The sequence below is a fragment of the Methanofollis formosanus genome, from assembly GCF_019633745.1.
GTDB classification, from domain to species: Archaea; Halobacteriota; Methanomicrobia; order Methanomicrobiales; family Methanofollaceae; genus Methanofollis; species Methanofollis formosanus.
Genome location: NZ_CP037968.1, coordinates 2367455 through 2425125, shown reverse-complemented (window position 1 = coordinate 2425125; position 57671 = coordinate 2367455). Strand labels below are relative to the sequence as shown.

The following is a 57671-nucleotide window of genomic DNA, read 5'->3' as shown; positions in this document are numbered from 1 at the left end:
CTGTCATGGAGCGATAAGAAGGATCAAAGATCCTTCCACACCCCAGAGATCTGTGATGAGAAATTTTCATCGTGAGCATATCCCAAAAGTATCTGGACTGATCAGCCGTGCCGCCCACCGAGAGAAGAAAGCGTGTTTCCTTGCTCTCTCCCGCCGGGGGAAACCCCCGGAACCCCCCACGACGAAGATAGGGACGGGGCGGCGGCACGCTCTTGAACGACACCATACTTCAGAAACGTCTTCCCATCACATAGCAAGGCCGGAGAGTTTTGGGATGACCTCCGTGTATGCCTGAGCCCCGAGGATCACGCCCGATTCTACAGGGCCGCATTTTCCGTATTCTCAAACTCGTCACCGTTCGTTCCCCCACGAACTGAGGATAAGAGGGGGTGGCACGCAGATCGTTTTCTGGCCGTCCCCTTTTCGCAGGGAGACGGATCAGGATCAAGAAACCTTCCACACCCCGGCGATCTGCGACGAGACATTTTCATGCGGCACGTCTGAGGCATGCTTTTGCCTCATATCCTATTTCACAAAGTCAAATTTTTAGCCACTCCCTCAGACCCAGGTGATCCTCGGCTCGGCCCGCGCCGGCATCCCCGGATGCTCTCCAGGATAGCCGAAGATCAGCGGGGCGATGATCTCATAGCCTGCCGGCACCTCCAGCATCTTCATCAGTTCATGACTCCCGGCGACCGGTCCGGCCGCACCGATCCAGCAGCTCCCGATCCCCATCGCATGGGCGGCGAGCATCATGGTCCCGGCACAGAGGGTGCAGTCATAGGTACTGTACGGGTTCTTCCTGTCACCAAGGACAAGGACGAGCACCGGGGCACCGTAGAAGATCTCGAAGTTCTCCCTGGAGAGAAGTTCTCGAAATACGGTGGCTGTCTCGTCGGTGGCCCCCTCCAGCATCGTGCGGAGGACCGGTTTGCAGTAGTCGGAGATCTGCTTCATCAGCCCGCGGTCCCTGACGACGATAAAACGCCAGGGCTGGAGCCCCATGGCCGTCGGGGCGTGGATCCCCGCGTCGATGATCGTGGTGACGGTCTCTTCGTCGAGGGGCCGCTCCTCGTACGCCCTGATGCTCCGCCGTCCCCTGATGGCCGCAAGGACCATCTCAACCTCAGTCGGCATGGGTCGCCCTGCCGCACCGCGATTTATAAGGGTTTGTCAGGTCCAGGTCCGCCCCGTGATCGGGATCCGGAATATGGCAACCTCTGGAGAAACACGGGGCCGGGCATATCTTTATCCTTCCACACCGAGGAGTATGGCTGAGAGGTATCGTCCATGACATACTTGATCAGAATAGGGGAAGACTTCAAGCCCGCCCCCCAGTTCAAGAGATATTATTTCCTTTCCCTCGTCATCCTGGCCGTTCTCGGAGCCTTCTTCATCGTGCTCCCGGTATCCCTCACCGGAGAGGGGCTGCTCATCCTGCTCTTCGGAGGGGGCATGCTCGCCCTCCTCATCTTCGTCGCCGTCTGGATCCCGTTGTACTACCGGAGCATCGTCTACCATCTCACTGAGACCGAGATGACCTGGAAACGAGGGGTCTGGTTCAGGAGCACCGGGATCGTCCCGTACAACCGGATCACCAATGTCGATATCATCCAGGGCCCGGTGATGCGTCTCTTCGGCATCTCCAACCTCCGCATCCAGACGGCCGGCTACTCGGCGCAGGCCCAGGCCGAGATCAGGATCCTGGGGATCGAGGATCCTGAACCCCTCAGAGAACTGATCATGGCGCAGGTGCGCGGCCGCCCGCCGGTGGCGGCGGTGACCGGCGGCGAGGAGGAAGAGACCGCACCGGCCCCTGTCGGGGCGGGGCAGGATGCGGTCGTCGCCGAACTGCGGGCGATCCGGGAACTGCTCGAGAAGATGGCCGGCAGGTGACCGGCACGATCTTTTTTCCCACCGCCTGAAGGGAGGATCACGACGAAGAGGAAGAGCGGGCGCATGGAGGCCGGTCCGTCCCTCCCAACCAGACCTGTCTCTCCAGCATGGCCCGTCGCGGCCGGAGAGCAGCAACACGTTTAATACCGACCAATGAGAAACATTTATGAACACCGGGCCTGTGGTCTAGTCGGTTATGACGTCGCCCTTACACGGCGAAGATCTCCGGTTCGAATCCGGACAGGCCCATCCATTTTCAAAAGATAATCCCCGATACAACGCAAAGATGTTCCTTTAGAAGATTTCTTCTCAACGTCTGTTCCAAGGAGTATCGAGAGACCTATCTCTCCAGAGAACTGCACCCGGATTTTAGATCCAATCCTCCCGGAAAACCCACACCACCATTGCATAGACCATCTCATTCAAAACGGCAGATATATCCCTCCGAATATATCACCTCCTCTCCCTGAGAGGCGCAGTATGGAATCATGGATCCTCGTTTTCATAATTATCGGAATTCTCGTCGTGTTACCGTGGATTCTAAACATCTCCATGCATTATCTGATGAAAAGAAAGATCCTCAAAAACCTACGTCTGGAGGATCTTCCCGAAGATGAACGGATCACAGTAGTGCAGGAACTCCTGTCTCAGCCCCCGTCACGGAAGGGGCTGTCAAGATATTCGATGATGCTTGCGGTTGTTTTAATCGTCGGAGCGGCAGTGCTCTATCTTGCTGAGAAAGACATATGCTCCGATCTCTTAAAGAACACCCTGGGAGTCCTGACAGGAGCCCTTGCAACAATCGTTGGATTCTACTTCGGAGGACGCGCCGAGGAGATAAAAGCCGAAGAGGTGGAAAAACTGGCGAAAGAAATCCATCCTGAGAAGAAAGACGGCGGGCATTCGCCACCGCCGGAGTGATCGGGATCCTTTCCGCCCGGACGAGACAGGGGTGGGGAATTCTCCCCAAAAATCAGGACCGGGATCACCTATATATAAGAAGCCCGAGTATCCGCCCCCGGTGATGGCCATGCCGTCGTTTAAGTGCAAAGACATCGGGATGAAATGTGAATTCGAGACCACGGCCGAGAACGAGTTCGACCTCGAGCAGAAGATCGCCGACCACGCCCGCGAGGTGCACGGCAAAGAAAATCTCTCTGCAGAGGAGTGGATGCAGATCAAGAAGGCCATCCACTGAACCACTACCAGAAACTCTTTTTTCGGCTCTCAGAGGTATTCTCAGATGCCCTCTTCGCACCGATAGGTTCCCCAGGGAAGAGCAACCTCAAACCTGGCCCCCTCTCCCTCGGCTCCCGTCTCGCGGACCGTCATCCCGGTGATCTCCAGGATCTCGCTGACCAGGAAGAGCCCGAGGCCAGAGTGCTGCCCGTAGCCGCGCTTGAAGATATACGATTTTTTGGCCTCAGGGACACCTACACCGTCGTCCTCGACGATGAGAACTCCTCGACCCTCTTCAGTTTTGAACGAGACGGTGACTCTGGTGATCCCCTCACCGTGCCTGACGGCGTTCTCAAAGAGGTTGTAGAAGACCTTGCTGAGCATGGAGTCGGCATAGACCTCCAGTTCCCCGGTCTTCACTTCCAGGCGGACTCCCCGGGGGAGAGCGGCCAGGGCCGCTCCTTCCGCGACCTTCCTGACCCGTTGCCACTCAGGGGCCTTCACCCCCATCTCCTCATAGTCGCGGGTGAACGAGATCTGGTACTGGATCAGTTCGGCGATGCGCCCGATCCGCTGCGCCGCCTCGCACAGGCCGGGATATTTTCCGGTCTGCCCCTCGATCTCGGACGCAAACCAGAGCAGACCCTGCACCTGGTTGAGGATGTCGTGACGCGTGACACTCGAGAGGATTGTCAGTTTCTTGTTCGCCTCCTTCAACGCCTCCTGACTCCGCTTGAAGCCGGTGATGTCCTGATGGATCCCGGCCATCCTGAGCGCCCGCCCCCCGGCGTCCCTGGCCGCCACCTCGCCGACCGAGAGCACCCAGACCCAGTGTCCATCCTTTGCCTGCATCCGATACTCCGCATGGTACTGGGGGAGATCCCCGGCAAGATAGGAGGCAAGGGCCGAGAGAACCTTCGGCCGGTCATCAGGGTGGATCATCGCTTTCCATGCAGCAAAACTCGCTTCCACCTCAGATAGCGAGTACCCGAGCATCCCGGCCCATCGTTCGTTCAGGACAAAATGCCCGGACTCCATATCCCAGTCCCAGATCCCGAGGTCCGCACCGGTCACGACGAGTTGGAGACGCTCTTCCCGCTCTTTGAGCGCCAGTTCCACCTCGTTCTGCTCGGTGACATCGATCACCGAAGCGATGCTCTGCTTTGTCCCCGGGATCACCGAGACCGTCAGGAGGAGACAGAGACGGCGGCCGCCCCGGGCGATCGCGGTGCATTCATAACTCCCGGGAACCGATGCCTGGGTGTCTCGCCTCCCGGCATGGTACTCCAGCATCTGCTCCAGGTCTTCCTCCGCGACCAGATCGGTCCACCGCATCCGGCCCTCCACCTCTTCCCGCCGGTAACCGAAGAGTTGTTCCAGCTCCGAGTTGACCAGGAGAAGGGTGGCGTCCTCATCGATCAGGACCATCCCTGTTCCGGTGTTCTCGAAGATCGTCCGGTAGACCTCCACCGATCGCCTGAGCTCTTCCTCCAGACTCTTGCGCTCGGTGATATCACGCGCGATCGAGAGGACAGCCTGCCTGCCTTCGTACTCGATGAGATGCCCATTCACCTCGGTCGGGATCACCCGGCCGTCCCGGGTAATATGATCGGTCTCGTAGATGACCTGCCCGCGCTCAAAGAGCATCCTGATCCGCTCGGACACCTCGTCCCGCAGGACCGGACTGCTGATCTCAGCCCGGGTCATGGCGAGCAGTTCGTCCCTCCGGTACCCCAGCCGCTCACATGCAACCCGGTTCACCTCGAGAAACCGTCCTTCCCGGTCGAAGATGAAGATCGCGTCGCTTGCCGCCTCAAAGAGCATCCGATATTTTGCTTCCGAATGACGGAGCGCCTCCTCAGCCCTTTTCTGTTCGGTGATATCGCGGCTGACCCCGACAAAGTACCTGACCTCTCCGTCCTCGTCGAGGACCGGCACCTTCGTCGTATCAAAACAAAAGATACTCCCATCTTCACCCTCCACCGACTCCAGCGAGTGGATGGGGGTCCGTTCCTCAAGGATACGGAAGTCGGTCAGGTCACACTGAACAGCAAATGCAGGAGGGAAAACGTCGTCATTCTTCTTTCCGACAATCTCCTCCTTTTGCATCCCTGCAAGCTCAGCAAGGGTATTGTTCACGATGAGACACCGCCTCTCCCGGTCCTTGAAGTACACCGACTCCGGGAGAGCGTCGATGAGGAGGTTGAGACGCTGGTTCGCCTCCCTGATCTTCTTCTCACTCTCCACCCGCTCGCTGATATCACGCATGACCAAAAGGACGATCTCTGACCCATTCTGCTCATAAAGATGGGCACTGATCTCGACGGGCACCTCTCTCCCGTCCTGTCTGACAAGAGGGATCTCGGCGGTGATCTGTCCCTCGTCCCTGAGAGCACAGACCAGTGAGGCGACTCTTTCCCATTCCAAGAGTGGGATAAAGTCCCTGAAAAGACGACCTAGCAGATCCTCCCACGAATACTCAAACAAGGAGCAGGCACCCCTGTTGAGATCGAGGATCCGACCTGGGAGACCGTCTCCCCCGACCTCATGGAGCACAACGGCGTCATTGACCCGGTCGAGGAAGGCATGGAAACGGCTCTGACCAGTGGTGCGGACGACCAGAAGTCGGTGCGGCAGACCCCAGAGTTTCAGATCCTTCGCCGAAACAACGCATTCCAGAGGGGCACCATCGCTGCGCAGGAGGCGCACCCCGATCTCCCGGGACGCACCCGACCCATCCATACCGCAGACGAGACGGTCATAATCGCCAGGATCGGTCCAGACCCCGGACCCGGCCGGAGTCTTCCCGAGAAGTGCCGCCGGGTGACAACCGAGGAGCGTGCAGAAGGCCGCGTTGATCATGACGCACCGGTCGTCCTCTCCACTGGTGACCGCCATGGCTGCCGGACTGGCATAAAAAACTTCTCTGAAGACGCCGTCATCGAACTGATCACCCTTGACCGGGGAGAACAATCCCCCGACAACCTCCTCTCCCCCGCCGCAGCAGCAAAGGAGTCTGCCGGCGATCGGAATCTTCTTTCCTCCCGTGTCTATGAAAGATACCCTGATCTCACCGGGCTCTTCACCCGCTGCCGCCTGGATCAGGAGCCTGGAGAAGCGGCCGCGGTCAGGGGTGGCGACAAGGGAGTCGACGGTTCGAGGGGCTGTCCTATCTGTGTACCCGAGCGTCTCCCTTGCAGCATGGTTGAAATGAAGGATCTGGCCGTCTGGAGAGAAACAAAAGAAGAGGTCGTTCCCATATTCATGCAGCCTGACCCAGGCGGTGTTGGGCCCGGACAGGAGGGGGAACGTGCTCTCATGGCCAGGGGGATCAGAGAGGTTCACGTCCAAGAAAAGTCGCTTTCGTACCTATATAATATGTCGTCAGAATCAGAGCTAGATTTATTCGTTTTATCAAAATCAAAGAGATAATATTTGAGAAATTCCCATTCACTCAGAAAAAGATTGAAGCAACCCCATCCGAGAAATCCAGACCTCAGGGATCCCCTCCCGACGCGAGGCGTCTGGTATGGGCAAGCATCAGATCGGTCCTGGTGATGAAGCCGACCAGCCGTCCGGGGGTTTCCTCTGCGACCACCGGGAGGTGGTGAATATCCCGCTCCATCATGAGCTGCAATGCCTCCTCCAGGCTCCGGTGCTCGGCGACGGTCACCACCGGTGCGGTCATCACCTCGCGCACCGGAGAGGAGAGGTCGCCGGCGGCAAGGAGGGCGCGGACGTCTCTGGTCGTGATGATCCCGACGATCTCGTCTCCTTCAAGGACCGGATAGCCGGTATGTTCGGTCGACCTGACGAGGTCGAGGACCGTCCCGCACCCGTCCTCCGGGGCGAGGGCGATGACCGAGGAGCGCGGGACCATCACCTCCTTCACCCTGATCCCTTCCAGGATATCCACCTCATACTCGCCGCGGTGGGCGCGGGACTGGGCCCTGGTGCGGACCTGCTCGACGAAGATCGTCGATTCCCCGGTGAGGACATAGGCGACCGCCACCGCACCCATCGCCGGGACGAAGAGCGAGAAGTTCCCGGTCATCTCCACCACCATGATCATCACGGCGATGGGGGCGTTGGAGATGGCGCCGAAGAACGCGATCATCCCGACCACCACGAACCCGGGCAGCAACCCTGCGGGCACATATGCAGGGGCCAGCAGATGGAGCGCCGTCCCGACCGCACCGCCGGTTGCGGCGCCGATGACCAGTCCCGGCGCAAAGACCCCTCCGCTCCCCCCCGAGCCGATGGTCAGCGAGGTGGTGAGGATCTTGACGAGCGGGATGAAGAGGAGGACCGAGAGGGGGAGCATTGAGTACAGGGCAAGTTGAATGAAGCCATACCCGGTGCCCAGTCCGGCAAGCCCGACGATCGCCGTCTCGGGGGAGAGATAGATGAGGGCGACGACGAGCAGGCCGGTGAGGAAGGCGCCGGCAACGGGTTTGATATGCTTTGGAAGGTGGTGACGCTCGAAAAAGGTTGCAAAGACCTGTTTTGTCCCATAAAATGTCCTGATGTACAGCAGGCCCATCCCGGCACAGACCACGCCGAGGAGCAGAAAGAGCGGGATCTGGGTGACCGTCCACTCGACGGCGACCGGAGAAAAGACCGGTTCAAAACCCTCGACACTCCCGAAGATCGCATACCCGATGACCGAGGCCAGGAAACCGGGGATGATCGCCTCCGCCTCGAAGTCACGGGTGTACAGCACCTCGGCCGCAAGGATCGCCCCGCCGAGCGGTGCCTTGAAGATCGTTCCGATCCCGGCGCCGATGCCGGTGGCAAGGGCGATCCGCCGCTCGCGCTCTGACAGCCCCAGGAAGTCGGCGACCATCGAGCCGAACCCCGCCGACATCTGGGCGGTCGGCCCCTCCCGCCCGGCACTCCCGCCGGTGGAGATGGTGATGACGGCAGTGAGTGCCTTGAGAAGAGGGATGCGGCGCCGGATCCGCCCTTCCCCATGAAAGGCCTTGATCGCGGCATCGGTCCCATGCCCTTCGGCCTCAGGGGCATAGGTATAGACCAGAAGACCGGAGAGAAGACCGCCCAGACAGATCACCGGGAGGATCATCCAGGGGTTGGGGGGCGCGGACCAGAGGGCGATCTCGGCCATGCTCTGCCCCTCCTCGGGGAGATGAAACCCAACAAGGGTTCCCATACAAAAGCGGGTTCCGATTTTAAGGGCCTCGAAGAAGACGAGAGCCCCTATACCTGATATAACTCCGACGATCACGGCGATCAGAAAGATCCGTTGTGAGGGGGTGGCGCCTTCCGACATAATGCAGATAGTATTTGCCGGAGAAAGAAGAAAAAGGATATCCCGATATCCAAGGAAATCACCGGGATCAGACCGTACGACCTGCATGCGCCAGAGGAGGCGATCTGCGCGCCACGGTGAGAGGAAGATGGAAGGGCCGGAAAAATTCTCCACAACAGGCACGATTTTCCAGGATCAGAGGGAAGATCTCGTTTACTCCCACTTAATATCAACCAATAGAATTTAACCAAAGAAAAGGCCCCATGGGGGCTAGAAAACGTGAGATGCACCCGTTCACAGGATTATTTAGAAAGTCTTTAATAATATCTCAAGAGAGTGTAGAATGACCTATACAGAAAGACTTTATAGTGCGGTATAGGTTGGACGTTTAAGAGGTGTAAAGTAATGGTGTTCCATCCTCCAGTAGCGATTGTCGCAAAGGCAGGCGACACGGGGAAATACAAAGTTTCCCTCCCCGCCTGGAACATGCTCGTGAGGGGGTTCATGTCTGGTGCCTACATTGCCATGGGTGCCGGGCTTGCAACCGTCTGTAGCACAGGCGTCGCACCTTTCCTGGGTGCTGGTTTCGCAAAGTTGATCCTGGGGTCCGTCTTCCCCGTCGGGCTTATCATCACCGTTTTGACCGGTGCCGAGCTCTTCACCGGCGACGCGATGCTCGCCCCCATGGCCGCGTTCATCCACAAGATCTCATGGGCCAGTGTGCTTAATCTCTGGGTCTGGGTCTACATTGGCAACCTCATCGGCTCTGTGGTCTACGCCTACCTCATGGCATACGGCCCCCTGACCTCCTGGACGGCCGCCGGTGCCGGCACGGCAACCGCCTTCGGTGTCACCGCGGTGAACATTGCCGCAGGTAAGACTGCTTATGTCGGTGGAGCAGCGATGTGGTCGCTTCTCCTCAAGGCTATCGGCTGTAACTGGCTCGTCAACCTGGCCATCCTCCTCGGGATCTGCGCCGACGACGCCGTAGGCAAGTTCTTCGGGATCTGGTTCCCGATCATGGCTTTCGTCTCCACCGGGTTCGAGCACTGTGTCGCAAACATGTACTTCATCCCGGCAGGCATCCTGACCGCCCCGTACCTCACCGCTGAACAGGCGGCAGTTGTGGGCGCAAAGCTCCAGGGTCTGAGCTGGGTGACGATGTGGACGAACAACATCATCCTCGTCACCATCGGCAACATCATCGGTGGTCTGCTCTTCGTGGGCGTCATCTACTGGGTCGCCTTCAAGAAGGAGATCGCAGCACTCAAGTGAGTGCAGCGCGTAAGAGTACCGTACAATGGATATCGGTAGAGTAAATGTGCGAATCTCGGCCCTTCCATTGGCCGCATTCGCCTTTTTTTCCCTTGTGGTCATCGCAAGTGTTGTGGTTACCGGAGACACTTCGATCCTTCTCTGGGGTATCCCGACGCTGGTCCTCCTCCTCATCATCCCTGGTGCACTCAACTACATGAGCCAGAGCCAGTACATCGACCTCATCCCGGTCTATGAGCGTGAGGCAAAGGAGTATCGGGTCAGGATGATCAACGAGACCCTGCTCAACAAACCGGTCAGGATCAAGGGAGTCGTGGAACGGGCCTCATTCAAGTACCTCAACAGGCCTCAGTTCTCGGTTGCCGACCGGACCGGTGAGATCTCGGTGAAGATGTTCACTTCTCCCCAGGAGGACATCAACAAGGACGACGTCGTCGAGGTGCTCGGCATGGTGATCCGCCGCTTTGTGGTGGCCGGAGAACCGGTGATCAACTGCGTCTCGATCAGAAAGATCGAAGCAGAAAAGAAGAAGTGACCCTGTCCCCTCTGGAATTGGGTCTCACTTCTTCAGGTTCTGGAAAAAATTTCACTCTTTTGTCGGAACGACTTCCTTGATCCCGTGAGATGGGGGTGGGTCCATTGCTTTCCCGGGAGAATTCAGAGGTTAATCCCCTGGATGTGGGAAAGTTGTGTAGAATTCAACATGATTCTGCGGCTCAAGCATACGCGATGAAAATAATCGTGGATCTCTGGAGGGAGCAGGGATCCTTGCTCTGTCTTCTGAGCGGGAGGCCCCCGGGACCACCCCTTTGTTGCCGCCCCCCGGTTATCTTCGTCTTGGGGGGTCCGGGGGGTGCAACCCCCCGGCGCAAGATTGGGATGAAGATTCTGCGATGGGGGGCGGCACGTTCAGATCATCACGCCTCCCCGCACCCTCATGCCGGGGGCACTGCCCCCGGACCCCCTTCCGAAGAAGATAGGACCAGGGCGGCAGCAATCTCTCGAACTACACCGTACTTCAAAAAATTCTTCCGGTCACATATCAAGGCTGGAGAGTTTTGGGATGACCTCATGATAAGACATGGAAGGCACCATCAAAGATTCCGAAGAACTTGTTGCCACCCTCAACAAAGCGCGAGAGCATGGGCAACTGATCCACGCCCTCCCCGGGATTCAGAGACTTCACACTGACAGTAACTTCTTCAGAAAAAACCCCGTTTCAGTCCGTCGTCGATCGGGCGCCTGGCCTCCCGGTTCAACGTCCCGATATATCCGTCGAAGGCGTGGATCTTCGTGCTCACCGGGAAGGGAATCTTCAGGGTGGAGATGACCGCTTCGCCGGTATCCAGGGTCTGGATCTCGGTGTCCATCTGGGAGAGGTCCTGCTTCGCGCTGCTCGCGATGATGTCGCGGTCGCCCCGGTCGCCGAGCCCCATCACCACGAAGGTGTTGAGCTGGGCGAGGACCCGCGGGTCGATGTTTTTGGGCTGCTGGGTGACCACGCAGAGCCCGACCCCGAACTTCCTCCCCTCCATCGCCGCCTCGCGAAAGATCTGGGTCTGCCTGCCTCCGGTGCCGAGGACCCGCTGCGCTTCCTCGATCGCGATGAGCACCTGGGGCGGCCTCTCCTCCTTGTCGACCCCCCATTCGCGGTGGCGCCCCATGATCTGGCGGGTGATCACCGAAAGAACGAAAAGTTCGCTTCTCTCTCCCATCGTCGGGATGTCGATGAGGACGACCTTGTTCTCATCGAGGGCCCTGACGATCTCGGGGATGGACGACCCTTCCTTCCTGAAGAAGGGGGCGTTGCTCCGGGTCAGGATCTCGAAGTGGCGCTTGAGGACGTTGAGCGGTCCCGGATGGGAGGTGCGCAGTTGCTCTGCGATCCATTTGAAACGGCCCTCGTACGTCCCGGCGTCGAAGTTCGCAAAGTCGGTCTCTTCGAAGAACGCGATCAGGTCGGATCCCCGCACGTCGCCGAGGAGTTCGAGGACGTCGTGCTGCGGCCCGGAATGGTCGAAGAGGATGTTCAGGTCGGAGGCCCTGATGTCGTCGTACTCGAGCCACAGATGGTTGAGGTGGTACTTTTCCAGTTTCTTCCGGTCGATGGTGAAGACCGCAAGCCCGTCGCGGCCCGCCGTGTAGTGGAGAAGCCCCTTCGTGGGGTCGCCGGTGGACGAACGTCCGCCGGTGGCGTACTCGCCGTGGGGATCGACGATGAGCATCCCGAACTCCCGCGCCTTCATGCAGGAGGCGGAGAAGACCTTCATGAAGTTGCTCTTGCCCATGCCGGTGGTCGCAAAGACGCCCATGTGCTGGGCCATCACCTTCGCATGGAGGGCGACCGGAACGCCCTCGACGACGCCGAGACCGTTTTTGAGAAGCCCGACCTCGATCTCGCCCATCTCCTTCCTGAGGAAGGCGAAGTCCGCGGCATCGGGGTCGGCGACCACCCGGGAGAACTTGGAAGGGAGAGTGTTCGGCTTCCTGAACTTCCCGCCCTCGTCGAGGTAGCCGAGCGGCGCCGCCTTCACCCCCAGGAAGACGTCCTCGCCCATCACATAGAACCGGCCAGCATAGGCCCGGGTGTCCCACCGGGGATCGGCGAAGTTGCAGGCATGGCAGATCTCGCTCACCTTGGCATAGAAGGTGAGGCCCTTGGTCTCGTCGGCGATCTTGAGCAGGTCGCCGAGATAGATCCTGGCGTCGTGCGGGACGATGAATTGATACGAGAGGACACTCTCGCCGATGAGCCGGTACTTCGCCGAGTCGTCGTTATCGATAGGATGCAAATCTGTCATGGATATCACCAAAATAGGCCTGGAATTCGTTCCCGGTCATCCCCTGCCGGCTCATCGCCCCGATGAGGGTCTGCCTGACCTGCTCCACCTGGTCGAGGCCGATGGTCACGAGGCGGTGGGCGTCGAAGAGGGGGAAGGGGTAGCCGGTGACCCTGCCGTCGTCGGCATAGGCGGCGAGGGCGGCAAAGGTGGCCTCGACCGATCGAGACGACGCACCCTCCGGGACCTCCACCTTGAAGGCCAGGGGCGCCTTCTGGTGGAGGGAGGCGACATAGGTGTCGCCAAAGTGCCATTCCTGGTAACGCTCGGCGTCCATGACCTCCGGGGGCACCTCCAGGTACCACGGCCCCCGCACCCCCAGGTCGCGGGCAAGGGCCGCGGCGGCCGGGACGAGGGGGACGCCGCCGCCCCAGGTGGACGCCGCCATCTTGGTCACCGCGGCGACGAGGACGCCCCGCCGTCTGGCTTCTCTCAGGATCCTGAGGAGGACCGGGCGGAGACTCTCGTGGTCGACCCTGAGTGCACCGTCCAGGAGAAGGACGTCGCCGGCATCGAGGTTCGAGGCCAGACGGAGGGCGGTGGCGTACTCGAGGGTGTCCCTGAAGACCGCCGCGGCGCGGGAGCGGTCCTCGTTCTCGAGGGACTTGAGTGGTGCGTCCTCAAAACATTCGGCATAGAGATCGCCATAGGCCGGGTTCTCGGCCTCCGGGCCGATCCTGAAGGCCCGCAGGGACGTCTCCCCGGCATGGACCCGCCGCCCGCCCGAGAAGGTCGTCTCGACGGCCCGGGCCAGCGCGACCGAGAAACTGCCGCTCTCAAGCACCATGGCGTTGCTCCCGTCCACCGCCGAGAGGTAGCCGTCCCATTCCTCACCGCAGGGGGTGAAGGACGAGACGTCATATCCCCCGGCCCGCGCAAACCTGGAGGAGAGGTCGGCGGGACGAATGTGCCCGAGATACCCGAGCACCCCAGCGAGGTCGCGCTCGTCGAGGGGGATCACCGGGACGCCTCCTCGATATGGCTCTCCGGGCCAGGACCGGGTTCGACCCGGAGGGTCGTCTCGAACTCCTCATGGACCTCGGCGATATGCGAGATCAAAAAGATCTGGGGGAAGTGGGCCTCCTGGGTTCTGAGGGCCCGGACCAGGTTGGTCCGCCGCTCCTCGTCCTGGCTCCCGAAGATCTCGTCGAAGATCAGGACCGCCGGGTCGCCCATCCCGCGCATGGCCGCCAGGTACCTGGAGAGGGCGATGCGCAGGGCGATAGCGATGTCGTCCTGCTCGCCGCCTGAGAAGCGTGCGGCCGGGTAGTCGGCGCCCATGTCGTTGACCATGAGGGTGAAGTCGTCGTCGAAGGTGACGGTGTCGTAGCGGCCGTCGGTGATCTCGCCGAGCACCTCGCCGACGACGCCTTCCAGGTGCCCGCGCACGACCCCGAGGAGATAGGTGGTGTACTCGGAGAGGAGGGTGCGGGTCAGTTTCAGGTTCTCCTGTTCTTCTTCGAAGCCGGTGATCGCGGCCCTGATCGCACGGGCCTGCTGCACTTTTGTCTTCAGCTCTTCCTCGCGCTCCTTCAGATGCCTGACCTCAGCCTGGAGTCTGCTCACCTCTTCCCGCTGTGCCTGGGCCGCTTCGGCGATGGTGCGGGCCCGGGCACGCACGCCGGCGAGACGGTCGGGGTCGAAGCCCAGAGTTTCCTGGGCCGCCAGCACCCCGGCGAGATGCGTTTCGGCCGCACCGGTCTCCGACGCAAGCGTCGAGAGCCGGTTCTTCAGGTCAGGGAGGCGGGCCGCCTCCCTGGCCAGGGAAAGATAACTGCGGTGCCGCTCTTCGGCCGCCCGCCGTTCCTCACCGAGCCGGGCATAGGTCTCAGGATCGAAGTCCAGGACCTTCATCTCCGCAGTGCATCCTGCCAGTGCCCCGTCCAGACGGTCGAGGCCCGTCTTCACCGCGGCGTACTCTTCCTCCACCTTCTGCCGGCCCTCCCCCCTGGCCCTCGCCGCGACGTACTCCTGCCAGAGCGCCTCCAGGCGCCCGGCCTCCTCCTCGAGCCCGGCCTTCCTGGTCGGGTCATAGGGGTGTGCCGCACAGTCGGCCCGCGCCACCTCGACGGCAAGGAGGGCCGTGCTCCCCTCGGCGTCAAGGGCGTCAAGGGCCTCGAATTTCCCGGGCAGGGCCGCGGCTTCTCCTGACAGCCGGTCATACCGGGCCCTGAGTTCTGATAGGGACGCGAGGTCCCTGACGACCTCTTCATGACGCTCGGGATCGTAGGCACCGATGCCGAGGGCGGCGACCGCCTGGTCCTCGGCCTCGCACCGGGCCATAAGGAGGTCGCACCGGCGGGCCCGTTCGGCGAGGGCTTCTTCTCGAGCAGCGATCTCGACCTGAAGCCCCTGGAGAGTGCGGCACCGCCCGGCGATGTCGGCGATCTCCTCCTCAACCGCTACTCGCTCACGTTCGGTCCCGGCGATCTCGACGTCCAGGGCGACGACCTCCTGTTCGGCCGCGGCGGCCTCCTCCTCCAGGCCGGCGACCAGGTCGGGATAGTGCGTCCTGAGGGGCTGGTGGCAGGTGGGACAGCACGACTCCGGGCCGAGCGCCTCGATCTCCTGCAGGTGCGCCCGTGCCGATGCATCCCGGTCGGCTGCGGCCTCGCGGCCGGCCCTGGCGGTGGCGAGGGCCGAGGCGAGCGTCGCACGCCGCTGTTCTGCCTCTTCAAGGGCCATGGCCGGGTCGCCGAGTGCCGCTGCATCGCGGCGGAGGTTCCGGATGAGGTCTTCCAGCGTGGCATGCTCAGCCCTCACCGACCGGGCCTCCTCACGGAGGCGGGAGGCCTCGCGGTGGTGGACCGCCGCCGCATCAAGCACCTCCTTGAGACGGCGACGCTCGTCGTACCTCGCGACCTCGGGTTCGAGGGCGGCGCGCTCGGTGTCCTTCTGCCTGAGCGTCGACACCTCCCGACCAAGCCCGGCCGCCCTCCTCTCGACCCCGGAAAAATGTTGTTCTGCCAGACGAAGAGCCTCACAGAGGCGACGGTGCCGCTCCTCGTCGGCCTTCAGCGTCTCCAGTTCTCCTCGCACCTCTTCACGCCGCGTGACCGAGGGCTCGAGTTCCCGGCACCGGGCGGCGTCGGCGTCGAGTCGCCCGAGGGCGGCCGAGAGCGCGTCGAGCCGTTCAACCTCCCGCACCTTCTCGGCCTGGAGAGCGTTCTGGCGTTCCACAAGGAGGTCGTGGTCGTGCTTGCGCCCTCTCCACTCCTCGTAGGTGGAGACGATCGCCTCATACTCCGTCTCCGCGGCGGCGAGGGCTTCGTAATCGCCGAGGTTCTTCGAGACCGCTTCCACCTCGCGTTCCAGCGCCGCCGATTTCGACCTCAGGCGGTCGATCTCGCTCCTGCCGGCACCCTCCGTCTCTGCAAGCCTGATCGCCTCCCGCTCGGCCGCCTCGAGGGTCTCGACTTCGGCACCCGCCTCTTTGGCCTCAGCACGAAGGGCCGAGAGGGCCTCATGACAGGCCTTCACCTGCTCTCCGGCCCCGGCCACCGCGGCCCGACATGCCTCAAGGCCCTCCTGAACGCTCTCCTCGTCGATGACCGAGAGGGCGCCGCCGGCCTTCACGATCTCGGCCTCGACACTGTCCAGTTCGGCCTTCAGGACCGCCTGCCCCTCCTCCTTGAGGTAGTCGATCCCGAGCATCTTCATGAACCATTCCTTCCGCGCCGCCGGGCGCTCGTCCAGGAGAGCGAGCAGGTCCTTCTGCGCCGCGAAGACCGTGCTCCTGAAGTCTGCAGGCCCCATCCCGAGGACTCGCTGCACCTCGGCGGCGACGGCGCTCACCCCCTCGGCCAACTGCTTCTCGCCGCCGAGCATGAAGAGCGAGGCCTTATGCTGCGTCGACCCGGCCGTCTTCCTGAAGGTACGCTGGACGACGTACTCCTCGCCGCCGGCCGCAAACTCAAGCCGCACCTCGCAACGGTCCTTGGGACCGGCAAAGGACGAGACGACGTACTCGGCGTCCACCCCGCCCTGGACCCCATACAGCGCAAAGAGGACCGCGTCAGTGATGGAACTTTTTCCTGCCCCATTGTTCCCCACGATCCCGGTGATCCCGTCGCGGAACCCGATCTCCTCCTCGCGGTACCGCTTGAAGTTGCGGAGGACCAGTCTATGCAGAAGCATCGTCGCCCTCCGCGTGCTCCCTGATCACCCGCTTCAACACTTCTTCTCCCTTTTTGAGGGCGTAGTCGTGTTTTGGTCCGGGAAGATGTTTCTCTGCAAGAAACCGCCCGAACTCGGCGACATAGTCGACGCCCGCGAGGTCCTCGGAGCCCAGGCGGGGCCGGTCCTCCTCGGCACATTCGGCCCTGACCTTCAGGTCGAGGAGGTGCCCGGCACAGTCGCCGGTGCCGATCCTGCCGACCGCACGGAGGGTCTCCCGGTCCACCCCGGCGATCGTGACCTGGCACATCGCGTGAGGTTCGCCGACCTGTTCCACCTTCCCGGCCACGGCATCGACGATCTCGCGGGCCGAGAGCCCCGCGCCCTCCACGGTGCCGAGGTCGTACATGGGAGTTTTCGGGAGGTCGAGATGCGTCACCTCGCCGCTCTGCGTGTCGACCACCAGACCCCCTTTCCGGTCTCTGAGTTCTCCATAGGTACAGTGCTCGATGGAGCCGCTGTACCATGCATTCGCCCCGACCGAGATCTGCCCGTGGTAGTGGCCGAGGGCGATGTACTCGAAGGCGTCCGAGATCATGGTGCTGTCGATCTCGTGCTCGGCGATGGTGTGGAGTTTCTTCTCGGCGACCATGCTCGCCAGTCCATGGGTGACCATGAGGTTGGGGCCTGACGGGGAGAGGGCGATCTCGTCGAAGGCCCGCCGGTAGTCGCCCGCCTCGAGCATGTTCGGGATGAGGTGAAAGAGGGTGTCGCCCAGTTCCACCGCCTCGTACCGATATTTGTAGGCGGCATGCACCTCGGCGCCATGATACTCCAGGACGGCGAAGGGGGACTGGGTATACCGCGTCTTCGCCATCGAGTGGTTGCCGGCGATGACGAGGAGCGGGATCCCGGCCGCGGCCAGACGCTCAAGCCCCTCCAGGGCGGTGGTGTAGGCCCGGGTCTTGGGCCTGACCTGGTGAAAGAGGTCGCCGGCATGGACGACGGCGTCGGGGCGAACGCGGATGATCGCGTCGACGGCCGCCAGAAAATTCTCGTAGACCAACCGCTCCCGCAGGTTCATCCCGGTATCAGGGTCGATCGTATGGAAGGCCGCAAGGCCCAGGTGTGTATCGGCGATATGAACGCATTTCATGCCCACTGATCCCTCGTTCTGCCGTCATATATAGGAGTGATCTCCGCACCCCGAAAGTAAAGGGGAGAGCGTCACCACTATTTATGGCGGGGGCACAATATGAGGGTGGTGATTCTATGACGCAGCGGGCCGTGGACGCAATCTTTCAGGCCATGTTCCTCCTCACCGACCTGCGGGCGCTGATGCGGGAGACCGCGCCGACGCACGACCTCGACGAGGAGCAGCAGGCATCTGTCGCCAAAAAGGTGGAAAAACTGCAGAAGCAGGTGAAGATCATCGAGCAGGAGCTGGTCAGGTGAAGTGCACCGCCGCGATCGACCTGCGCGATGTGGAGGAGATGTACATCAACATCGATCCCATCCAGGCCGGGGGACGCCTGACCGCCGACGCAATGAAGGCGGTCATCGCCTATGGCGACGGCTATTCGGTCTGCGACAACTGCAGAAAACCATTCAGGCTCGACTATATCCAGAAACCACCGATCGCCGACTTCCACCAGGACCTCGCAAAGTTTGTCGGGATGGACGAGGCGCGGGTGGTGCCCGGGGCCCGCCGCGGTTTCCAGGCGGTCGCAGGGACATATGTGCAGAAGGGCGATCCCGTGATGCTCACCGGGCTCTCCCACTACACCGAGTTCATCGCGGTGGAGAATGCCGGGGGGGTGCCGCTGGAGATCCCGAAGAACGATCAGAACATCATCACCGCCGAGGCCGCAGCGGCCAGGATCGAGGAGGCGGAACAGACCTTCGGCCGCTCGCCGGTCCTCCTCTTCATCGACCAGGTCGACTACCAGTACGGCAACCTCCATGAGGTGAAGGAGATCGCCCGCGTCGCCCATAGCCACGACATCCCGGTGCTGGTCAACGGGGCCTACACGGTCGGGATCATGCCGGTGGACGGCAAGGTCCTGGGCGCCGACTTCGTGGTCGGGTCGGGCCACAAGAGCATGGCCGCACCCGCGCCGTCCGGCGTCCTGGCGACCACCTCAGAGCGGGCCGAGGAGGTCTTCAGGACCACGCAGATCAAGGGCGACCTCACCGGCCGGACCTTCGGGATCAAGGAGGTGGAGATGATGGGCTGCACCCTGATGGGCGTCACCCTCATGGGGATGATGGCCTCGTTCCCGCATGTGCAGGAGCGGGTGCAGCACTGGGACGAGCACCTCGAAAACAGCCGTCTCGTCGTCGATGCCCTCAGGTCCATCGAGGGTACCGAGATCAGGTCGGAGATGCCGCGCCGGCACACCCTCACCAGGGTCGACACCTCCGGCTCCTTCGACAAGGTCGCGGAGACCCACAAAAAGCGGGGGTTCTTCCTCTCCTCCGCCCTGAAGAAGAAGGGGATCATGGGCGTGATTCCGGGGGCGACGAAGGTCTGGAAGTTCAATACCTACGGGATCTCCCGCGCCCAGGCCGAGTATGTGGCAGAGGCCTATACGGAGATCGCCGAGGAGAACGGTCTCTCGATCGTCTCGCCGTAAGCGCACCATATGTGCCGGCCCTGATGGGAACGGTGCAGATTCTCTTTTTTTCTGGAAAAGATTCGCAGACCCTATAGAATCGCGCATGAGACGAAAGCACGCCTCAAGAATACCGGATGATAATTTATCGTCGCTTGCTCTCTCGTTTCAAGACAGGAGAACTGGTGGAGACCTTGTTCAATCGCCGCCCCCACCTATCCTCGTCGTGGGGGGTCCGGGGGGTGCAACCCCCCGGTGCGAGACTGCGGAGAAGAGTCTGCGATGCGGGCGGCCTGTCTGATCGACGTGCCTTCCGGCAAGCTCGTGCCGGGGGGTTGCACCCCGCGGTGAGGATAGGCGGGGGCGGCAATGACGTGATGGTCCCATGTGGCGTCCTGCTCCAGAGAGGGAGCAAGGATCCACACGCCAGATACCAACGAGAATATTCAACCGCGTATGCTTGAAACGCAGGTTCACGTTGAACTCTACACCCCCCCACCTCCTTGAAATCCCATCCCAATCCTGCCTCCTCTTCCACCCCTTCCAGGGGCGTACCAACTGGCCCTGAGGGTCAACATTACTGCCAATCATAGGGACCATTCTGGGACCTTGAGAGACCCGGTTCCCTCCCAGCGTTGCACGAGAAAGCGTCTCTATGGCAAGATCGAAAAAGAAGCCCGATCCGGCCCGGAATTTGAGGGGCGATCCTGAAAAGAGGACCAATCTGGCCGTATTTGAGGGTGAATGCCCCTCCTCTCCATGCGGCCCATCACCCCCCAAGGAGCCGGGGCCCCACCCCCCCGGAGAACGATCCAGATCTGGATCAGGCCCGCTTGTCTTCCCTGACGATCACCCCGTTCTTCGCCCTGACCCTTCTCACCCCGGCGACGGCCTCCTCCACCAGCCCGTCGAGATCGAACTTCGCCTCCTCTTTCTCGATCATCGCGAGCTTCGCCTGGGTCGCCGGCCGCTTCGGCACGGCCGCACAGGAGAGGTCGCCGGCGTCCTCGTCGAAAGTACCGATCCGGCGCGCGAGGGCGACCGCCTCGTTCTTCTCGTAGGTGAGAAGCGGGCGGAGGACCGGGAGGTCGGCCGCCGCCTCGATCACGCCCAGGTTGGCGAGGGTCTGGGAGGCGACCTGGCCGAGGTTGTCGCCGGTGACCAGCGCGAGGGCGCCCTCGCGCCCGGCGACGCCGCTTGCCACCCTGAACATGAAACGTTTGCAGAGGAGGCAGCGGTAGTGGGGGTCGGCGGCGGCGGTCATCGCCTCGAAGAAGGGCTCCATGTCGGCGACCAGGAGGTCGAGGGGATGGCCCATGCACCAGGTCGAGAGGGCGGCATGGTGGCGGCGGACGGCGTCGCGGACGTCCGCTCCCTGCCACCGCCCGCCGTCGAAGGTGAGGTGGGTGACCAGGCACCCGCGCCGCATCACCTGCCAGGTCGCCACCGGCGAGTCGATCCCCGCGGAGAGGAGGGAGAGCACCCGTTCCTGCGTCCCGAAGGGAAGACCCCCGGGCGCCGGAACCCGCTCGTCGTACACCAGGCCCCCGTACGGTCGCGCCTCGACAAAGACCTCATAGTCAGGATAGGAAAGATCGACTCTCAGCCCGGGGATCGCATCATAGATCACCGACCCGACCTCGGCCCCGATCTGCTGGCTCGTCATCCCCTCCACATCCTGGCGCCTGGCCCGCACCGCAAAACTCATCCCGGCCCGCAGATGTCTTCTCGCCAGGGCAAAGGCCGCCGCGCCCATCTGGGGAATGGTGGGCCCAGTCTGGGTGCAGACCGCGACGTCGACGAGCCCGAAGGTCCGCGCCGCCACCCGCGCGATCGCCGCGGCGTCCGGACCATGGACCAGGAGACGGTCCCGGTGCACCTCGAACTCGTGCTCGACCCCAGAGGCGGTGAGGGCCAGGTCCATATTATGCTGGAGTTTTCGCAGATACAGCCGGCGCACATTCTCGCTTTTCAGAAAAAGTTCGCCAAAACGTACAAGCACCGTTCCCATCTCAGACCACCTCTACTTCATCGAATCCGACGGCCCGCACCCCGGCAACAAGGGTCCGCGCCTGCTCCTCGTAGCCGGCGGGCACCTCGACCTTCGCCGACCGCCCGGCGACCCGCACCCGGATCCGGCCCGGGATCCCGGCGCGCCGCAGGAACTCCTCGGCCTCATGCGCCCGGCGCATCGCCTCGACAGTGACGACGGTCCCGGTCGGGATGCGCGTGGCCATGCACGAGGAGGAAGGCCGCACCTCGACCCCCCATGCGTCGGCGAGCGCAAGGAGCTCCTCGCGGCCGATGTCGCAGGCCGCAAACGGGCTGAGCACCCCGAGTTCGGCAAGGGCCCGCACCCCGGGACGGCCGGCCGGGTCGTCGCCGGCATGGGTGCCGTCGACGACGTACCGGTAGCCATGCGCCTCTGCCCACGCGATGACCCGCTCCATCATCACCCTCTTGCAGACATAGCAGCGCTCAGGAGTGTTCTCGCGCACGGCCTCCCGCGCGAGCATCTCGACAGCGAGCGTCTCGTGCCTCACCCTGAGCGTCCGGGCGACCCTGGCCGCCACCGCCACCTCCTCGGGCGGGACAAGCCCGGTGTCCACGGTCACCGCCGCCACCTCCACACCGGCCCTCACCGCCGCGGCCAGAAGGACGGCGCTGTCGGTCCCGCCCGAGAGCGCGACGACGAGCGGGGCGTGCGTCCTCAGATACGTCAGGAGACAGTCGGGAAGCATGCCCTGAGGGTGGGCGTTTTGAGGTGATGAAGATTGGGGAGATCACTCCTCTTCCAGGCGGGTCAGGATGCGCTCGACCGCCTCGCGCACCGTCACCTTCGGGACGAGGGCGATCACGATCCCGGCCTCGCCGAGGATCTCCTCGGCATGGGGGCCGAAGTGACCGGCGGCCGCCACGTCGACGCCCTCGTCGGCCACCTGCTCGGCCGCGACGATCCCGGCGCCCTGCGCCGCCCGGCGCCCGGTGTTCTCGACGACCCTGACCGCGCCGATCGCATGATTTTCGGTCGAGACGATGGTGAAGGTCTCGCCCCGCCCGAAGTCGGTGGCAGCGATCGCATCAAGCCCCCCTGCCCCGTCAGTTGCGACAACAATTTCCATGCAGGCCTCTATCCTCCACATCAGATAAAGCACTTTTCCACCGACCGAAGGGAAAGAACCCCGGACCGCTCTTCACTTATAGAAAGTTCTTTAATTCGGGGTATTCTACCTCTATTGCAATGGCCAAGAAGAGGGGACAGAATCAGGAGCCAATGAAGTTATTCTACATTTTCTACAGCGAAGAGCGCTGGAATAACTGGCTCGCAACGCTCAGGGAATCCGACTTCGAGGGAGACACAGAGGGCGAGGAGATGCCCGAGGGTTTCCAGGTGCTCAAGAGTTTCGTCGAGGACATCACGATCTCGGTGCTCAAGATCGTCAAACTGTATCAGAACGGCCGGTTCACGAAGGAAGAGACGCTCGAAAAACTGGAAGGCGTCGAGGTCATCGTGATGCAGCCGCTCCCCGAGGATGACGAGATCGCCGAGATCGTCGACGGCGTGCAGCTCTCCCTGATCGCCCTCTTCGCCTCGTGCAAGACCTTCCTTGAGGGCGCGTTCGAAGGCGAGACGAAAGCCCTGGTGAAAGAAGGGCGGGAGGTCGCCGCAGAGGACCCCGAGGCCGCGCTCGAGATCACTGGCCGGATCGGTGCCCAGATCATCGACGGCGGCAAGTGGAGCGCGACCTTCCTGAAGAGCAAGACCGAACCGACGATCTTCGACGAGTGGCTTGCCGAGATCGAGACGATGGTCGATGCAGTGAAGTCGCTCAAGAAGTTCGACGAAGAGCCCGGAGACGCGTCGTGATCGCTGAGAAGGCGAGGTTCCGCTCGGCCAGAAAGATCGAGCGGGCGATCGGGGTCCGCATCCCCGACCGTGTCTTCAACTCGGCGTTTCTTGAGGTGGTCCCGCCGGCGATGACCAACCGCTCCCTCCCTCAGCGTATCAGGGAGCAACTCCTCAATATCCACCACGACTTCCTCGCCTGTAAGTGCAAAGACAACCCCAACTGTGGCTGTCCTGAGCGAAAATTCGCGAAGACGATCCTCGAATACCGGGAGACCGGGCTCGATCACCGCCAGATCAGCGAGGCGCTTCTGGAGGAGTACGGGATCGAGGTCTTCCCGGCGGATATTCTTGGTTTCCTGGAGGAGACGGTCCACGCCCTCGAGGTGGTGCGCGAGGTCGCACGGATCGAGGGGAAGACAGACCTGGTCAAGAAGACCGACGACCATATCAGGGCTGTTGAGCGGTAAGGCGCTCACAATCTCTTTTTAGAAACTCTTTGAATTAACCATGAACTGAGGCCTCAGGCCCACAACACGAACATTATCCAGAGCAACGCTTCTTTCACAGGGTGGGGGGGCATCTGGTTGACGTGCCTTTCCATACCATACGCCCCAGGGCATTCGCCCCTATCTTCTGAGATTGCGATTGGGACAGGAAGGCAGAGAGGAGATCATGAAGAGGGGTTGCCGTCCCCAGTCCTATCCTGATGCGGGGGACGGGGGGGTGGCTTGCATCCCAGTGGAGGATAGAGTTCAGAATTCTTAGAAGGAAACGCTTCGGTTCGAGGGGGTGTTCAGACCTTAGGGAGTTTTGGGATATGCTCCAATAATATGCCCACACATCATAATATGATGTCCATGGTTGTGATATCCAAAAATATTTGAGAAATACAAACCTAAAAAATGATACAATAAATACAATAATCATATTTTGACAGAGATTTATTCAGATCAGCAGGTCTTGGAGTAAGAAGATTGAATATAGAAAATAGCCCGGAAAAGGGGTTTGCGGCCCAACTCCCTAAAAACCTCGCGGCAAACATCGCCTACTTCCTGGCAAACGTCGTCATCGGGGTGCTGCTGGTCCCGTACTTCATCAATACCCTCGGGGTCGCAGCCTACGGGCTCATCCCCCTCGCGACCTCGGTCACCGGGTACGTGGCGATCGTCGTCCAGTCTCTGAACACCGCGGTCTCCCGGTTTCTTACTGTCGACCTCCAGCGTGAAGACTATGCGGCTGCGAACCGCACCTTCAACACCGCCCTCTTCGGGCTCACCGCGGTCATCCTCCTGATGGTCCCAGTCGCCCTTGCGGTTGCGTACTTTGCCCCAGCAATCTTCCATGTCCCGGCAGGGGAGGAGACCGGTGCGATCCTCCTCTTCCTCGGGGTCTCCACCGCCTTCCTGATCCGCTCCTGGAGCGGGAACTTCACGGTCCAGCTCTTCGCCTACAACCGCCTCGACCTCCAGAACCTCGTCAACCTCACCAACCTCATCGTCCAGACCGGACTGATCGTCCTCCTCTTTGCCCTCATCGGCCCAGACCTCGCCCTCATCGGCGGAGCATACCTCGCCGGGGCGGTCGTGGCCTCGGTGGTGTCTATTATTCTCGCTCGTCAGGTCTGCCCACACCTCCATCTCTCGCTCCGTGCATTCGATCGCACGAGAGTGAAGGACCTCGGAGAGATGGGGTGGTGGGTAGTCATTAACCAGATCGGATCCCTCCTCTTCCTCCAGATCGATCTCATCGTCGTGAACATGCTTTTCGGGGCGACGTCTGCAGGAGAATACGCGATCGCTTTGCAGTGGGTCATTCTTCTCCGTGCAGTCGCCGGGGTGCTCTCTGGGGTGCTCACCCCGACCATCCTCTCCTGCTATGCCAGGAACCAGACCGAGACCCTGATCAAGGTCTCAAAAAGCGCCGTCAAATTGATGGGGCTTGCCATGGCACTCCCGATCGGTCTCGTCTGCGGGCTTGGCTCCCAACTCCTCACCGTCTGGGTGGGGGAAGAGTTCGCTTCTCTTGGGCCGTTAATGATCCTCCTGACCATACACCTCGCAGTCAACCTCGCGGTACTGCCCCTCTTCTCGATCAATGTTGCCTATAACCAGGTGCGGGTGCCGGGGATCGTGACCTTTGTCATGGGAATTGGGAACTTCAGCCTTGCGATCGCCCTGGCCCTCCTCACAGGTTGGGGATATTACGGAGTCGCAGCCGCGGGGGCGATCGTCCTCACCCTGAAGAACACCTTCTTCACCCCCTGGTACGCGACCCGGATCCTTGGGGTGGACATACACACCTTCACCCGGTCACTGATCCCTGGGATCGCGGCGGCTGTCCTCATTGGGGTCGCGGCAGGAACCATGGGCGTTGTCCTCCAACTTCCCACCATGGTGACGCTTGTCGTCGCCGGCGCGGCCATCACCCTCATCTATCTTGTGGGAACCTGGGCATTCGCTCTCAACGGATTTGAACGCGGGCTCTTTGTGTCCTACCTCCCCCCGGCGTTCAGGAGAATGATTGTATGAAGCCATCTGTTATTACCAATGTCGTCGAGCACGACCTCTGCATAGGCTGCGGCCTCTGCGCCGCCCTCTGTCCTGCAGGAACACTGGCGATGCAATGGAATCGGTACGGCGAGTACAGCCCCATCGAAGTCTCGCCCTGCACCACCGAGTGTGGCCTCTGCCTGAAGACCTGTCCCTTCGCCGACCACGAAGAGAACGAGGACACGATCGGGAGAGAACTCTATGGCGGTGTACCAGGCATCCAGCACCGCTCAGAGACCGGCTACTACCTTGCCACCTACGTTGGCTACTCGGAGAGACACCGCCCGACTTCAGCATCAGGCGGTATGGCCACCTGGCTCCTAGAGACGTTGCTCACCCAGGGTGTCGTCGAACACGTCGTCTGCGTCGCCCCCACCGGCGGTCCCGACAAACTCTTCGCCTTCTGCGTCTTCGACACCGCGGAGGACGTGCGCACCGGGGCCGGTTCCGCCTACTACCCGGTGGAGATGTCTGGGGTGATCAGGCATATCCTCGACGTGCCGGGGCGCTACGCCATCACCGGCCTGCCGTGCTTCCTCAAGGCGATCCGACTTGCCCAACAGCGGAACAAAAAACTTCGGGAGCGGATCGTCGTCACCGTCGGCCTCACCTGCGGGCAGTTGAAGAGCAGGCACTTCACCGACTACATCGCCGCCCTCGCCGGGGTGCAGGGAGAGGTGACAGCGGTGCGATACCGTGGGAAGAGCCCCGATCAACCGGCGAGTAATTTCTACTTTTCTTTCACAAGTACAGACGGCGAAGAGCGGAGGATCTTCTGGAATGAGGGGATCGCCGAGGCTTGGACGAACCGGTGGTTCACGCCGAACGCCTGCAACTACTGCGACGATGTCTTTGCCGAGTGTGCGGACGTCACCTGCATGGATGCCTGGTTGCCTGAATTCTCGAAGGATAGTCGGGGGACGAGTCTTGTACTGGTGCGATCGCCGCTGATACAGGAGGTGATCAAGCGGGGGGAGGGGATCTGCCTCGATCCTATCGCTGTTGAGGAGGTAGTGCAGAGCCAAGCAGGTGTTGTGGCTATTAAGAGGCGTCATTTGGCGTACCAGCTGGATCTTGATCGGATGAAGGAAAAAAAGGTACCGGAAAAACGAGTAAAGCCGGAGAGGGCGAAGAACCCCTTCCTAAGACAGGAAGTCGTCGTAAAGGAGAGGATGCGGGTTGCAAGCCGTGACCTCTGGATCAATGGAGAACAGGACAGGGCACACCTCCGAGATGTAATGCAACCAGATCTGAGATGGCTGGCAACTGGGAGACAGATATCAAAGATTATTGCGTTCCCGGTTGGAATTCTACGGTATATTCAGAGGAAGGTACAGAGCAATTAGCATGGATGAAAAGAGACCGCTATTTATTATGGCTGGGAATGGCCCGTATGAGAACCGGGGTTGTGAAGCGATCGTGCGGGGGACGACAAAGATTCTCAGAGAGTACTTCAGGGATCCCCGTTTCCTCTGCCTCAGCCATTTTCAGAACGAGAACCAATACCAACAACAATGTCTAAAAGAAACAGATGAAGCGATCATTCATTTGCATTCATTTCGCTTGAATAAAAGAAAATTTGCTCAAAACTTCTGGAAACCGTTCTATCTGGGCTATGCCTACGACTACCTCTGTCACCCCAAAGCTTTAAAGTACAGGATCTACAGGCAGATGCTCCCCTACCTCGATGATGCGGTTGCAGTCCTCTCCGTCGGCGGGGACAACTACTCCCTCGATTATGGGGTGCCAACACTCTTCACTGATCTTGATGACATCGCTATACAAAAGGGAAAGCCCATTATCCTCTGGGGTGCTTCGGTTGGCCCTTTCAGTGCGATGCCCGACTATGAACAGTATACGAGCCACCACCTCAAGAAAGTCACCGGGATCTTCGCCAGGGAATCTGTCACGATCGACTACCTCAAAGGCATTGGGGTAACCGAGAACATCTACCCTGTGGCGGACCCCGCTTTCCTCATGGACCCGGTCAAACCAAAGGGGATCGAGGATGTGTTCCCCATCGACGAGGACGCGATTGGCCTGAACCTCAGTCCTCTGATGGCGGGGTATGTCACAGGTAGCGATCTCGAAGCGTGGATCGGCATTGCGGCATCGATCATTGAAGGTGTGGCGAAAAAGACCGGGAGACAGGTCTACCTGATCCCCCATGTGACCACCCCAACCTCAAATGACCATGCGTTTATGCAAAAAGCCCTCTCCCTCATCAAGAACCAAAACGGAGATATAACCCTGGTTTCGCCGGGGTACAACGCTGCTGAGACAAAGTGGATCATCAGTCAGATGGCCTTCTTTGCCGGGGCCCGGACACACTCGACCATTGCCGCCCTCTCGTCCTGTATCCCGACCTTGAGTTTTGCTTACAGCATCAAGGCTCAGGGGATCAACCGTGACATCTTTGAGCATACTAACTATTGTATGGAGCCAAGGGATCTGAATGCTGAAGCGGTTGCCGATCGGATCACCTCCATGTTCGATGAGAGCGCCACGATCAGGAAATATCTAGCTGAGCGGATCCCAAGCGTCCAGAAGTCTGCATTGAATGCAGGAATAGAACTGAAACGCCTTCTCGGAGAGCATTGATATGGCAGATACACCAGCAGTCTCAGTCGTTATCCCCCTTTACAACAAAGGCTCCTATATCGCCCGTGCCCTGAACTCGGTCTTCGTTCAGACCTTCCAAAACTTTGAGGTGATCGTGGTGGACGATGGATCTACTGACAACGGGGCGGAGATTGTTAGGGGATTTGATGATCCAAGGATAAGTTTGATCCAGCAGAAGAATGCAGGAGTCTCGTCGGCGAGGAACAGGGGGATTGAGGCGACCCGCGCGGAGCTGATCGCATTTTTGGATGCAGATGATGAGTGGATGCCAAACCACCTCAGGACGCTGTTGAAGTTACAAGACAAGTATCCTGAAGCTGGGGCATATGGGACAACATATTTTATAAAAGAAAAGGATTCAAAAGCCCATGTCGCATCATTAAGTGAGGTACCTCGGGAACCATGGGAAGGTCTGCTCCCTAGTTATTTTAAGGCCGCTACCTTCGGTGATCCACCGCTATCAGCATCAACAGTTGCCATCCCAAGATGTATCCTAAAAGAGATGGACGGGTTCAACACTGAGGAGTGGATGGGGGAAGACATTGATCTTTGGGGGCGAATAGCTCTGAAATATCCCATCGCTTTCAGCTGGGACAGCAAAGGAATCTATCATACCGAGGCTTCAAACAGAGCATGCAATAGAGTTGAACCTCTCGGAGAGGCTGTTTTCATTCGCACTGCCAAGGAGGCGATAGATGCAGGAAAAGTACCTCCTGCGATGCAAGAAGACCTAGGAGAGTACATCGCTCAGATACAGATAAAGAGAGCCTGGGGCAATATCCGCGCAAAGAGGCCAGAACTTGCACGAGATCATTTAAATAATTGTGTTACGAGTAAATTAATTAGAGAGAAATATTGGGCCCTTTTTTGGGCATATGTACCGCCCAGTGTCTATGAAATGTCAAGTGCTACAAGGCGGATCTTCACAGACACCATGTATAAAGCACGAGAGAATTGCTTGAATATATTCAAGAATTGGAGAACACACAACAAAATTGAATGAGGTAATCTCAATAGCCCCCTTGCGATCTCATGCCTCTGTCAACCTCTGTAATTCTGGCTCTGTAAAAAACATCCTCTATTCATCACCACAACCCCCTGTGAACTTGAATCCATCGCCTTCCCTCATGCTCACGCCGGGGGCGCTGCCCCCGGACCCCGGGATGAAGATATGGTCGGGGGGCAGCCAGCCCCCCCTCATTGGGTGATAGGATCCATAATTCCTGGAAGGAAGCGTTTCGGTTCGAGGGGATGTTCAAGCCTCAGGGAGTTTTGGGATATGCTCATTATAAAATAACTTTTATCCGGCATGCCAGAGACATGCTCTCGGTTCATAATTGATTCTACAGGGCCCATTATTAGAATTCACTCAGTACTTTTTTGTATACACCAATTGTTTGATTTATCATATTTTTATGTGTGTAATGGAGTACTGATTTCCCTGCATTTTTTCCGATAATTTCTTGTTTCTCTGGTTGATCTATGAGGTCTAATACCGCACTAACTAGTTTATCAGCATTTTTTGGTGGAATCAATATTCCATTGTAATCATTTACTATCAGGTCTCTTGATATTGCTCCTACTGATGTTGAGATGACTGGTTTTTTAAGTGCCATTGCTTCTATTATTGCAGAGGGTAACGATTCGATATAGCTTGGGTGAATAAAGATGTCACACTGAGAGACTTGTTTTATGTTTTCCTCTTGTGATATTCTCCCTCCAAAATGTACAGAGTTCAAATTGTTTTTTTTGCAATATGTAATCATTTCATTCATCATGGGTCCATCTCCAAAAATCCATAATTCGCATCTTTTACATAATCTGGAGATGCTCCTGTATGCTGTTAATAGTTCATTCATGCCTTTATAATATGACAATCTCCCCGAATACATTAATGTTATCTTTTCTTTATCTTTTATTCTGCTCATTTGGGATTTTTCTACATGATTTTCATTAATGCCTGTCGGAGCAATTGTAACTTTGCTTTCTGGGATACCATAGGTATGTATTAGTCGATCCTTTTGGATTGTATTTTCAATAATAAAGTGGTCTACTGAATTTATATAACAATGTTCCACAATGTTATTCAACAAAAATAATGAGGAATATCTGAATTGCCTTAGTTTTAATAATTCTATCGTATAATCAATACCGCTTACGCTTGTATAGACAATTGGGATTGGATTTTCTTTTTTTATTCCTATTTGGGGATAATATGTGTCGATTATATCAACACCCATTTTATCCATCGAGCACATAATATTATCTCTATTTATCGAAGAAAATAGTCTGATTCTCATAAGCGGATTTGTACTTGCAGTCTTAGGTAAAATTATGTGGTCAAATGAGTGCAGTGCATTATCATAAAATTTTTTTGAGTTTATATACGCATCTTTAGGTTGAACTATGACAACTTCTATGCCCTTCGACACTAAAGCAGATGATAATACTTTTATTCGTGTTTGCATCCCCCCCAAGTTATCTAATGGTTGTAAACATACTAATGCGACTTTCATTTGATTACCCTACTTTTTAGTTTCGCTTTTTTTGATATTTGATAATTATTATCAATCGTAGGGTGAAATACATAAAATTAGCCTATAGGTGTTTCCTGATATTGGACCCTGTAGAAACGCACATGAAAGGGGCTTTCAAGCCGACACCATGAAAAACGTATTATGTTTTGTTCCAAATAGGTGCCCCAAGGAGCAAAGGTTGAAGCATTTTTGGGCTTCGAGCCCGTTGTAGAAATGAACCAAGTGTCTCTTGAAGGCAGACATGCGTCTTAGAACGCTTATAGGAAATGAATTGTAAAATTCAGACCCGTTCCCCAACCCAATGGCGGGGTGGCAGATTTACAGAGCGAAGCTTTTCTATCCCTTCATTTTAGTTTTTCATAGGAAACCCTCCCGTAGGGTGATCACTCCTGAAGGGAAAGATCGATAAAATGGTTGCCTTGTGTAAGTGACGAAACCAACCGCAAGGAGCAGTAATCAGTGTCAACGAACGGCTATATCAACCTTCTTGAGACTACGCTCACCGTCATCAGAACTGCTCATATCCCTCTCTATTCCGGTAAATTCTCCAGGAAAACCTATACTCAACCTCAGTTGATGTCTCTTACCATCTTCCGTGAGATCATCGGAGAGGACTACCGGGATACGGTTCAACTCGTCGATCTGATGGACAGAATCAAAGAGATTCTCCAGCTAGATCAGGTTCCACACTACACGACCCTCCATAAATTTAGCCACAGAGTACCCTCAATAATCTTCACCAAGACCCTCAAGAAAACTTTGGATATCTTTTATTCTAGGAGAGACATAATCCCCATGACCGCGATCGACTCATAAGGGTTCACCAGTTCGTACGCAAGTCATTATTATTCCTGGAGGACGGGAAAAACGCGGAAAAACTTCCTGAAGACCTCGATTGCAGTCGATATAGCAAAACAGATCATTATCTTCTGTAAAATCTCACAAAAACAAGTACATTAGCCCCCTCCAAAATCTCCCCTCTCTTTATGTCTCTACGATGCGCCAATGTCTCATCTCATTGTTGAAATATTCTCCCCCTGCAAAAGTACATCCAAAGGCTCTGTAGAAACCCTCCCGTCTAGTGATGACTCCTGAAGGGAAAGATCAATAAAATCGTTGCTCCTTGTGTAAGTGACAAAACCAACCGCAAGGAGCAGTAATCAGTGTCAACGAACAGCTATATCAACCTTCTTGAGACCACTCTCAGCGTGATCAGACATGCTCATATCCCTCTCTATTCCTGTAAATACTCCCGGAAAACGGTAGTGCCCTCCTCTACAACTGAATATGGAATGTTAAAAACTCCCTCCATGTCCAGACATGATCCGTAATACCCTCTTTCATCGCTGGCGTTCTGCCTTTTTTTTTGCATCAATGAAGTTGTTCATAAACTGAAAAAGATTCAGTGCTCCTATATACGAAACAATCTTCTTTGAAAATGATGCTGTTTTCCTCCCAAACTTGCTGATTCGCGGTCTAATCTTATTGTTATAGCCTTCTACCACTGACGTAGAAATTTTTGATATTTCGGGATCTCCAAAGATTTTTTTTGGGTTGATCGCGACGATTTTGTTCTTCTCCCTGTGTTTGAGCAGTTGACCATACTCAATGCAGGTTTCACAGTACAACTCTGCCAATGCATCGATGTATTGGGGATTTCCGTCGGTTGTGATGGTAATCTTCATTGAAGGGAATGGTAATCTGATTCTCTCAAAAACCAGGTTGAGGAAGTTCTCGCAGGTTGTATCTGTTCGTTTTCCTCCATAATGAGCGATCATCAGTCCAGAATCACGTGCGATAGCGGTATAGGTCCAATAATCCCCACAATTAGAGTCATCCGGTTCTCTGCAATTTTTGTTTTTTTTGAATGAAAGTCCAGATTTCATCTGCTTCAATCCGATCAGGGGTAAGATCCTGGAGAAAGAACTCATTCAAGACCTCAGCATGCTCACCGAACAACTTGTAATACCGAGAAATGGTATCTTGATGATGGCCGGTGATCCGACTCACCCCTCGGATTGAAATCTTCTCTGCACCATGTCGGCAGATCGTCTCAATCTGACAATATTCTAGATGAGAGCGATAAAATGGAGTGTTTTTTGTCTCAACGAAGTATGTTCGGCAGTGTTTGCAGAAATACTGCTGGTGTCCACAAGAGGTTGTTCCATTCTTGACGATATCCTTACCTTCCTCGACCAGATAAAAGCGACACGCCGAGTTCTGGCAGGTGATCGGAATGTGACTGCGAGGACGGGGCATAAACCCCACTGAACAGAATGCCTAATAAAAGTAATTTAACACGAAATTTGAAGAGATTTAGAAGAAGTATTATCGGCACAGGGATGGAGCACTACCAAAAATCACACAGATATTCGGAGATTTCAGTCACAAAGTTCGTTGCATTGAATGTACTTTTGCTGGGGGCGGCATTTACAGCGGGCGTTAACCAGAAAAACCAATTACAGAGGTTGGCAGAGGCATGAGATCTGGAGGGGGCTACCAGTACATGACATAAAACATGCAGAAAAACTCTTGAATCAATGTACCAGAACGAGGAGAACTAAATGTTACTGCATGGATCGGGGATATGATTCCGAAACACTTCATCAAAAGATCAGAGGAGAAATCGGAGCGGATTCTCTGATCCAGGTCAGAAAATGGAAGGGAAAGATATATTCGGACACTATCGACAGGAGATGTTCGACAGGTTTGATCGAGAGAAATATCATCAGAGAAATAAGGTCGAAACAGCGTTTTTAGTTCTCAAAAGAAGATTTGGAGAGAGTCTGAAGGCGAGAAAGTTATACTCACAGATCAAAGAGATCAAGATCAAAATCATACTCAACAACATCATCAAGGCGATACAAAACGGATCTAGCGGCGTTGTCAGAAAGGGATTCTAAAGAGCCGTTCGTTGTACAAACTATGCTCCTGAGATTTTGTTTAGTCACATACGCAAGGAACAACGATTTATATAGACTTTTGCCGTGCAGAGAGTATTGGGATGACCTCCCTCAAAATATTCAGATAAACAAACTGCCTCTCACAAATAGAGATCCAGATATGATATGTCCAACTGTTACAATCTATTCGGGATATTTTTCCCACAATGGTAAAATAATTCTATCGACAACAATACTATGCGTGATCTGATGTTCATCTTGATTACCCCCGTAAAAAATGAAGAAAAATTTATTAAAAAAACTGCATCTACAGTCATCGCTCAGACAAAAAAACCACTCCTCTGGCTTATTGTCGACGATGGGAGTACTGACCAGAGTCCAAATATCATCAAGGAGTTAGAAAAGGAATACACATGGATCAAAAGTATCCGCTTACCTGAGCACCCAAGAGATCTTACCTTTCATTATTCATACGTTTGCAAATCCGGGATCGACTTTGCTATTGACTATTGTACCCAGAATTCTATCACGTACGAATATATAGGGCTCCTCGATGCAGACACGCTTCTGCAAAGAGATTATTATGAAAACCTGATCTCTGAATTTGAAAAAGAACCAGCTCTGGGTATTGCAAGTGGGTGCCTCATAGATTGGACAGAAGAATGCGATCAAATACGTGAAGAATACTGGGGATCATTAGAAGTAAATAGTCCAAATAGGAATACACCGCGGGGTTCTGGGAGGTTATGGCGAAAAAAATGTTATTATGAAACCGGGGGTTGTCCTCTTGAGCCAGCATGTGATACCCTATCCAACATCAAGGCAGTGAACAGGGGTTGGAAAATTGCACAGTTTGATCAGATCCGGGCCCTCCAATTAAGAGCAACTAGCGGAGCAGAGGGAGTTTGGAAAGGATATTTAAGTAAAGGTCGAACAGCGCATTATCTAAGCAGACCATTTCTTTTAGTATTGGGGGGAGGAGTGTATTTTTCTATGAATAAACCATATTTTCAGGGTATCCCCTATTTAATTGGCTATTTATCATCGATGATAAAAAGAGAACCCCAAATCCAGGATGAAGAGATCACACAATACTGGAAACAACAACTTAAAGATTATTTAATAATAAAAAATAAAAACTAAAATAAAATCTGATCCTACGGGCGTTGGAGTTGACATAGGATAGGAGGGAGGACAGTGTATTGCCTCCATGAAGGTGATTGACATGTTTACCTGGTGTTTTTTCTTAAATGCATGATGTGCTTTGAGGAGTGGGGATGATCTGTGTCCCCCATCTGTTGTCCTGTTCCGGGAAGCGAGAGCAAGGATCCTTTGTACCCCAAAGATCTACTCTGAACAATTATCATACACTATGCTTGAAGCATGTTCTCGACTCAAGCCTGACTCTACAGAGGTAGAAATAAAGGTAAATATTTGGGTGCCAAAAGATTAAATTACCGTGATAAAACCAATTAGAGAAATTCTGGAGTAACTGTCATGAGCATGACGATCGGAACAGACATAGTCAGCATCCATAGATTTCATGAATTTGCTCAAGATACCAATCATCCAGTACTTAAGAAAATATTCACACAAAATGAGTTAGACTATTGTTTTGCAAAAGATGCAGTTGAGCCTCATCTTGCCGCACGATTCGCCGGGAAAGAGGCAACGATAAAAGCACTCTATTCTCGAGGTATCTCCGATGTATGGTATACAGATATTGAAATTTTAAATAGACATGATGGAGTTCCTTTTGTAAAACTAAAAAAAGAAATGTATAAAGACCTGAAATTAGAGATAAGTCTTGCTCATTGTGAAGATAAAGCGCTTGCGTTTGTAGTAATTCTTGGAGACGATTAAGATGTCAGACGACCAGAATGCAGTAATAAAAAGGATCTTTTGTGAAGTACTTGGTGTAGACGAATCTGAAGTTGATGATTCAACGTCGTACAATTCTTTCCGGCCCTGGGACTCATTAAAACACCTCCAACTCATTTCGAACTTTGAAGATGAATTTGACATTGAGTTTGAGGTGGACGATATCATTGCGATGGAAAATTTCGCCCTAGTAAAGGAAATTGTCACGAGATATATCCGTGAAAGGTAACATCATGAACTTTGTTGATTACTTATTTGAGAATTCTGGGTTCTCCGACAACCCCTTTCTTGTAGGATCAGATGGAGTAATCACCTATGCATCATTGTACAATGATGTGAATCGTGTCGCCTCGGCTCTGTTTGAACGCTATGGGTCTGGAAAACGGATGCTCCTGGTGTCAGAGAACAATTATTTCTTTATCGTCAGCTACCTTTCAATCATCAAGAGCGGAAACACCGCCGTACTTATAGAAACAAGTATTGGGGAGAGAGATTTAGCACAGGTATTGAAGAACTGCTCCTTGACGGCATATTTTGTTCAAAAACAGTTCCTTGATCTTTTTGATGATACCGCTGCGGACATTTATATCGAAGATGATCTCGGAGTCCTCTCACAGGAACAGTCTGAATTTACCTCCTCAGACCACCCGGAGGATGTTGCGGTCATCATCTTCACCTCCGGGAGCACGGGGACAAAAAAAGGCGTGATGCTCACTCATAAGAACCTTATCGCCAATACAGACTCAATACTTGGATATCTTCACCTGACCGGATCAGATCGGATCTGTATTGCCCTTCCTTTCTTCTACTGCTATGGTGCATCATTGCTCCACACCCATATCCGCGTCGGTGGAAGTCTCGTACTGAATAACAAGATCTTTCTTGGATCTGTCATTCTAGACATCAACCGGTACCAGTGCACGGGATTTTCAGGCGTGCCCAGCACCTTCCAGATCCTCATTCATCGGACGCACTTCCTCAGAGAAGAACTCCCAAGCCTCCGGTACTTCACGCAGGCAGGGGGTCATCTGCCGAACAAGTATATCCGGATGCTTATCGATGCATTCCCGGAAAAAGCATTTTTTGTGATGTACGGCGCTACGGAAGCGACGGCGCGACTCTCGTACCTCCCACCCCATCTTGTCAGAGAGAAGATGGGATCGATCGGCAAGGGCATCCCCGGCGTTACGCTTGAAGTGGTGGACTCCCATGGCAACCCGGTTCACCCCGGTGAGATCGGTGAGATCACCGCCATTGGAGAGAACATTATGAAGGGCTATTATAATGATCCCGAGGGAACGGCCGTAGCGATACGGGACGGCAGGTATTTTACCGGGGATCTCGCGACCATTGACGACGAGGGGTACATCTATGTTGTCGGCCGCTCGAAAAATATTATTAAGTCAGGTGGATACCGGATTTCACCAAACGAAATTGAAGATCTTATTCTCTCACTCGAAGAGGTTTCAGGATGTGTCGTCGTCGGGATACCTGATGACATGATGGGAGAGGCGGTCACTGCAGTGGTGCAGGCCGGGTGTGCTGAGACAGAAGAGGTATCGACGAAAATCCTCTCCCTCTGCAACACCTCTCTTCCCTCGTACAAAGTCCCGATGAGCGTCGAGTTTGTCGATGAGTACCCCCTGAATTCCTCGAATAAAGTCGACAGAAATCGGCTGAAAGCGAGGATTATGGAAGAAAGGGGGTTACAAGAATGACGGCGGGTCCAGCATATGATCTCAACGATCTGCTCCTGAACCCTCCGTACTCTATTCCGAATGATGAGAAGAACCAGCTCCTGCTACCGATTGTGAGGACTCAACTGACCGGGGCGATAAAAAATAATCATCATCTCGCCAACCTCTTCTCAAAATTGGATCTCTCTCCAGATGATATCCGGCGTCTGGAAGATGTCCCGGCCATTCCGGTTCAGATGTTCAAATACTTCGACTTGAAGACATGCTCGGAAGACAGGATTGAAAAGGTACTGCGGTCGAGCGGGACAACGACCGGTGTTACCAGCAGAGTTCCACTCAGCAAGAATACCATCATTAACCAGATCAAAGCGCTGAAGAGTATTTTGAAAGATCACCTGGGCGGGAGACGGAGAATATTTCTCGTCATCGACCATGAAGGCATCAACGACCCGACGCTTGAGTTCTCTGCACGAACGGCAGGGGTTCGTGGCCTGAGCATCTATGCGAAGAAGATCTTCTACCTGATGCGAGAGGAAAATGGTGAACTGGTGCTCAACCTGCCGATAATCGAAGAAGTGCTCTCGCAGTACCAGGACGAAGAAGTCTATGTATTCGGTTTTACGTACATCGTCTGGTCGACATTTTATAAACAAATACAGGAGAAAAACATCCGGTTCACCTTCAAGGACGTCAAGGTCTTCCACAGCGGCGGCTGGAAAAAATTGAAGGCCGAACAGGTATCGAAGGAATATTTCTCCGACGAAATTGCCGGGGTATTTGGCACCGAGAGAGAAAACATTCTTGATTTTTACGGTATGGCCGAGCAGACCGGTATCATCTTCGTCGACTGTGAATGCGGGAATAAACATGTCCCGAACTTCGCCCAGGTGATCATCAGGGATCCCTATACCCTCAAGCCCTGTTCCCATAATGAAGTGGGTATGATCGAAGTGTTGAGCGTTCTCTCGGACAGTTATTACAGTCAGGCCATCCTGACCGAAGACCTGGGGTATACCATCGGCATCGATGACTGCCCGTGCGGTCGCAAAGGAGTCTACTTCAGGTTCCAGTCGAGAATCGAGAAGGTCGAGGTCCGGGGCTGCGGAGATACCTTCAGGGAGTAAAGTTATGATCACCTGTCATCTGTTAAACGGAGAATTTAGCAAAGAGGAGTTCGATGATTTTACCCCCATTGTCGATGTCATCAACCAGAACAGGCGAGCCCTCCAGGAGATGCCGTTTGATGCCGTCATCGATCTCCTCGTAAAACTTGGGAGGAAGATCATCCAGAACCCGGAGATCAATACCCTGCAGGGAGTCAGTTATATCTCCCTCTGGTTACGCCGCAAAAACCTTGAGCAGATCGGTAAAACAAATTATGGAGACTGCAGGTACCTCGATACTTTCGTTCCAGTCGACAACCATGTTGCCCTGTCGGCCCAGCCACGCGGGGTAGTCTGCCAGTGGGTCGCCACCAATGTCCCGACCCTTGCATTTTTTTCGCTTGCCCAGGCGATCCTCTCAAAAAACGGGAGTATTGCTAAGGTTCCTGAAGAAAACAGTGCATTTATTCTTGCACTCCTGAAAGAATTGAGTACTATCTCCACTTCCTCCAATGGGGTCACCTACCATGGGAGAGATATTGTCAGGGCCATCTCTCTGGTATCATTTGAGGGGAGAAACCCTGAGATCAGCAGAATGTTCTCCCTCATCGCAGACTGTAAGGTGATCTACGGGGGATCGGAGGCGATACGTTCGATTCTTGCTCTCCCTCAAAAGGATCACTGCGAAACGATCGTCTTTGGCCCGAAGTATTCGTTCAGCGTTTTTGACAGGGCATACATCGAGAGCGAACGTTTTGAGAAGGCGCTGGAAAACTCCGTCAAAGATATTGCAGTCTTCAATCAGATGGCCTGTTCGTCGCCGCAGGTGCTCTTCTTCGAGAAGAGCAGATACTCGCTGGAGGAGATCGGATCGAAGATGAAAGGTTACTTTGAGCAACTCCCTCCTCTCCTTCGGCACCAGGATACCGATTCGGCGATCCTGGCCAATACCATCAATATGAGATCCAGATTCTTGCTCTCGGATCATCAGAACATCATCGTACCTGATGACCTGGGCTGGACGATCCTGATGGACACGACCACCAGACTGGAAGATCCCATTCATGGAAAATGTATCTTCATCAAAGAGATTGAGTCGGTGAACAATGTTTTCGATTTAATCACCAGAAAGATCCAGGCAGTCACGGTGTGCATTGGCGACGAAGAAAAACGATGTTCCTTCGCCCGAGAGGCGACGTACCGGGGTGTCGACCGCATCGTCGTTCCAGGGGCGACACATGACTATGATCAACCATGGGACGGCATTCTTCCTTTGAGCCGTCTTGTTCGATGGGTCATTCTCAAGAGTGAATCATGAGGTGGAGAACGTATGTTACAGGGTAAGGTTATGCTCATTACCGGAGCAGGCAGGGGTATCGGCAGAGCAACGGCGCTTCTCGCCGCAGAAAATCATGCACAGGTCATTGTAAACTACAATAACAGCGAGGACGCTGCCGATGAACTGCTTGCCCTCATCGCAGAGAAAGGATATAATGCCGCCGTTAAGATCAGGGCCGATGTATCAAAGGAAGACGAAGTAAAGAGAATGTTCAAGGAGATAAAATCACAATTTGGTCGTCTCGACATTCTTGTGAACAATGCAGGGATAATGCGCAACAATCTTCTGATGATGACCAGGGTTGATGAACTCAACAGTATGTACGACATCAACTGCAAAGGCACGTTCTTATGCTCGCAAAGTGCCGCAAAGATGATGATGAAACAGAACTCCGGGAAGATCGTAAATGTTTCATCCATTGTCGGAACCCATGGAAACAATGGTCAGAGTGCGTATTCAGCCAGCAAGTCGTTTATCGTCGGGTTTACCACATCGACTGCAAAAGAACTCGGTCGCTATAACATCACCGTGAATGCGATCGCTCCTGGCCTGATAGCCACCGACATGACGAAAGACTTGAAGGAAGAAGTCAGGGCAGAGTTGATCGACAATGTGGCACTCGCGCGTATCGGCACCCCGGAAGATGTTGCAAAGGTCGTCCTGTTCCTGGCGTCCCCCCTTGCGGATTATGTGAGTGGGCAGGTTATTGGTGTGGATGGTTGTCAGGTGATGTAAATCAGGCTGTGTAAAATAACTGATGAAGCGAACGCACACTTCAGGCATGTATCGGGAGCTGTGAGTGATAGCGAACTTAAGAAGATCGTTGATCTTTGAGAGCACCCCGGCGCGGGAATAGAGAAGACGACGTATAGTGATTCACGTTCCAAAATGATAAGGGTCTCTCCAACGCCCTCTATTTCTACCTTCTGCTGAGGGTGGGGCAGGAGAGTTTTCGGATGAACTCAAGATCTAAAATATTACCCCAAAATCTGTCAGATAATGTAAAGAAGAAATCAATGTTCAGCCATTATAAATGAAAAGAATTTTCTGCGATCAATGGCACAATCGCCGATCATTACCTTCCCCTCTTTAACTTTTTTTGTAATGACAGAACCCAGCGTAATGTATGCCTGATCACCGACTGTTACATTATTTGATATGACCGTACCGGGGCCGACCCACACATCATCACCAATCTTCGTCCCGCCTCCGATCATAGAAGATGCAACAATCAAGGATCTCTTCCCTATGACAACATCCGCCCCAATATGAACAAGGTTGTCGATCTTTGAATATTCCCCTATTTCTGTAAATTTTCCTGTTGTTGATCTATCAATATGGGTATTGGCCTGTATATCCACATAATTATGGATCACAACCCCTCCTGATGGACAGGACGATATATTCTCATCACCCTGAGGACAGAGTCGACAACAGCCTCCTCCTACAACAGATCCAGGGCCGATTTTTACACCTCTACCAAGGACGGATCCCTCGAGAATAGAGACATTGGGTCCGATCACACACTTATCCCCTATTCGGACACTGGTATCAGCAACATATGCCGTAGGATGAATGATCGAACTCTCTGATACCTCTGTTTTCATATTAGCATATCGAAGGGTTTCATTTCTTTCTGGATGCTCACCAAGAACACAGAAGATTTTTATAAATCTATTGTGAGTTTTTCCAGGTTCTATCCGGTAACCGTCCGGCACATCTTTAGTCACGACTGCCCCCGGAGCGATCCATGCATGGCTGCCTATTGTAAGCGCATTTGAGATAGCAGCACCGGAGCCAACAAAAACACCGTCTCCAACATGTGTATGACCTGAGATCAATGATGGATTGATCTGACAATTCTCCCCGATGACAACATCATGTGCAACATGGGTTTCAGCACCTACAGATGAATAATCGCCGATCTCGGTAAAACCTCCAAAAGTCGCCTTATCTATACAACTTCGGGGTCCGATATGTACCCCATTGAGAATACGAACCCCTCCAGCATGAACAATAGGTGTAATCTCATCATGAAAACGGCGGAATTGAAAACCTTCCGACCCTATCACAGAACCGGCTTCGATAGTAACGTTATCTCCAATAACAGAATTTTCCAGTATAACCGTAGCATCTTCAATTCTGCAGTTATTTCCAATTATCACTCCACGTTCTGCAATATATGCCCCTGGATCGATAACACAGTCTGTTCCCGTAACACTCGCGGGAAGACGCTTATAGGAAAAAATCGCAGCAATATTGTGGAGTCGGTAATAATTCCTTGCAAGCGTCCGTATAAGTGGATTTTGATTTAATCTGTCATTTTTTTTAATCGTCTTAACGATAGATGGGAATATGCCTGATGATTTCATTGGAGATACACCGACATCTTATCATTTTCGCCGGTTATTTTCACTATGGTATTTCCTAGTTGATATTCAGTACCGATATTCTGGATGGATGAACCATGTAGAGGGACAAATATCTTGAGGTTCGCCATATCGCTGCCCTCTTCCGCTCCATTCAACTGGATCACAAACCCATTTTCACGAATGTCAAAATAAAGTGTAATCTTTCGTCTTCTCTCAAACCATCGCGTAACATCCTCAACCGACGCCACCCACACCTCATCAGCGATTGCCCTCTCCACCAGCACCCGATAAAACTCCCCCCACTTCTTCGGCGCCGCCATGCTCACCTGGTGCCACAGAAGAGTGACGACCCCACCATACTGCTTCGCATACGCCAGCACCTCATCGCACCGCTCCATCGCCTCCTCTTCAGAGAGGCGGAGGCATGCACCCCGTCCTCCATCGTCAGAGGAGTTCCAGGTCTTCCCCCCAAACAGACCGCCATCCTGGATGATCAAGGGCACCTCCAGCAAACGCTCGCACCCCCGCGGCCGATAGGGCTGCATCGTCCCGGCCCTGAAACCCACATCGTCGTTGTACCCAAAGGTCGAGTCATAGGCATACCCTGCCTCATCGAGTTTCTTCCAGGAGCCCGCATCAAAGAGCAACCAGTGAACACGCGTCCCCACCTCCGCACCGGTGAGGTCTGACACGCGCCGCAACTCATCCTGCGCCGCACCAGCGTCCCACCAGTTGTCGAGTCCATGCACCCCGACCTCCCAGCCGCCGTCGGTCAACGTCTTGATCAACGCAGGATCGAGGTCATAGTACCCAGCCCGGATCGCGGGTGCACCCTCCCCGGCCATTCCCTTCTCAGGCAGGAAGAACCAGGTCGAGCGCACCCCAAAGTCCTCCTCAAGCCGCATCCACTCCTCAAAGCAACGCCAGGGATCCTCCCCGATCCCGCACTTCGCACCGAGGATACACGTGGCGTCCTTCACCATGCCCTTCCGCAGGCACTGATACACTGCATACCCGACCGAGACCCAGCGCCGCTCCCGCACCGAGGTGATGTCCACGTCATGCGTAAGTGCGACGATGTACGAGTAGCCCCAGGGCACCGGTGGGATCTCCACGAGGAGGGTGTGCTCCTTTAGTACCTGGCGCAGTTCGTCGATGAGGATCTCGACCACCGGTTCGTGGCAGTGGGGGAGACCTTCGTTCAAAATCCGTGCGATCTCGGCAAAATAGTCCTTCTCCAAGAGGTCGACAAGGAAGGCACCGGCTGTTTCGACCTCCCCTCTGCGGGCGATGACCACGTCATAGGCGTGCGACGGATCGTACCATTCCCACGGGATCTTGAAAAGCTGGAAGGTCTCCTCAACCGCGTATGGGTCGTCATACTTCACCCCGATCAGCGCCCGCTGCTCGGCCAAGGCCCTACAGCACCCCCATCTCACTCAACCGCGCCGGCAAATACTCCCGCGTCACAAAATCCAACCCCTGACTTGCAAACGCCTGCTGCTCCGCCTTCAACCCCATCTCCAGCTGCAGCCCGATCTGCTCCCGCCAGTAGTCACTCGCAAACCTGGGATCGGTCAGCTCCGCCTTCAGCGCCGCCACGTCCTGGTCGGAGAGATGATCGGCAGGCAGGTCATAGTCCCGGATATCAGAGGGCTGCACCCCAACGAACTGCGCCTGCGGGGTGGCGAGCAGTTCTGACATATGCGCCGCCTTGATCGAGCCGTACGCCACCGAGGCATAGATCCGGTACGACCAGGGGTCGCCGTCGGTGAAGACGATCACCGGGAGCTTGAACTCCTCGTGGATGCGTTTGAGGAGCCGGCGGGTGGAACGGGCGGGCTGGCCCTTCAGGTGGACGAGGGCGGCGCCGTACTCTTCGTCAAACCCGTTCTCGATGAGCCTCGCATACATACCGCCGGTCTCCAGGGCGATGACGAAGTTGGCGTCATGGTCCACGAACTCCAGGGCGTCGACGTTGTTGGGGATCTGGTATCCGGTCTCGCCGACGTCGTCCTGGCAGTGGATCTCGCGCATCCCCCGTCGGGTCTGCTCGCGCACCCGGATCGGCCCGAAGAGCGAGGCGCCGTCCTCCTCGGGGCGGAGGTGGTAGACCTCGCGCTGGATGTCGGTGAGGATCTCCAGATCCTCGACGAGTCTGTTGGACTCATCCTGCGCCGCGAACTTCGCCTGCTTCCAGCCCTCCGAGATGTAGTACATCTCCCTCAACGTGGAGGAACGGTTCTCTGCGAGCTGCTGCTTCAGGAAACCGACCACATATGCCATCTTCAGGAGGTGGACCGCCCCTTTCGCCGTCTGGGCCGACCGCACACTCTCGCGGTCGCCGTACTTCCAGACCCCGCTCCCCTCGTCGTACTCGATATTCTGCTTGGTCCTGGTCGGGAGGGCGATGGAGGGGATCTGCCCCTCGCTGAGTTGCCCGTACCACCGCTCCGCGATCGCATAGAGCCGTTCTGCAGCCTTCTGTTCTGTCTCCACCTGACCTCTCATCGCCACGTCACCGGCCTCTTCTACCCTCAGTGTTTGCGCCCCGGTACGGATTAATCCATTCATTTCTCCATCAATCGAGCATGGAGGAGGGCATGACCGTCGACCACCTCCCACTCAACGACATAGTGCGACCTGATGGATCCAAGCAGCACCTCAGGGTCCACGCCGCTCTGCTTCTGTGGATGATAGGCCAGTTCGATCCGGCGGATCCCGTCCAGTTCTTCGGGCCTGATGGACCACTCCGCCCCTTCACAGTGGCACTTCAGGACGTCGCACCCGCCGCAGACCTCCTTGAGCTGATCAAGCGTCATCGTCGGCACCCTTCGGACCTCATCCCCCCAGGCGATCTCCTTTTCGCTCCTGTCGCCGAGGGCCGCCTCGATCACCGTGACTTCGGCACCGTTGAGAGCGATGTTCCGGCGCAATTCATCGGCGGTCATCGGTTCGACGGCATAGACATGCGCCGAGCGCCGGGCGGCCGGGATGCAGAAGCCCCCCACATTGGCCCCGATGTCGATGACGATATCGTCTTTCTTGATCTCAGCGAGACGGTACCGCGCCGCCGCATCGCCGACCGTCCGGACCTCTGGGGAGAGCATGTACACCATGCCGTCATGGGTCGAGACCGTCCTGAATACGCGGTGGTCCACCGGGACGCGGTGCTCGTCCTTGAACCGCCGGTTCACCCAGGTCTGGAGGTCTCTGGTCCGGATCAGGTCCTTGATCAGGAAGGGGATGTCCATTGTCTTGTGGGGGGAGCGTGGAAGGTATAAAAATATGGGTCTGGGGAAAACCTTGATCACTCTCCTCCCAACAGGGGAGCGAACCAAAATCGAGCAATCTGCCGCCCCCGCCCATCCTCTTTCCGTGGGGGGTTCGGGGGGAACGAGTGACAGCGAGTTCGAGAAGACCGAAGGTCTTCGAGTCGGCCCCCCGGCGCGAGGCGGCGGTGAAGAGTCTGCGATGAGGGCGGCACGTCGGATCATCACGCCTTCCCCAACCCTTGCGCCGGGGATGTGGGAAGGCACGTCGATCAGAATCCCGGGGCGCACGCTCGACTCATCTCTGAACCGACGCCGTCAAAAAAAGAAAGACGGCCCCTACACAAACGGAAGGACCACTTTTTTCCTGTCGTCCACGCCCTTGAGGTCGACGAACCCGCCGCCCGTCCCCGCGTACGCCGCCTGCCACCGCTCGCCGGCCGGCAGGCTGCAGTTCCAGACGCGGGTGTACTCCCCGTCGGTCCCGCTCGCAAACGACGGCGCCGGGACGGCGTCCTCGCCGGCGTCGGGGGAGAGGTCGTAGATTGTGAGGTCGACCACCTGGTCGGTGTGGTTTCTCACCTCGATGACGACCCGGCCGTCATGGGCCCGTTTCCGTGCGACGACCTTGCGCATGATCCGCCCTTCCAGGGCCGAGATGTCGGGGACCGGTTTGTCCACGATCTCCGCGACTTTCTCGGCGATCGCGGGCATCACCGCACAGACCGCCCGCGCCCGGTCCTGGCGCTGCTTGTTCCTCTCGCGGCGGGCAATCCAGGCCTTCAGTTCACGTCCCAGCTCCTGGAGGACCAGGGTGACCTCCCGCTCGATCTCGGGGATCGAGGCGACGGCGTCCTTGCTCTCCGAGGTGAAGGGGACGTTGGTGGAGGCCACGTGCACGAGGATGAGCACCGGACCGGTCGGGAGGCCGGACTGGGAGAGGTTGTAGTTCTTCCAGTTCACCCCGGCCACCGCCCCGGTGATCGCGCACGCCCCCTGCTGGTAGATGAGCGGGACGCGGTTTGCAAACCGCATCAACTGCGCCGAACCCTCGGCCTCAAGGCGGCCCCCGTATCCGATCGCCGCCTCGACCACGAAGGGGTGGCCTGAGAAGACCGCGGCCGGTCTGGTGCGGGCCTTGACAAAGTCGAGCTGGAACTCCTTTTCAAGCCCGCGTGCGATGAGTTCCTCGCCGATGGGGGAGAGACAGACGCTCGTCGGCGGCGGCGGGACATGGACCTCCTGCATCGCGGTATGGAGGGCCTTCAGCTCCGCGGCGCCGAGGGTGCCCATCCGGGTCTCGGGCGCGAGTCCGGCCGCCTCCGCGATGGCGACCGCCGTCTTCTGCCCGACTTTTGAGAAGGAGTCGACCAGGAACTCGACCAGCGGCCGGTCGGGATCGGCCGCCGCCATCCGCTTGAGGGTACCGAGTTCGGTGCCGTGCGGGTGGGGCTTGATCGACTGCGGCGGCCGGATCGCTTCGGCCGAGACCCGCTCGAAAGTCTCGGCCTCGCCGTCGATCTCCACCCGGATCCGCGCGTGCGGGTTGACGACCGAGGTATATTTGAGATATTCGAGGAGGCGTTTTCTGGCCGCGAGGCTGGAGGTGAACTCGAGTTCGATCCTGGTCCCATGGGTCCGGTCCCAGACGACCTCCTCGTGGGCGAGCACCTGGGGCTCGTTCGTCTCGGTCCTGATCATCAGGGAAAAGCGGTGCGCCGGGACCTTCGCCGAGGTCCGTGAGGTCACGACCGCCGGCGTCCCGGTGGTGAGCTGCGCATACAGCACCGCGGCCGAGATCCCGATCCCCTGCTGACCGCGGCTCTGCCGGATCTGGTGGAAGCGCGAGCCGTACAGGAGTTTGCCAAAGACGTTCGGGACATTCTCCGGGACGATCCCCGGCCCGTTGTCCTCGACCGCCACGCGGTACGCACCCTGCCCGCCCTTCCTGATGCTCACATAGATGTCGGGGAGGACCTCGGCCTCCTCGCAGGCGTCCAGGGCATTGTCCACCGCCTCCTTGATGGTGGTGATGATCCCGCGGGTCGGGGAGTCGAAGCCAAGCAGATGCTTGTTCTTCTCGAAGAACTCGGCAACCGAGATGCTGCGCTGCTGTTTGGCCAGGTCTTCAGCGATCCCCAACGCCCTTCACCCCGGCAACAACCTCAGAGAGACCCATCTCCCGCTGCTCGCCGGTGTGCAGGTCCTTGAGGGTGACGGTCCCGGCCTCGGCCTCGCGCTGGCCGATGATACAGGCGAAGTCGGCAGTCTTCGCCGCATGGGAGAGTTGCGCCCCGATCCCGCGGTCGAGCAGGTTCAGTTCGGCGGTGACCCCAGCCGCCCGCAGGGCGCGGGCGGTCCTGAAGGCCGCGGCCTGGAGCCCTGGCTGGGAGAGGACGGCGACCAGGGGCGGGCGAGGCATCGGGGTCTCGCCGAGGGCGACCATCACCCGGTCGAACCCGATGGCAAACCCGCAGCTGGCGGCGTCGTCCCCGCCAAAAAGTTTGGCCAGACGGTAGTTGCCGCCGCCGACGACCTGGCTCTCGGCGCCGAGGTTGGGGGCAAAGCCCTCGAAGACCATCCCGGTGTAATAGTCCAGGCCCCTGACGATCCCGAAGTTGAGGGTGTACTCGGTCTCCGAGCCGTCGAGGATGGAGAAGATCTCCTGGATCCGCTCCTTCTCCGGGATATCACCGCAGATCTCGAAGGCCTCATCGGGAGTCCGGCAGGAGACCAGGCCGGTGAGGGCGTCTTCGAGTTCGTCCTGGCCGCAGGTCTGGAGACAGTTTGCAAGCCCCTCGAAGTCGCGCTTGTCCAGGAGCCCCATCACCTGCCGCTGGAGGCCGGGCTCGATCCCTGCGAGGAGATGCTTCATCGGGGCAAGGAACCCGACCTTGAGGTCGTACTCAAGGCCCACCGACCTGAGAAGGTCGTCGGCAACCATCACCACCTCGGCGTCGGCCGCGGCCGAGTCAGCCCCGATCAGTTCCACGCCGAACTGCCAGAACTGGCGGTACCGTCCCTTCTGCGGCCGCTCGTACCGGAAACAGTCGGCCACATAGAACCACCTGAGGGGCTTGGGGATGGAGCGTCCCTCGTTGACGTACATCCGCGCCACCGAGGCGGTCACCTCGGGGCGGAGGGTCATCTGCCGGCCGCCCTTGTCCTCGAAGGTGTACATCTCTTTCTTGATATTCTCGCCCGAGCGTATGGTGAAGAGTTCCACCTCCTCGAAGGTCGGGGTGCAGACCTCGCCGTACCCCCATCTGGCGACGGCCTCGCGCATCTTCGCTTCCGCGGCCCGCCGGCGCGCCATCTCGCCGGGCAGAAAGTCCCTGGTTCCACGTGGTTTCTGAAGCATCACTACGTCTCCTCTCTATCTATTTCGGTCATGGCCTTATCTTACCTGCGTCCGGCGCTGCCGAGGAACCGATCCACGGCGCTCTCGCCGCCCTTCCAGACCTTTTCCCGCTTCTGTCGGCCCTGCAGATAGAGGGCGAGCAGGACCGCACCGAGGGCGAGGAACTCGAGGTCTTCGGAGGTATAGGCCATCAGAAATCCGAAGAGCGAGAGGGCCGAGTACAGGACGCCCCGGTACGCCGCCTCCCGGTACCCGGGGAGGGCGGTGCGCCAGAAGATCCGGGCGTCCCGAAGCCAGAGGAAGAAGGTGGCGGCCATCCCGAAGCCGGCCACATAGAGGAGATAGGTCATTGCCGAGAGGTGGTCTGCGCACCGGTTTATGTCTGTCGACAGAGGGAGCATGATATAGGGCGGGATCCCATCTAATGTACGAGGGGAATATGTCGTCTGACCGAGACCTGAGGGAGGTGCTCGACGCCTATGCCGCCGGGAAACTCTCCCTCGACGATACGATAGAGAGAATATCAGGGCTCAGGATCGCGAAGATCGGCGAGCTCGCACGGATCGATCTGGGCCGCGAGATGCGGTGCGGGATCCCGGAGGTCGTCCTTGCCGAGGGGAAGGAGACCGACGACCTCGTCGCGATCATGCTCCGCCACACCGAAGTGGCCGGGCGCTGTCTGGCGACGCGGGTGAGTCCGGCACAGGCTGCGGCGGTGGAAGCGGCCGCAGGGAAGGCAGGGCTCTTGTCCCGCCACGAGGAGCGGGCGAAGATCATTGTCCTCTCAAAGGGTGGTGCACCCGAGAAGCACGAGGGGGTCGTCGCCGTGCTCACCGCAGGGACGGCCGACATCAGGGTCGCCGAGGAAGCGCGGGTCATCGCCGAGGAGATGGGCTGCACGGTGAAGACGGCCTACGACGTCGGGGCGGCGGGCGTCCACCGTCTCTTCCCGGCCCTCCAGGACCTGGCCGGGGCGCACGTCTATGTGGTGGCCGCCGGACGGGAGGGGACGCTCCCCGCGGTCGTCGCGGGGCTCGTGGACAAACCGGTGATCGGGGTGCCGGTCTCGACCGGATACGGCTACATGGGCGGGGGCGAGGCGGCGCTTGCCAGCATGCTCCAGTCCTGCTCGGTGCTGACGGTCGTGAATATCGATGCCGGGTTTGTGGCCGGGGCGCATGCCGCACAGATCGCGGCCCTGGCGAGGCGTGCATGACCCGCGGGTTTTACATCGGGCGGTTCCAGCCCTACCACCTCGGCCACCACACGGTGATCGAGCAGATCTCCCATGAGGTGGACGAACTCGTGATCGGGGTCGGGAGCGCCCAGTTCTCCCACGAGCTCGAGAACCCGTTCACCGCGGGCGAGCGGGTGATGATGATCTCGGCGGCCATGGAGGAGATCGGGATCCCCTTCTATGCCATCCCGATCGAGGACCTGCGCAGAAACGCCCTCTGGGTCTCGCATGTCTACTCGATGACCCCGTACTTCGACGTGGTCTACTCCAACAACCCGCTGGTCATCCGCCTTTTCTCGGAGATGGGAATGAAGGTGCGGACGATGCCGATGGTGATGAGAAAGACCCTCTCGGGAACCGAGATCCGCCGCCGGATGGTCACCGGCGAGGACTGGCGGGAACTGGTGCCCGGGGCGGTCGCCGGGGTGATCGACCAGATCCAGGGGGTCGATCGGATGAAGCAGATCGCCTCGTCCGATGTGGTCTGAGCCCCTCAAACCCTATATACCCCGCCACCGATAGATCGGTGATGTTCAGGTTTCTCAAGGGTCTTTTCGGGAAGAACGAGGAAGAAACTCTTACTCTTGCCGTCGAAGACGTCGACGGGTGGCTGGAGGCGCGCGAGGGGGAACTGGAGGAGCGACTGAAGGCCCAGACCGGGGAGACCCGGGAAACGGTCGTCGCCTCGCTCCAGGACCTCAGGGGCGTCCTCGCGGTGCTGGGCGATGCGGAGGGGCGGGAGGACATCCCGTCGCGGCTGAAGACCGTCACCGACCGTTCACTCCCCTCTTTTCTCGCGGCGATGGAACAGCAGATCGCCCGGCCCCTCCCTGAGGACCCGGACGGGTTCTACGCCGCCGCGGCCGACCTGATCACCGGGATCCTCAAGGTGCAGCGCGGGCAGGGGCGGTACCTCGCCGGGGCCTTCCCTGAGGAGATGAAGGAGTTCAGGCAGGTCACCAGCGCCATCGGCAACGCCGTCAACGACCTCACGGCCGTGGTCAAGGAGGCGCAGGCGGCCCAGAAGCAGATCGACGCCGCCCGCGATGCCCTCCGCACCTTCCAGGCGGCACAGATCGATATCGTCAGGGCCGGCGAACGTGCGGTAGACCTGAAGACCGAGATCACGGCGGCCGAACAGGATCTGCAGGAGAAGACCGCGGCTCTTCAAAACCTCAAAAATGGGGATGCCTACCGGGAGGCCGCCCGGTCCGAGGAAGAGGCGAAAACGTGTCTTGACCGGAGAGAGGAGGCCGAACGCGCGGTGCAGAACCTGGGGGCCCAGGCCGCCCGGATCATCAGGAAGGCCGAACGGGTCGCGGCCAGGGCCGGCGGAAAGGAGGAGGCAAAGATGTTGCAGGCATGCATCCGCGTCCTCGATCAGCCGGTGAGCGCGGGGGCCGGTGAGGTCGAGGCCGCCCTCGCCCCGGTTATCAGGACTGTCAGGGGCCAGATCGAACGCGGCGACCTGCCCCTGAAGAGCAAGGAGGACCGGACCCTCTTCTCTGAGGGAGGAAAGATCGAGGGCGCCTTCACCGACGCCTTCGCCCACCTCGCCGCGATGCGACGCGAGGAGGAAGAGGCCCTGGCACGGGCGCGTTCGTACACGGCCCTCCGCGAGGCGGCGGACCTTGAACAGGAGATCGAAGATCTGAAGGCCGGGACGGAGGCCGACCGGGCGGCCCAAGCAGAGGCAACAGAGCAGGTGGCCGCAGAGACGGAACGCATCCCCGAACGGGCTCGCCGACTCAGAGACGCCCTTGCACCAATTGCAGGGGTCCCGGTGACCCTGGAGGGAGAGGGGTTCACCATCGCTGCAGAAACCAGAACCTGACAAAATCGGTGACCGCAAACTCCGGGTGCACCCCACGGCAGGCCCCCACCCTGAGGATGGACGGGGCGTCCAGGTCGACCGCGGTGCCCCTGAGTGGGAGGCCGGGGACAGGCTCGAATGTCAGCGGCCGGGGTACGATCGCTCCCCCTCTTTTCTGATAACAGAGCGGCGTGTGCTGGTGTCCACAACAGAGATGGGAGAGCCCACGGCGTTCGAGTTCGGCAAAGGCCATCTCCGGAGTGTAGTGATACCCGGCAAAGGAAGGGCCGGGCCGCGCAGCGAGGCGCTGCCAGAAAGATCTGTCAGTGAGGGCGTCGCCGAGACGGAGGGGGCCTCCGTGCACAAAGAGCATGGCTTCGAGCACCGCCTCCTCAGGGAGGTCGCGGATCACCTCCAGGAGGGGTGAACCCTCAAGGGCGCGGTGGGCGGCCATACTCGCGGCGTCGCTCCCGCTCACCGGGATCCCGTGGAGAAAGGCGTGGTCGTGGTTGCCGATGAGCGAGACGAGCGGCACTTCCTGCCCGAACTGTTCCACGGCCTCGAGGGTCTCCGCCGGGGTGTACCCCCGGCCCAGGAGATCGCCGAGGTTGACCGCCCGGTCGATCTCCCCGAAATATGCATGGAATGCCGGGTTCTTCAGGAGAGCGAGCACGCTCAGGAGGGTCGGGGCGTCGGCATGGACGTCGGAGAAGATGAGCGTCGCCACACCATGATCTCACCACAACCTCCAATAAATGTGCACCCCCATCTCTCTCTCAGAACTATGGAACTGCAGGATATGAACAGGAGGCTGTGGGCAGCCGTCCCGGCGGTGGCGTTTGGCGGGATACTCGTCTCGGCGGTGGCGCTTCTCGTCTCAGGCGAATCGATCATGAATGTCTACCACCCGTACTGGGCGATAGGCAAATGGGCGTGCGTGGCGGCTTCCGTCATCCTCGCCTACGTCGCCTACCAGAAGAAGAGAAAAGACCTCGTCTCTCTTCTCGCCCCGCTGTACGCGGTGCTCATCCTCCTCACCGGCGACTTCTCGGGCGGGCCGATCATGCAGACGGTCTATGCCGCGACGATCACGATCCTCGCCGTGCGGCTTGAAAAAAGATTTGAGTGAGGGCAGAGAGGTAGAGGGTATGGGACGCGCAGACACCTATCTCGAGGCATATATCGAACGGGTCAGGCCCGCGTTCGAGAACCTGGACGAGGAGACGGCGCACGCCGTCACCTCGGCACTCCTCAGGTTCAAGTTCGGGCTCTATGGGAACGCGGCCGCAAAGGCGGAAGCGGCCCTCGCGCGCCTGGAGAAGGAGGAGGCGCCAGCGGCCCTGAAAACCGCCCTGCAGATCCTGCAGCGGAGGGCAAACGACCTCAAGGCCTCGGTCCTGGTCTCCACCGACCTCCCCCGCTTCTCCGAGGAAGACCGCCCATTGCTGGCGATGGACCTCCCGGCCGGCGAGGTGGAGGACGAGGCCACCTACACCCTGGACAACGCCCTCCTCCTCCTGTATGCAGTGGGCGCGATCGCCTCCCCCGACGACGAGCAGGCGCTCGACGAACACCGGGGCCTTCCTATCCAGATCCTCACCTCATACCGGAAACAGTTGCGGTTTTAGGTACGAGTCGAGAACACGCCTCAGAGATACGCAAGGCCATCCCTGAACTCTCCAGCACGAGCGTGCGGGAAGGCATGAAAGCAGGAGGGATGGGTGGACGGCATATCTCTCTTCAAGTCCTCCGATTATGCCTTCCCGGCCTTATCGCCATCCCGGGGGTCCGGGGGCAGAGCCCCCGGCCGATGGTGTGGGAAGGCGTGATGATCAGCATGCCGCCCCCAATCGTAGAATCTTTCCTGAAATCTCGCGCCGGGGGGTTGCACCCCCCGGACCCCCCACGGACCGAAGATAGCCGAGGGGCGGCGATTGAGTGATCCCCCTGTCGCCAGGATAGAGATCCGTCCACACGCTGAAGCGCTGCTCAGAATATTTTCATCACTATGCTTGAGCCTGGGGTTCATGCCGAATCACTCTGAAAATGATCCAGAAGATCATCTCTTCTGGTTTACACGAGGATTTGAACTCACCAAATGCCATTGAAACCGATACACAGAGGATAAAAGTTCCTCCGTAATGATCAGTCCTCTGCCTTCCTGCCCCTATCGCCATCCCGGGGGTCCGGGGGCAGAGCCCCCGCGCGAAGATGTGGGAAGGCATGCTGATCGGATGTGCTGCCCCCAATCACAGATTCTTCCCCAACGTCTCGTGCCGGGGGGTTGCACCCCACCGATTCTCCTATCTTGAAAATGAGTGATCAAGGAACGAGAAATTTTCACCCTGTATGTTGAACTCTCCAGAGCGCGAAAAACAACCCTATTCTGCCACCCAATCGCGCCGCATTCCGGGCAGACTCCCCGCTCATAGACCGGCGTCCCTGGAGTTCAGGGCCCCTGATATCCCTCCGGCTCATACGGGGCATTCAGGGCCGGGGAGAAACCTTGCTTTTTTCCGCATTTCGCGAACTGAGCGTATTCTGGGAAGGTCTCAAAAAAAGGCCGATCTGGCCCGGGATCAGAGGCCCAAAACCCAAAACCGGTGCCAGAACAGCGCCGGATCAGAACGAGTCGATCGAGATCCCCTCAAACGTCTCGGCGATCTCCCTGACGTCCTTGACCCCGAAGGCCGTTTGGACCGGGACCAGGTCGAGTTCGCTCGCGCACGAGCACATATAGTCCAGAATATCGATGGAGAGCTCGCGGTGCTGGCGGCTCTTGCGGAGTTGATCGGTGAGGTGCGCCACCGTCTCGGGCGGTTCCATCCTGAGCTTCGCGAGGGAGAGGACGCACATGAAGATCCTGGAGAGGTTCCGGTCAGGTCCGGTGATCGTCTCAAAAAAGTTCTTGAGCACCTGCGCCTGGTAGACCTCGCCACCCATGGGTGAAGATCATCCCTGGAGGGTAAAAAAGATAGCGGTTTGGTGCCGGGGCCCCGCTCACTTCTTGGCGCTTACGATCTTGATGATGTCGCCGTGCTTCAGTTCGGTGCTCTCCTTGATCCGCATATCGGTCCTGGCGTCGACGGCGTACAGGAAGCCTTCGCCGATATCGGTGTGGACGCGGAAGGCAAGGTCTTTGGGGGTGGAGCCCTTCGGCATCAGGAAGGCGTCGGGGAGGACGCGGCCCTGCTTGTCGGTGAAGTGGCGCTCATCCTCCACGGGGTAGACAACGATCTGGTCCAGGAGTTCGAAGACCGTGCGGTCGATCGCCTGCTGGACGCCGGTCCCGCCGTGTTCGGCCATCAGGGCCGCGAGGTGTTCGAGCCCGGCACGCTGCTGGGCGGAGAGGTTGGCGTCTTCGTTGATCGTAAACGAGGGGTCGCCCGGGATATAGTGGATGAACCCGCCATCCGCGGCCATCCGCAGGGCGAGTTCGGCGGCGGCGCTGCTGACCACGCCGTCCATCTCGGCAAGTTCGGCGAGCAGAGCCTTATCTGCGGTGTCCATCTTGTTTGCGACAAAGAGGACCGGTTTGTTCTTTGCAAGCAGCAGTTCGCAGAAGGGAACGAGGTCCTTGATCTCCGAGCGCTGCAGGTCGATCCCGAGTTCGGTCGCCGCGTGTAGCGAGTCCTCGTAGGTGATCCCGAGGCCCGCGAGCACGTCGGCCACGCCGTCGTGGATGTCGTAGTTCTTCGACTGGGCCTGCCGCTGGATACGGGGCCAGTGCTTGGCAAGGATACCGTGAACCCACATCGTCATCTCGACGCCCAGGAACTTGATGTCCTCCCTGGGGTCGTGGCTCCCCGGATCGACCGGGTTGCCCTCCTCGTCGGTGGCGCCGCTGGCGTCCACCACATGGAGGATGGCGTCGGCCTGCCTGAGGTTGTCGAGGAACTGGTTGCCAAGTCCCCGCCCCTTGTGCGCGTCGGGCACCAGACCCGCCACGTCGATGAAGGCGATCGGGACAAAGCGCACGCCGTCCTGGCACTGGGTGCAGCCCTCGATGCCGAGTTCTTTGCACGGGCACGTCGTCCGCACATAGGCGACGCCGTGGTTGGCGTCGATGGTGGTGAACGGATAATTGGCGATCTCAACCTGCGCCATGGTGGCGGCCTTGAAAAATGTCGATTTGCCGCAGTTCGGTTTTCCGGCCAGTGCAAGCGTAATCATAACAATTCACTTTTACCTTTGTACTCTTATTAATCTGGTACCATGGGCTACATTACACGGAAGACCTATTATTTCGACGAACCCGGTGAGGCGAACACCGAGGACGCCGCCAGGTTCGCCGTCGAGCGCGCACAGGAAGCAGGGATCACCACCATCGTCGTGGCCTCCTCCACCGGGAAGACCGCCCTCGCCTTCCTCAGAGCGATGGAAGGGACCGGCCTGCGTTTGGTGGCCGTCACCCATGTCGTCGGCTTCTCAGCGCCCGGAGTCTGGGACTTCGACGCCGATGCGGCCGCAACGCTGCGGGCGGACGGCGCCGAGATCGTCACCGGCACCCATGCCCTCTCCGGCCTGGAACGGGCGATCTCCAGGTCGCCGAAACTCGGCGGGTCTTCGAGGACCGAGGCGATCGCCGAGGCGCTCAGGCGGACGGTGGCCGTCGGCCTGAAGGTGGCCGTCGAGTGCTCGCTCATCGCCGCCGACCATGGAGCGGTGAGGGTGGACGAGGAGGTCGTCGCCGTCGGCGGGACCGCCACCGGTGCCGACACGGTCTGCGTCATCAGGCCGTCGCACACCGCCTCCTACTTCGACCTCCAGGTGCGCGAGATCGTCGCCATGCCGCGGAACCGGTGACCAGGATATGGTACTCGCATCCCTCCAGGACGCTTTCGGCCTCCTCAGGAAATACCCGGCATTCTGGGCGGCCGGGATCGTCGCCGGCGCGGCCTTCGGCCTCGACCTCCTCCTCGAGTTCTCGGGAGAGGTCTTCTTCGCCAGCAAGGTCCTGCTGCTCGGAATGCTCCTGGTCCCCTTCTTTGCGGCCGGGGCGTACGGCACTGCGCACCGCGAGGACCGGAGCATGGCAGTCTTCCTCGAAGAAGGAAAGAAGGGCTACTTCAGAGTCCTCCTCCCGGGGATCGTCCTCTTCTTTGTGGCAATGGTGACCCTCTTCCTCCTTGCGATCCCGATCACCCTCATCCTCGGCGAGAGCGCCCTTGCCGTCGCCGGGTCGACCGCACTTGGAGTCATACTCTCCCTCGCCTTCTTCGCCTACTTCTACGACGTGGCGGCGGTCACCGAAGAACTCGGGGTCTTCGCCTCCCTCCAGCGGAGCGGCGCCGTGGTGATCACCAGGCTCTGGCAGGTGCTCGGCTTCTATCTCGTCAACCTCTTTGCTCTCTTCGCCCTGGGCTTCGGGGTGCTCATCGTCTGGAGCATGCTCGTGTACGAGAAACTTGCCCCACTCGCGGAGAGCGGGGAAGCCTTCGCCTTCGACGCCGCGAACGCCACCGCGACGCAAGCCCAGTTCATCGCCCTCCTCGGGCCAGACGGCGCCATGATCACCGCCGTCACCTATGCGGTCTTCATCGTGCTCGCCGTCCCCTTCGCCCTCGCCTTCAAGGCCGCCTTCTATGCCCGGCAGGCCGACGGCGCTGTCGAAGCACCGATTGAGGGAGAGTACGACGAGAAGGGCCGGTGGTACAGGTACTGAGGTCGTCCCGGACGATCGATCGGGAGGGGGGCGAAACCCTCCCGGCTGCCGCTGGAGATTGAACGGATCTTTTCTCGCCGGGATCTTTGTTGTGGCTTTCCCGGCCCGATCTTGAGGGAACGAGCGTCAGGGAGTTTGAGACAACCGGCTCCGTAGAAATCTTCACTTTTTTTGGTTCGAGTATGATTCAACCGCCTTCTCCCATCTTCTCACGCGGGGGCTCTGCCCCCGGCACGATGTTTGGGAAGGCGTGCTAATCGGATGTGCCGCCCATATGGTA

At 57.7% G+C, this 57671-nt stretch carries 50 protein-coding genes, 1 tRNA gene and 3 pseudogenes; 32 read left to right on the top strand and 22 right to left on the bottom strand.

Annotated elements, in window-relative coordinates:
• Positions 1-558 precede the first annotated feature (558 nt).
• Positions 559-1137 (bottom strand): nitroreductase family protein, encoded by a 579-nt coding sequence (locus tag E2N92_RS11160; RefSeq protein ID WP_220681233.1) that lies wholly within the window; start codon positions 1135-1137, stop codon positions 559-561.
• A gap of 153 nt (positions 1138-1290) precedes the next feature.
• Here E2N92_RS11160 and E2N92_RS11155 point away from each other — a divergent pair, with 153 nt between their 5' ends.
• The 4 genes from E2N92_RS11155 to E2N92_RS11140 all read left to right on the top strand — a co-directional run bounded on the left by E2N92_RS11155 (position 1291) and on the right by E2N92_RS11140 (position 3094).
• The gene (locus tag E2N92_RS11155; RefSeq protein WP_220681232.1) at positions 1291-1896 is read left to right on the top strand and encodes a PH domain-containing protein; all 606 of its coding nucleotides are present in this window, start codon (positions 1291-1293) and stop codon (positions 1894-1896) included.
• A 175-nt stretch (positions 1897-2071) separates the two neighbouring features.
• A tRNA-Val gene (locus tag E2N92_RS11150) sits at positions 2072-2145 on the top strand.
• Between the two features lie 231 nt (positions 2146-2376).
• Positions 2377-2817, top strand: coding sequence for a hypothetical protein (locus E2N92_RS11145; RefSeq protein ID WP_220681231.1), 441 nt, complete (start codon positions 2377-2379; stop codon positions 2815-2817).
• Between the two features lie 109 nt (positions 2818-2926).
• On the top strand, positions 2927-3094 hold the full coding sequence (locus E2N92_RS11140; protein ID WP_220681230.1) for a DUF1059 domain-containing protein: 168 nt from the start codon (positions 2927-2929) through the stop codon (positions 3092-3094).
• Between the two features lie 41 nt (positions 3095-3135).
• Here the strand turns inward: E2N92_RS11140 and E2N92_RS11135 are convergent, their stop codons facing one another.
• Complete coding sequence (locus E2N92_RS11135) at positions 3136-6420, bottom strand: PAS domain S-box protein (RefSeq protein WP_220681229.1); 3285 nt, start codon at positions 6418-6420, stop codon at positions 3136-3138.
• A gap of 151 nt (positions 6421-6571) precedes the next feature.
• Positions 6572-8245, bottom strand: coding sequence for a chloride channel protein (locus E2N92_RS11130; protein WP_246589202.1), 1674 nt, complete (start codon positions 8243-8245; stop codon positions 6572-6574).
• A 504-nt stretch (positions 8246-8749) separates the two neighbouring features.
• Here E2N92_RS11130 and E2N92_RS11125 point away from each other — a divergent pair.
• Positions 8750-9619, top strand: coding sequence for a formate/nitrite transporter family protein (locus tag E2N92_RS11125; RefSeq protein WP_220681227.1), 870 nt, complete (start codon positions 8750-8752; stop codon positions 9617-9619).
• Positions 9620-9731: 112 nt separating this feature from the next.
• Positions 9732-10154: a nucleotide-binding protein gene (locus E2N92_RS11120; protein ID WP_343222844.1), complete on the top strand. Its 423-nt coding sequence runs from the start codon at positions 9732-9734 to the stop codon at positions 10152-10154.
• A gap of 667 nt (positions 10155-10821) precedes the next feature.
• On the opposite strand, the gene E2N92_RS11115 is transcribed toward E2N92_RS11120, so the two are convergent.
• From E2N92_RS11115 to E2N92_RS11100, 4 genes are read right to left on the bottom strand one after another with little or no spacing between them, the layout of a single operon-like run.
• Positions 10822-12420 (bottom strand): ATP-binding protein, encoded by a 1599-nt coding sequence (locus E2N92_RS11115; RefSeq protein ID WP_220681225.1) that lies wholly within the window; start codon positions 12418-12420, stop codon positions 10822-10824.
• Positions 12395-13420 carry a DNA double-strand break repair nuclease NurA gene (locus E2N92_RS11110; protein ID WP_220681224.1) on the bottom strand — a complete coding sequence of 342 codons (1026 nt, stop codon included), beginning with the start codon at positions 13418-13420 and terminating at the stop codon, positions 12395-12397. Before E2N92_RS11110 ends, E2N92_RS11115 begins: the two co-directional genes overlap by 26 nt.
• The gene (locus E2N92_RS11105; protein WP_220681223.1) at positions 13417-16596 is read right to left on the bottom strand and encodes an AAA family ATPase; all 3180 of its coding nucleotides are present in this window, start codon (positions 16594-16596) and stop codon (positions 13417-13419) included. Before E2N92_RS11105 ends, E2N92_RS11110 begins: the two co-directional genes overlap by 4 nt.
• Positions 16583-17731, bottom strand: coding sequence for a metallophosphoesterase family protein (locus E2N92_RS11100; RefSeq protein ID WP_220681222.1), 1149 nt, complete (start codon positions 17729-17731; stop codon positions 16583-16585). The genes E2N92_RS11105 and E2N92_RS11100 overlap by 14 nt, the downstream gene beginning before the upstream one ends.
• 116 nt (positions 17732-17847) lie before the next feature.
• On the opposite strand from E2N92_RS11100, the gene E2N92_RS11095 reads away from it, so the two are divergent.
• Positions 17848-18030 carry a hypothetical protein gene (locus E2N92_RS11095; protein ID WP_220681221.1) on the top strand — a complete coding sequence of 61 codons (183 nt, stop codon included), beginning with the start codon at positions 17848-17850 and terminating at the stop codon, positions 18028-18030.
• Positions 18027-19211 (top strand): O-phospho-L-seryl-tRNA:Cys-tRNA synthase, encoded by a 1185-nt coding sequence (gene pscS, locus E2N92_RS11090; RefSeq protein ID WP_220681220.1) that lies wholly within the window; start codon positions 18027-18029, stop codon positions 19209-19211. The genes E2N92_RS11095 and pscS overlap by 4 nt, the downstream gene beginning before the upstream one ends.
• Before the next feature lie 802 nt (positions 19212-20013).
• On the opposite strand, the gene thiI is transcribed toward pscS, so the two are convergent.
• From thiI to E2N92_RS11075, 3 genes are read right to left on the bottom strand one after another with little or no spacing between them, the layout of a single operon-like run.
• Complete coding sequence (thiI, locus tag E2N92_RS11085) at positions 20014-21201, bottom strand: tRNA uracil 4-sulfurtransferase ThiI (RefSeq protein ID WP_220681219.1); 1188 nt, start codon at positions 21199-21201, stop codon at positions 20014-20016.
• Between the two features lies 1 nt (position 21202).
• Positions 21203-21931, bottom strand: a complete 729-nt coding sequence (gene larE, locus E2N92_RS11080) for an ATP-dependent sacrificial sulfur transferase LarE (RefSeq protein ID WP_220681218.1) — start codon at positions 21929-21931, stop codon at positions 21203-21205.
• A gap of 42 nt (positions 21932-21973) precedes the next feature.
• The gene (locus E2N92_RS11075) at positions 21974-22312 is read right to left on the bottom strand and encodes a NifB/NifX family molybdenum-iron cluster-binding protein (RefSeq protein ID WP_220681217.1); all 339 of its coding nucleotides are present in this window, start codon (positions 22310-22312) and stop codon (positions 21974-21976) included.
• A 152-nt stretch (positions 22313-22464) separates the two neighbouring features.
• Between E2N92_RS11075 and E2N92_RS11070 the strand changes: the two genes are divergently transcribed.
• The 6 genes from E2N92_RS11070 to E2N92_RS11045 all read left to right on the top strand — a co-directional run bounded on the left by E2N92_RS11070 (position 22465) and on the right by E2N92_RS11045 (position 29214).
• Complete coding sequence (locus E2N92_RS11070; RefSeq protein WP_246589201.1) at positions 22465-23058, top strand: DUF2150 family protein; 594 nt, start codon at positions 22465-22467, stop codon at positions 23056-23058.
• On the top strand, positions 23055-23507 hold the full coding sequence (locus tag E2N92_RS11065; RefSeq protein ID WP_220681215.1) for a DUF5814 domain-containing protein: 453 nt from the start codon (positions 23055-23057) through the stop codon (positions 23505-23507). The genes E2N92_RS11070 and E2N92_RS11065 overlap by 4 nt, the downstream gene beginning before the upstream one ends.
• 507 nt (positions 23508-24014) lie before the next feature.
• Positions 24015-25568, top strand: a complete 1554-nt coding sequence (locus E2N92_RS11060) for an oligosaccharide flippase family protein (protein WP_246589199.1) — start codon at positions 24015-24017, stop codon at positions 25566-25568.
• The gene (locus E2N92_RS11055) at positions 25565-26935 is read left to right on the top strand and encodes a Coenzyme F420 hydrogenase/dehydrogenase, beta subunit C-terminal domain (RefSeq protein ID WP_220681214.1); all 1371 of its coding nucleotides are present in this window, start codon (positions 25565-25567) and stop codon (positions 26933-26935) included. The genes E2N92_RS11060 and E2N92_RS11055 overlap by 4 nt, the downstream gene beginning before the upstream one ends.
• Position 26936: 1 nt before the next feature.
• Positions 26937-28190: a polysaccharide pyruvyl transferase family protein gene (locus E2N92_RS11050; RefSeq protein ID WP_220681213.1), complete on the top strand. Its 1254-nt coding sequence runs from the start codon at positions 26937-26939 to the stop codon at positions 28188-28190.
• A 1-nt stretch (position 28191) separates the two neighbouring features.
• Complete coding sequence (locus E2N92_RS11045) at positions 28192-29214, top strand: glycosyltransferase family 2 protein (protein WP_220681212.1); 1023 nt, start codon at positions 28192-28194, stop codon at positions 29212-29214.
• A 355-nt stretch (positions 29215-29569) separates the two neighbouring features.
• On the opposite strand, the gene E2N92_RS11040 is transcribed toward E2N92_RS11045, so the two are convergent.
• Positions 29570-30727 carry a glycosyltransferase family 4 protein gene (locus E2N92_RS11040; RefSeq protein WP_220681211.1) on the bottom strand — a complete coding sequence of 386 codons (1158 nt, stop codon included), beginning with the start codon at positions 30725-30727 and terminating at the stop codon, positions 29570-29572.
• 480 nt (positions 30728-31207) lie between these two features.
• Between E2N92_RS11040 and E2N92_RS11035 the strand changes: the two are divergent.
• Both E2N92_RS11035 and E2N92_RS13625 read left to right on the top strand, forming a co-directional pair.
• A pseudogene (locus E2N92_RS11035) lies at positions 31208-31705 on the top strand (transposase); the annotation flags it as partial.
• A gap of 206 nt (positions 31706-31911) precedes the next feature.
• Positions 31912-32010, top strand: a pseudogene (locus E2N92_RS13625) (IS5/IS1182 family transposase); the annotation flags it as partial.
• A gap of 13 nt (positions 32011-32023) precedes the next feature.
• On the opposite strand, the pseudogene E2N92_RS11030 reads toward E2N92_RS13625, so the two are convergent.
• Positions 32024-33007, bottom strand: a pseudogene (locus E2N92_RS11030) (IS1/IS1595 family N-terminal zinc-binding domain-containing protein).
• 147 nt (positions 33008-33154) lie between these two features.
• Here E2N92_RS11030 and E2N92_RS13825 point away from each other — a divergent pair.
• From E2N92_RS13825 to E2N92_RS10985, 9 genes are all read left to right on the top strand, one after another.
• Entirely contained in the window at positions 33155-33508 is a 354-nt protein-coding gene (locus E2N92_RS13825; RefSeq protein WP_220681209.1) for a transposase, read from the top strand.
• The gene (locus E2N92_RS13820; RefSeq protein WP_220683040.1) at positions 33445-33651 is read left to right on the top strand and encodes a hypothetical protein; all 207 of its coding nucleotides are present in this window, start codon (positions 33445-33447) and stop codon (positions 33649-33651) included. Before E2N92_RS13825 ends, E2N92_RS13820 begins: the two co-directional genes overlap by 64 nt.
• Positions 33652-33900: 249 nt before the next feature.
• Positions 33901-34794 (top strand): glycosyltransferase family 2 protein, encoded by an 894-nt coding sequence (locus E2N92_RS11015; protein WP_220681208.1) that lies wholly within the window; start codon positions 33901-33903, stop codon positions 34792-34794.
• Positions 34795-35148: 354 nt separating this feature from the next.
• Entirely contained in the window at positions 35149-35514 is a 366-nt protein-coding gene (acpS, locus tag E2N92_RS11010) for a holo-ACP synthase (protein ID WP_220681207.1), read from the top strand.
• Position 35515: 1 nt separating this feature from the next.
• Complete coding sequence (locus E2N92_RS11005; protein WP_220681206.1) at positions 35516-35761, top strand: acyl carrier protein; 246 nt, start codon at positions 35516-35518, stop codon at positions 35759-35761.
• 4 nt (positions 35762-35765) lie between these two features.
• The gene (locus E2N92_RS11000; protein WP_220681205.1) at positions 35766-37250 is read left to right on the top strand and encodes a class I adenylate-forming enzyme family protein; all 1485 of its coding nucleotides are present in this window, start codon (positions 35766-35768) and stop codon (positions 37248-37250) included.
• The gene (locus tag E2N92_RS10995; RefSeq protein WP_220681204.1) at positions 37247-38353 is read left to right on the top strand and encodes a LuxE/PaaK family acyltransferase; all 1107 of its coding nucleotides are present in this window, start codon (positions 37247-37249) and stop codon (positions 38351-38353) included. The genes E2N92_RS11000 and E2N92_RS10995 overlap by 4 nt, the downstream gene beginning before the upstream one ends.
• A 4-nt stretch (positions 38354-38357) precedes the next feature.
• Positions 38358-39650 carry an acyl-CoA reductase gene (locus E2N92_RS10990; RefSeq protein ID WP_220681203.1) on the top strand — a complete coding sequence of 431 codons (1293 nt, stop codon included), beginning with the start codon at positions 38358-38360 and terminating at the stop codon, positions 39648-39650.
• 12 nt (positions 39651-39662) lie between these two features.
• Positions 39663-40406 carry a 3-oxoacyl-ACP reductase family protein gene (locus tag E2N92_RS10985; RefSeq protein WP_220681202.1) on the top strand — a complete coding sequence of 248 codons (744 nt, stop codon included), beginning with the start codon at positions 39663-39665 and terminating at the stop codon, positions 40404-40406.
• A gap of 278 nt (positions 40407-40684) precedes the next feature.
• Here E2N92_RS10985 and E2N92_RS10980 read toward each other — a convergent pair whose 3' ends face one another.
• The 7 genes from E2N92_RS10980 to E2N92_RS10950 all read right to left on the bottom strand — a co-directional run bounded on the left by E2N92_RS10980 (position 40685) and on the right by E2N92_RS10950 (position 49026).
• Entirely contained in the window at positions 40685-42043 is a 1359-nt protein-coding gene (locus E2N92_RS10980; RefSeq protein ID WP_220681201.1) for a DapH/DapD/GlmU-related protein, read from the bottom strand.
• The gene (locus tag E2N92_RS10975; protein ID WP_220681200.1) at positions 42040-43458 is read right to left on the bottom strand and encodes a polysaccharide deacetylase family protein; all 1419 of its coding nucleotides are present in this window, start codon (positions 43456-43458) and stop codon (positions 42040-42042) included. Before E2N92_RS10975 ends, E2N92_RS10980 begins: the two co-directional genes overlap by 4 nt.
• Before the next feature lie 4 nt (positions 43459-43462).
• Positions 43463-44542, bottom strand: coding sequence for a DNA topoisomerase IV subunit A (locus E2N92_RS10970; protein ID WP_425515754.1), 1080 nt, complete (start codon positions 44540-44542; stop codon positions 43463-43465).
• 71 nt (positions 44543-44613) lie between these two features.
• Positions 44614-45297, bottom strand: coding sequence for an FkbM family methyltransferase (locus tag E2N92_RS10965; protein WP_220681198.1), 684 nt, complete (start codon positions 45295-45297; stop codon positions 44614-44616).
• Positions 45298-45654: 357 nt separating this feature from the next.
• Positions 45655-47457: a DNA topoisomerase VI subunit B gene (locus E2N92_RS10960; RefSeq protein ID WP_220681197.1), complete on the bottom strand. Its 1803-nt coding sequence runs from the start codon at positions 47455-47457 to the stop codon at positions 45655-45657.
• On the bottom strand, positions 47444-48676 hold the full coding sequence (gene hisS / locus E2N92_RS10955; protein WP_220681196.1) for a histidine--tRNA ligase: 1233 nt from the start codon (positions 48674-48676) through the stop codon (positions 47444-47446). Before hisS ends, E2N92_RS10960 begins: the two co-directional genes overlap by 14 nt.
• Before the next feature lie 41 nt (positions 48677-48717).
• Positions 48718-49026 (bottom strand): ABC transporter permease, encoded by a 309-nt coding sequence (locus tag E2N92_RS10950; protein WP_220681195.1) that lies wholly within the window; start codon positions 49024-49026, stop codon positions 48718-48720.
• A gap of 89 nt (positions 49027-49115) precedes the next feature.
• On the opposite strand from E2N92_RS10950, the gene larB reads away from it, so the two are divergent.
• The 3 genes from larB to E2N92_RS10935 are packed head-to-tail and all read left to right on the top strand — an operon-like array spanning position 49116 to position 51747.
• On the top strand, positions 49116-49892 hold the full coding sequence (larB, locus tag E2N92_RS10945) for a nickel pincer cofactor biosynthesis protein LarB (RefSeq protein WP_220681194.1): 777 nt from the start codon (positions 49116-49118) through the stop codon (positions 49890-49892).
• On the top strand, positions 49889-50401 hold the full coding sequence (locus E2N92_RS10940) for a nicotinamide-nucleotide adenylyltransferase (protein ID WP_220681193.1): 513 nt from the start codon (positions 49889-49891) through the stop codon (positions 50399-50401). The genes larB and E2N92_RS10940 overlap by 4 nt, the downstream gene beginning before the upstream one ends.
• 41 nt (positions 50402-50442) lie before the next feature.
• On the top strand, positions 50443-51747 hold the full coding sequence (locus E2N92_RS10935) for a coiled-coil domain-containing protein (protein WP_220681192.1): 1305 nt from the start codon (positions 50443-50445) through the stop codon (positions 51745-51747).
• Here the strand turns inward: E2N92_RS10935 and E2N92_RS10930 are convergent.
• A complete protein-coding gene (locus E2N92_RS10930) occupies positions 51719-52453 on the bottom strand; it encodes a metallophosphoesterase family protein (protein ID WP_220681191.1) in 735 nt (244 codons plus the stop codon). The two genes, E2N92_RS10935 and E2N92_RS10930, sit on opposite strands and share 29 nt — an antisense overlap.
• 57 nt (positions 52454-52510) lie before the next feature.
• On the opposite strand from E2N92_RS10930, the gene E2N92_RS13615 reads away from it, so the two are divergent.
• Together E2N92_RS13615 and E2N92_RS13610 are read left to right on the top strand one after the other, a co-directional pair.
• Positions 52511-52855, top strand: coding sequence for a hypothetical protein (locus tag E2N92_RS13615; RefSeq protein WP_246589197.1), 345 nt, complete (start codon positions 52511-52513; stop codon positions 52853-52855).
• A 19-nt stretch (positions 52856-52874) separates the two neighbouring features.
• Positions 52875-53354 carry a hypothetical protein gene (locus E2N92_RS13610; RefSeq protein ID WP_246589196.1) on the top strand — a complete coding sequence of 160 codons (480 nt, stop codon included), beginning with the start codon at positions 52875-52877 and terminating at the stop codon, positions 53352-53354.
• Positions 53355-54348: 994 nt separating this feature from the next.
• Here the strand turns inward: E2N92_RS13610 and E2N92_RS10920 are convergent.
• Both E2N92_RS10920 and E2N92_RS10915 read right to left on the bottom strand, forming a co-directional pair.
• On the bottom strand, positions 54349-54669 hold the full coding sequence (locus E2N92_RS10920; protein ID WP_220681190.1) for a hypothetical protein: 321 nt from the start codon (positions 54667-54669) through the stop codon (positions 54349-54351).
• Positions 54670-54726: 57 nt separating this feature from the next.
• Positions 54727-55899, bottom strand: a complete 1173-nt coding sequence (locus E2N92_RS10915; RefSeq protein WP_220681189.1) for a redox-regulated ATPase YchF — start codon at positions 55897-55899, stop codon at positions 54727-54729.
• A gap of 42 nt (positions 55900-55941) precedes the next feature.
• Between E2N92_RS10915 and E2N92_RS10910 the strand changes: the two genes are divergently transcribed.
• Complete coding sequence (locus tag E2N92_RS10910) at positions 55942-56532, top strand: pyruvate kinase alpha/beta domain-containing protein (RefSeq protein ID WP_220681188.1); 591 nt, start codon at positions 55942-55944, stop codon at positions 56530-56532.
• 7 nt (positions 56533-56539) lie between these two features.
• Entirely contained in the window at positions 56540-57391 is an 852-nt protein-coding gene (locus tag E2N92_RS10905) for a DUF7847 domain-containing protein (protein ID WP_220681187.1), read from the top strand.
• Positions 57392-57671 lie beyond the last annotated feature (280 nt).

Bases quoted from the DNA above. Each gene is read 5' to 3' on its own strand.
- larE (WP_220681218.1), bottom strand. From the start codon at position 21,931: ATGCTTCCCGACTGTCTCCTGACGTATCTGAGGACGCACGCCCCGCTC.
- E2N92_RS11155 (WP_220681232.1), top strand. From the start codon at position 1,291: ATGACATACTTGATCAGAATAGGGGAAGACTTCAAGCCCGCCCCCCAG.
- E2N92_RS11075 (WP_220681217.1), bottom strand. From the start codon at position 22,312: ATGGAAATTGTTGTCGCAACTGACGGGGCAGGGGGGCTTGATGCGATC.
- E2N92_RS11130 (WP_246589202.1), bottom strand. From the start codon at position 8,245: ATGGGAACCCTTGTTGGGTTTCATCTCCCCGAGGAGGGGCAGAGCATG.
- E2N92_RS13825 (WP_220681209.1), top strand. From the start codon at position 33,155: ATGTACTTTTGCTGGGGGCGGCATTTACAGCGGGCGTTAACCAGAAAA.
- E2N92_RS11160 (WP_220681233.1), bottom strand. From the start codon at position 1,137: ATGCCGACTGAGGTTGAGATGGTCCTTGCGGCCATCAGGGGACGGCGG.
- E2N92_RS10965 (WP_220681198.1), bottom strand. From the start codon at position 45,297: ATGGACATCCCCTTCCTGATCAAGGACCTGATCCGGACCAGAGACCTC.
- E2N92_RS11145 (WP_220681231.1), top strand. From the start codon at position 2,377: ATGGAATCATGGATCCTCGTTTTCATAATTATCGGAATTCTCGTCGTG.
- E2N92_RS11050 (WP_220681213.1), top strand. From the start codon at position 26,937: ATGGATGAAAAGAGACCGCTATTTATTATGGCTGGGAATGGCCCGTAT.
- E2N92_RS11040 (WP_220681211.1), bottom strand. From the start codon at position 30,727: ATGAAAGTCGCATTAGTATGTTTACAACCATTAGATAACTTGGGGGGG.
- hisS (WP_220681196.1), bottom strand. From the start codon at position 48,676: ATGCTTCAGAAACCACGTGGAACCAGGGACTTTCTGCCCGGCGAGATG.
- E2N92_RS13610 (WP_246589196.1), top strand. From the start codon at position 52,875: ATGGGACGCGCAGACACCTATCTCGAGGCATATATCGAACGGGTCAGG.
- E2N92_RS10985 (WP_220681202.1), top strand. From the start codon at position 39,663: ATGTTACAGGGTAAGGTTATGCTCATTACCGGAGCAGGCAGGGGTATC.
- E2N92_RS11015 (WP_220681208.1), top strand. From the start codon at position 33,901: ATGTTCATCTTGATTACCCCCGTAAAAAATGAAGAAAAATTTATTAAA.
- E2N92_RS11125 (WP_220681227.1), top strand. From the start codon at position 8,750: ATGGTGTTCCATCCTCCAGTAGCGATTGTCGCAAAGGCAGGCGACACG.
- E2N92_RS10980 (WP_220681201.1), bottom strand. From the start codon at position 42,043: ATGAAATCATCAGGCATATTCCCATCTATCGTTAAGACGATTAAAAAA.
- E2N92_RS11140 (WP_220681230.1), top strand. From the start codon at position 2,927: ATGCCGTCGTTTAAGTGCAAAGACATCGGGATGAAATGTGAATTCGAG.
- E2N92_RS10920 (WP_220681190.1), bottom strand. From the start codon at position 54,669: ATGGGTGGCGAGGTCTACCAGGCGCAGGTGCTCAAGAACTTTTTTGAG.
- larB (WP_220681194.1), top strand. From the start codon at position 49,116: ATGTCGTCTGACCGAGACCTGAGGGAGGTGCTCGACGCCTATGCCGCC.
- E2N92_RS11045 (WP_220681212.1), top strand. From the start codon at position 28,192: ATGGCAGATACACCAGCAGTCTCAGTCGTTATCCCCCTTTACAACAAA.
- E2N92_RS11000 (WP_220681205.1), top strand. From the start codon at position 35,766: ATGAACTTTGTTGATTACTTATTTGAGAATTCTGGGTTCTCCGACAAC.
- E2N92_RS11055 (WP_220681214.1), top strand. From the start codon at position 25,565: ATGAAGCCATCTGTTATTACCAATGTCGTCGAGCACGACCTCTGCATA.
- E2N92_RS10915 (WP_220681189.1), bottom strand. From the start codon at position 55,899: ATGATTACGCTTGCACTGGCCGGAAAACCGAACTGCGGCAAATCGACA.
- E2N92_RS11100 (WP_220681222.1), bottom strand. From the start codon at position 17,731: ATGAAATGCGTTCATATCGCCGATACACACCTGGGCCTTGCGGCCTTC.
- E2N92_RS10935 (WP_220681192.1), top strand. From the start codon at position 50,443: ATGTTCAGGTTTCTCAAGGGTCTTTTCGGGAAGAACGAGGAAGAAACT.
- E2N92_RS10940 (WP_220681193.1), top strand. From the start codon at position 49,889: ATGACCCGCGGGTTTTACATCGGGCGGTTCCAGCCCTACCACCTCGGC.
- E2N92_RS11105 (WP_220681223.1), bottom strand. From the start codon at position 16,596: ATGCTTCTGCATAGACTGGTCCTCCGCAACTTCAAGCGGTACCGCGAG.
- E2N92_RS11070 (WP_246589201.1), top strand. From the start codon at position 22,465: ATGAAGTTATTCTACATTTTCTACAGCGAAGAGCGCTGGAATAACTGG.
- E2N92_RS13615 (WP_246589197.1), top strand. From the start codon at position 52,511: ATGGAACTGCAGGATATGAACAGGAGGCTGTGGGCAGCCGTCCCGGCG.
- E2N92_RS11115 (WP_220681225.1), bottom strand. From the start codon at position 12,420: ATGACAGATTTGCATCCTATCGATAACGACGACTCGGCGAAGTACCGG.
- acpS (WP_220681207.1), top strand. From the start codon at position 35,149: ATGAGCATGACGATCGGAACAGACATAGTCAGCATCCATAGATTTCAT.
- E2N92_RS11095 (WP_220681221.1), top strand. From the start codon at position 17,848: ATGACGCAGCGGGCCGTGGACGCAATCTTTCAGGCCATGTTCCTCCTC.
- E2N92_RS10990 (WP_220681203.1), top strand. From the start codon at position 38,358: ATGATCACCTGTCATCTGTTAAACGGAGAATTTAGCAAAGAGGAGTTC.
- E2N92_RS10910 (WP_220681188.1), top strand. From the start codon at position 55,942: ATGGGCTACATTACACGGAAGACCTATTATTTCGACGAACCCGGTGAG.
- E2N92_RS10950 (WP_220681195.1), bottom strand. From the start codon at position 49,026: ATGACCTATCTCCTCTATGTGGCCGGCTTCGGGATGGCCGCCACCTTC.
- E2N92_RS10905 (WP_220681187.1), top strand. From the start codon at position 56,540: ATGGTACTCGCATCCCTCCAGGACGCTTTCGGCCTCCTCAGGAAATAC.
- E2N92_RS11005 (WP_220681206.1), top strand. From the start codon at position 35,516: ATGTCAGACGACCAGAATGCAGTAATAAAAAGGATCTTTTGTGAAGTA.
- E2N92_RS10995 (WP_220681204.1), top strand. From the start codon at position 37,247: ATGACGGCGGGTCCAGCATATGATCTCAACGATCTGCTCCTGAACCCT.
- thiI (WP_220681219.1), bottom strand. From the start codon at position 21,201: ATGGGAACGGTGCTTGTACGTTTTGGCGAACTTTTTCTGAAAAGCGAG.
- E2N92_RS13820 (WP_220683040.1), top strand. From the start codon at position 33,445: ATGTTCGACAGGTTTGATCGAGAGAAATATCATCAGAGAAATAAGGTC.